The organism is Rosenbergiella collisarenosi (assembly GCF_018494085.1).
Lineage (GTDB): Bacteria > Pseudomonadota > Gammaproteobacteria > Enterobacterales > Enterobacteriaceae > Rosenbergiella > Rosenbergiella collisarenosi.
On sequence record NZ_JABBFP010000010.1, the window covers coordinates 57,672 to 115,128 of the forward strand.

General features: G+C 48.3%; 58 protein-coding genes, 1 tRNA gene and 1 pseudogene (1 of these 60 running past the window's edge). 28 read left to right on the plus strand and 32 right to left on the minus strand.

Features of this window, described 5'->3' with window-relative positions:
- Positions 1–32: 32 nt before the first annotated feature.
- The 3 genes from HGT70_RS13870 to pabB all read right to left on the minus strand — a co-directional run bounded on the left by HGT70_RS13870 (position 33) and on the right by pabB (position 3,465).
- Positions 33–1,397 carry an L-serine ammonia-lyase gene (locus HGT70_RS13870; RefSeq protein ID WP_071429894.1) on the minus strand — a complete coding sequence of 455 codons (1,365 nt, stop codon included), beginning with the start codon at positions 1,395–1,397 and terminating at the stop codon, positions 33–35.
- A gap of 108 nt (positions 1,398–1,505) precedes the next feature.
- Entirely contained in the window at positions 1,506–2,099 is a 594-nt protein-coding gene (locus HGT70_RS13875; protein WP_071429896.1) for a CoA pyrophosphatase, read from the minus strand.
- On the minus strand, positions 2,092–3,465 hold the full coding sequence (pabB, locus tag HGT70_RS13880; RefSeq protein ID WP_214196237.1) for an aminodeoxychorismate synthase component 1: 1,374 nt from the start codon (positions 3,463–3,465) through the stop codon (positions 2,092–2,094). Before pabB ends, HGT70_RS13875 begins: the two co-directional genes overlap by 8 nt.
- 17 nt (positions 3,466–3,482) lie before the next feature.
- Here pabB and HGT70_RS13885 point away from each other — a divergent pair, with 17 nt between their 5' ends.
- Positions 3,483–3,662, plus strand: coding sequence for a YoaH family protein (locus tag HGT70_RS13885; RefSeq protein ID WP_214196238.1), 180 nt, complete (start codon positions 3,483–3,485; stop codon positions 3,660–3,662).
- Positions 3,663–3,671: 9 nt separating this feature from the next.
- Here the strand turns inward: HGT70_RS13885 and HGT70_RS13890 are convergent, their stop codons facing one another.
- Positions 3,672–4,016 (minus strand): RidA family protein, encoded by a 345-nt coding sequence (locus HGT70_RS13890; RefSeq protein ID WP_214196239.1) that lies wholly within the window; start codon positions 4,014–4,016, stop codon positions 3,672–3,674.
- A 98-nt stretch (positions 4,017–4,114) separates the two neighbouring features.
- Here HGT70_RS13890 and yoaA point away from each other — a divergent pair, with 98 nt between their 5' ends.
- The 5 genes from yoaA (at position 4,115) to rnd (ending at position 10,421) form a co-directional block, all read left to right on the plus strand.
- Positions 4,115–6,016, plus strand: a complete 1,902-nt coding sequence (yoaA, locus tag HGT70_RS13895; RefSeq protein WP_214196240.1) for a DNA repair helicase YoaA — start codon at positions 4,115–4,117, stop codon at positions 6,014–6,016.
- A 75-nt stretch (positions 6,017–6,091) separates the two neighbouring features.
- A complete protein-coding gene (gene tsaB / locus HGT70_RS13900; RefSeq protein ID WP_214196241.1) occupies positions 6,092–6,805 on the plus strand; it encodes a tRNA (adenosine(37)-N6)-threonylcarbamoyltransferase complex dimerization subunit type 1 TsaB in 714 nt (237 codons plus the stop codon).
- A gap of 63 nt (positions 6,806–6,868) precedes the next feature.
- Positions 6,869–7,453, plus strand: coding sequence for a Slp family lipoprotein (locus tag HGT70_RS13905; protein ID WP_214196242.1), 585 nt, complete (start codon positions 6,869–6,871; stop codon positions 7,451–7,453).
- Between the two features lie 103 nt (positions 7,454–7,556).
- Complete coding sequence (locus tag HGT70_RS13910; protein WP_214196243.1) at positions 7,557–9,251, plus strand: AMP-binding protein; 1,695 nt, start codon at positions 7,557–7,559, stop codon at positions 9,249–9,251.
- A 45-nt stretch (positions 9,252–9,296) separates the two neighbouring features.
- Positions 9,297–10,421, plus strand: a complete 1,125-nt coding sequence (gene rnd / locus HGT70_RS13915) for a ribonuclease D (RefSeq protein ID WP_214196244.1) — start codon at positions 9,297–9,299, stop codon at positions 10,419–10,421.
- A gap of 35 nt (positions 10,422–10,456) precedes the next feature.
- On the opposite strand, the gene minE is transcribed toward rnd, so the two are convergent.
- The 3 genes from minE to minC are packed head-to-tail and all read right to left on the minus strand — an operon-like array spanning position 10,457 to position 12,286.
- A complete protein-coding gene (gene minE, locus HGT70_RS13920; RefSeq protein ID WP_071429914.1) occupies positions 10,457–10,726 on the minus strand; it encodes a cell division topological specificity factor MinE in 270 nt (89 codons plus the stop codon).
- 3 nt (positions 10,727–10,729) lie between these two features.
- Positions 10,730–11,542, minus strand: coding sequence for a septum site-determining protein MinD (gene minD / locus HGT70_RS13925; protein ID WP_071429916.1), 813 nt, complete (start codon positions 11,540–11,542; stop codon positions 10,730–10,732).
- A gap of 33 nt (positions 11,543–11,575) precedes the next feature.
- Entirely contained in the window at positions 11,576–12,286 is a 711-nt protein-coding gene (gene minC, locus HGT70_RS13930) for a septum site-determining protein MinC (protein ID WP_071429918.1), read from the minus strand.
- Positions 12,287–12,441: 155 nt separating this feature from the next.
- Here minC and HGT70_RS13935 point away from each other — a divergent pair, with 155 nt between their 5' ends.
- A complete protein-coding gene (locus HGT70_RS13935; RefSeq protein ID WP_071429920.1) occupies positions 12,442–12,720 on the plus strand; it encodes a YcgL domain-containing protein in 279 nt (92 codons plus the stop codon).
- Positions 12,721–12,801: 81 nt separating this feature from the next.
- The gene (locus HGT70_RS13940; RefSeq protein ID WP_214196245.1) at positions 12,802–13,239 is read left to right on the plus strand and encodes a YcgN family cysteine cluster protein; all 438 of its coding nucleotides are present in this window, start codon (positions 12,802–12,804) and stop codon (positions 13,237–13,239) included.
- Between the two features lie 33 nt (positions 13,240–13,272).
- Here HGT70_RS13940 and dsbB read toward each other — a convergent pair whose 3' ends face one another.
- Positions 13,273–13,794, minus strand: coding sequence for a disulfide bond formation protein DsbB (gene dsbB, locus HGT70_RS13945; protein WP_071429923.1), 522 nt, complete (start codon positions 13,792–13,794; stop codon positions 13,273–13,275).
- A 439-nt stretch (positions 13,795–14,233) separates the two neighbouring features.
- Between dsbB and HGT70_RS13950 the strand changes: the two genes are divergently transcribed.
- Positions 14,234–15,529: a D-amino acid dehydrogenase gene (locus HGT70_RS13950; RefSeq protein ID WP_214196246.1), complete on the plus strand. Its 1,296-nt coding sequence runs from the start codon at positions 14,234–14,236 to the stop codon at positions 15,527–15,529.
- A 19-nt stretch (positions 15,530–15,548) separates the two neighbouring features.
- Positions 15,549–16,625 (plus strand): alanine racemase, encoded by a 1,077-nt coding sequence (gene alr, locus HGT70_RS13955; RefSeq protein WP_214196247.1) that lies wholly within the window; start codon positions 15,549–15,551, stop codon positions 16,623–16,625.
- On the opposite strand, the gene HGT70_RS13960 is transcribed toward alr, so the two are convergent.
- Together HGT70_RS13960 and HGT70_RS13965 are read right to left on the minus strand one after the other, a co-directional pair.
- On the minus strand, positions 16,609–17,826 hold the full coding sequence (locus HGT70_RS13960; protein WP_214196248.1) for a multidrug effflux MFS transporter: 1,218 nt from the start codon (positions 17,824–17,826) through the stop codon (positions 16,609–16,611). The genes alr and HGT70_RS13960 overlap by 17 nt on opposite strands.
- Entirely contained in the window at positions 17,823–19,553 is a 1,731-nt protein-coding gene (locus tag HGT70_RS13965; RefSeq protein WP_071429931.1) for a potassium/proton antiporter, read from the minus strand. Before HGT70_RS13965 ends, HGT70_RS13960 begins: the two co-directional genes overlap by 4 nt.
- A 248-nt stretch (positions 19,554–19,801) precedes the next feature.
- Between HGT70_RS13965 and HGT70_RS13970 the strand changes: the two genes are divergently transcribed.
- Positions 19,802–20,554, plus strand: coding sequence for a MipA/OmpV family protein (locus HGT70_RS13970; protein ID WP_071429933.1), 753 nt, complete (start codon positions 19,802–19,804; stop codon positions 20,552–20,554).
- A gap of 32 nt (positions 20,555–20,586) precedes the next feature.
- On the opposite strand, the gene HGT70_RS13975 is transcribed toward HGT70_RS13970, so the two are convergent.
- Positions 20,587–21,462 (minus strand): D-hexose-6-phosphate mutarotase, encoded by an 876-nt coding sequence (locus HGT70_RS13975; protein WP_214196249.1) that lies wholly within the window; start codon positions 21,460–21,462, stop codon positions 20,587–20,589.
- A gap of 60 nt (positions 21,463–21,522) precedes the next feature.
- Positions 21,523–22,521, minus strand: coding sequence for a glyceraldehyde-3-phosphate dehydrogenase (gene gapA, locus HGT70_RS13980; protein WP_214196250.1), 999 nt, complete (start codon positions 22,519–22,521; stop codon positions 21,523–21,525).
- Positions 22,522–22,747: 226 nt separating this feature from the next.
- On the opposite strand from gapA, the gene msrB reads away from it, so the two are divergent.
- Both msrB and HGT70_RS13990 read left to right on the plus strand, forming a co-directional pair.
- On the plus strand, positions 22,748–23,149 hold the full coding sequence (msrB, locus tag HGT70_RS13985; RefSeq protein ID WP_071429939.1) for a peptide-methionine (R)-S-oxide reductase MsrB: 402 nt from the start codon (positions 22,748–22,750) through the stop codon (positions 23,147–23,149).
- Between the two features lie 7 nt (positions 23,150–23,156).
- Positions 23,157–23,438, plus strand: coding sequence for a YeaC family protein (locus HGT70_RS13990; RefSeq protein WP_071429941.1), 282 nt, complete (start codon positions 23,157–23,159; stop codon positions 23,436–23,438).
- A 34-nt stretch (positions 23,439–23,472) separates the two neighbouring features.
- Here HGT70_RS13990 and ansA read toward each other — a convergent pair whose 3' ends face one another.
- A complete protein-coding gene (ansA, locus tag HGT70_RS13995) occupies positions 23,473–24,483 on the minus strand; it encodes an asparaginase (protein ID WP_071429943.1) in 1,011 nt (336 codons plus the stop codon).
- 95 nt (positions 24,484–24,578) lie between these two features.
- Complete coding sequence (gene sppA, locus HGT70_RS14000) at positions 24,579–26,447, minus strand: signal peptide peptidase SppA (RefSeq protein WP_214196251.1); 1,869 nt, start codon at positions 26,445–26,447, stop codon at positions 24,579–24,581.
- Positions 26,448–26,614: 167 nt separating this feature from the next.
- Here sppA and HGT70_RS14005 point away from each other — a divergent pair, with 167 nt between their 5' ends.
- The gene (locus HGT70_RS14005; RefSeq protein WP_071429947.1) at positions 26,615–27,166 is read left to right on the plus strand and encodes an NAD(P)H nitroreductase; all 552 of its coding nucleotides are present in this window, start codon (positions 26,615–26,617) and stop codon (positions 27,164–27,166) included.
- Positions 27,167–27,253: 87 nt separating this feature from the next.
- Positions 27,254–29,164, plus strand: a complete 1,911-nt coding sequence (locus HGT70_RS14010) for a DNA topoisomerase III (RefSeq protein WP_214196252.1) — start codon at positions 27,254–27,256, stop codon at positions 29,162–29,164.
- Here HGT70_RS14010 and xthA read toward each other — a convergent pair.
- The 4 genes from xthA to HGT70_RS14030 form a co-directional block, all read right to left on the minus strand.
- The gene (gene xthA, locus HGT70_RS14015; protein WP_071429951.1) at positions 29,161–29,970 is read right to left on the minus strand and encodes an exodeoxyribonuclease III; all 810 of its coding nucleotides are present in this window, start codon (positions 29,968–29,970) and stop codon (positions 29,161–29,163) included. The genes HGT70_RS14010 and xthA overlap by 4 nt on opposite strands.
- Before the next feature lie 89 nt (positions 29,971–30,059).
- A tRNA-Tyr gene (locus HGT70_RS14020) sits at positions 30,060–30,144 on the minus strand.
- A 141-nt stretch (positions 30,145–30,285) separates the two neighbouring features.
- On the minus strand, positions 30,286–31,134 hold the full coding sequence (purU, locus tag HGT70_RS14025; protein ID WP_214196253.1) for a formyltetrahydrofolate deformylase: 849 nt from the start codon (positions 31,132–31,134) through the stop codon (positions 30,286–30,288).
- A gap of 48 nt (positions 31,135–31,182) precedes the next feature.
- Complete coding sequence (locus tag HGT70_RS14030) at positions 31,183–31,644, minus strand: YchJ family protein (RefSeq protein WP_214196254.1); 462 nt, start codon at positions 31,642–31,644, stop codon at positions 31,183–31,185.
- Positions 31,645–31,795: 151 nt separating this feature from the next.
- Here HGT70_RS14030 and HGT70_RS14035 point away from each other — a divergent pair, with 151 nt between their 5' ends.
- Together HGT70_RS14035 and galU are read left to right on the plus strand one after the other, a co-directional pair.
- A complete protein-coding gene (locus HGT70_RS14035; RefSeq protein ID WP_071429958.1) occupies positions 31,796–32,803 on the plus strand; it encodes a response regulator in 1,008 nt (335 codons plus the stop codon).
- Positions 32,804–32,936: 133 nt separating this feature from the next.
- Positions 32,937–33,836, plus strand: coding sequence for a UTP--glucose-1-phosphate uridylyltransferase GalU (gene galU, locus HGT70_RS14040; protein WP_071429960.1), 900 nt, complete (start codon positions 32,937–32,939; stop codon positions 33,834–33,836).
- Positions 33,837–33,868: 32 nt separating this feature from the next.
- On the opposite strand, the gene HGT70_RS14045 is transcribed toward galU, so the two are convergent.
- Positions 33,869–34,276: an H-NS family histone-like protein gene (locus HGT70_RS14045; RefSeq protein ID WP_214196255.1), complete on the minus strand. Its 408-nt coding sequence runs from the start codon at positions 34,274–34,276 to the stop codon at positions 33,869–33,871.
- Between the two features lie 173 nt (positions 34,277–34,449).
- Between HGT70_RS14045 and HGT70_RS14050 the strand changes: the two genes are divergently transcribed.
- From HGT70_RS14050 to oppF, 6 genes are all read left to right on the plus strand, one after another.
- Positions 34,450–35,070 carry a thymidine kinase gene (locus tag HGT70_RS14050; RefSeq protein ID WP_214196256.1) on the plus strand — a complete coding sequence of 207 codons (621 nt, stop codon included), beginning with the start codon at positions 34,450–34,452 and terminating at the stop codon, positions 35,068–35,070.
- Between the two features lie 540 nt (positions 35,071–35,610).
- Positions 35,611–37,239 (plus strand): oligopeptide ABC transporter substrate-binding protein OppA, encoded by a 1,629-nt coding sequence (gene oppA, locus HGT70_RS14055; protein WP_071429966.1) that lies wholly within the window; start codon positions 35,611–35,613, stop codon positions 37,237–37,239.
- A 67-nt stretch (positions 37,240–37,306) separates the two neighbouring features.
- The gene (gene oppB / locus HGT70_RS14060) at positions 37,307–38,227 is read left to right on the plus strand and encodes an oligopeptide ABC transporter permease OppB (protein ID WP_071429968.1); all 921 of its coding nucleotides are present in this window, start codon (positions 37,307–37,309) and stop codon (positions 38,225–38,227) included.
- Positions 38,228–38,240: 13 nt separating this feature from the next.
- The gene (oppC, locus tag HGT70_RS14065; protein ID WP_071429970.1) at positions 38,241–39,149 is read left to right on the plus strand and encodes an oligopeptide ABC transporter permease OppC; all 909 of its coding nucleotides are present in this window, start codon (positions 38,241–38,243) and stop codon (positions 39,147–39,149) included.
- Positions 39,150–39,157: 8 nt separating this feature from the next.
- Entirely contained in the window at positions 39,158–40,144 is a 987-nt protein-coding gene (gene oppD / locus HGT70_RS14070) for an ABC transporter ATP-binding protein (protein WP_214196257.1), read from the plus strand.
- Entirely contained in the window at positions 40,141–41,148 is a 1,008-nt protein-coding gene (oppF, locus tag HGT70_RS14075; RefSeq protein WP_071429974.1) for a murein tripeptide/oligopeptide ABC transporter ATP binding protein OppF, read from the plus strand. The genes oppD and oppF overlap by 4 nt, the downstream gene beginning before the upstream one ends.
- A gap of 42 nt (positions 41,149–41,190) precedes the next feature.
- Here oppF and HGT70_RS14080 read toward each other — a convergent pair whose 3' ends face one another.
- The 3 genes from HGT70_RS14080 to HGT70_RS14090 all read right to left on the minus strand — a co-directional run bounded on the left by HGT70_RS14080 (position 41,191) and on the right by HGT70_RS14090 (position 43,537).
- On the minus strand, positions 41,191–41,520 hold the full coding sequence (locus HGT70_RS14080) for an HI1450 family dsDNA-mimic protein (RefSeq protein WP_071429976.1): 330 nt from the start codon (positions 41,518–41,520) through the stop codon (positions 41,191–41,193).
- Positions 41,521–41,558: 38 nt separating this feature from the next.
- Positions 41,559–43,025 carry a cardiolipin synthase gene (cls, locus tag HGT70_RS14085; RefSeq protein WP_214196258.1) on the minus strand — a complete coding sequence of 489 codons (1,467 nt, stop codon included), beginning with the start codon at positions 43,023–43,025 and terminating at the stop codon, positions 41,559–41,561.
- 215 nt (positions 43,026–43,240) lie between these two features.
- Positions 43,241–43,537 carry a YciI family protein gene (locus tag HGT70_RS14090; RefSeq protein ID WP_214196259.1) on the minus strand — a complete coding sequence of 99 codons (297 nt, stop codon included), beginning with the start codon at positions 43,535–43,537 and terminating at the stop codon, positions 43,241–43,243.
- A gap of 166 nt (positions 43,538–43,703) precedes the next feature.
- Between HGT70_RS14090 and HGT70_RS14095 the strand changes: the two genes are divergently transcribed.
- Positions 43,704–44,480, plus strand: coding sequence for an energy transducer TonB (locus tag HGT70_RS14095; RefSeq protein WP_071429982.1), 777 nt, complete (start codon positions 43,704–43,706; stop codon positions 44,478–44,480).
- 42 nt (positions 44,481–44,522) lie between these two features.
- Here HGT70_RS14095 and yciA read toward each other — a convergent pair whose 3' ends face one another.
- Genes yciA through HGT70_RS14110 form a run of 3 tightly spaced genes read right to left on the minus strand, consistent with a single transcriptional unit; the run spans position 44,523 to position 46,291 of the window.
- A complete protein-coding gene (gene yciA / locus HGT70_RS14100) occupies positions 44,523–44,939 on the minus strand; it encodes an acyl-CoA thioester hydrolase YciA (RefSeq protein ID WP_214196260.1) in 417 nt (138 codons plus the stop codon).
- A gap of 38 nt (positions 44,940–44,977) precedes the next feature.
- Positions 44,978–45,514 carry a septation protein A gene (locus HGT70_RS14105; RefSeq protein WP_071429983.1) on the minus strand — a complete coding sequence of 179 codons (537 nt, stop codon included), beginning with the start codon at positions 45,512–45,514 and terminating at the stop codon, positions 44,978–44,980.
- 42 nt (positions 45,515–45,556) lie between these two features.
- Positions 45,557–46,291 (minus strand): YciC family protein, encoded by a 735-nt coding sequence (locus tag HGT70_RS14110; protein WP_071429985.1) that lies wholly within the window; start codon positions 46,289–46,291, stop codon positions 45,557–45,559.
- 305 nt (positions 46,292–46,596) lie between these two features.
- Between HGT70_RS14110 and ompW the strand changes: the two genes are divergently transcribed.
- Positions 46,597–47,229 (plus strand): outer membrane protein OmpW, encoded by a 633-nt coding sequence (gene ompW, locus HGT70_RS14115; RefSeq protein WP_214196261.1) that lies wholly within the window; start codon positions 46,597–46,599, stop codon positions 47,227–47,229.
- Between the two features lie 44 nt (positions 47,230–47,273).
- On the opposite strand, the gene HGT70_RS14120 is transcribed toward ompW, so the two are convergent.
- From HGT70_RS14120 to HGT70_RS14145, 6 genes and pseudogenes are all read right to left on the minus strand, one after another.
- The gene (locus HGT70_RS14120; RefSeq protein ID WP_071429988.1) at positions 47,274–47,588 is read right to left on the minus strand and encodes a BON domain-containing protein; all 315 of its coding nucleotides are present in this window, start codon (positions 47,586–47,588) and stop codon (positions 47,274–47,276) included.
- Between the two features lie 109 nt (positions 47,589–47,697).
- Entirely contained in the window at positions 47,698–48,513 is an 816-nt protein-coding gene (gene trpA / locus HGT70_RS14125) for a tryptophan synthase subunit alpha (protein ID WP_071429990.1), read from the minus strand.
- Complete coding sequence (trpB, locus tag HGT70_RS14130; protein WP_214196271.1) at positions 48,513–49,706, minus strand: tryptophan synthase subunit beta; 1,194 nt, start codon at positions 49,704–49,706, stop codon at positions 48,513–48,515. Before trpB ends, trpA begins: the two co-directional genes overlap by 1 nt.
- Positions 49,707–49,725: 19 nt before the next feature.
- Positions 49,726–51,099: a bifunctional indole-3-glycerol-phosphate synthase TrpC/phosphoribosylanthranilate isomerase TrpF gene (gene trpCF, locus HGT70_RS14135; RefSeq protein WP_214196262.1), complete on the minus strand. Its 1,374-nt coding sequence runs from the start codon at positions 51,097–51,099 to the stop codon at positions 49,726–49,728.
- A 1-nt stretch (position 51,100) separates the two neighbouring features.
- Positions 51,101–52,690 (minus strand): annotated as a pseudogene (trpD, locus tag HGT70_RS14140) (bifunctional anthranilate synthase glutamate amidotransferase component TrpG/anthranilate phosphoribosyltransferase TrpD).
- Positions 52,690–54,246, minus strand: a complete 1,557-nt coding sequence (locus tag HGT70_RS14145) for an anthranilate synthase component 1 (RefSeq protein ID WP_071429999.1) — start codon at positions 54,244–54,246, stop codon at positions 52,690–52,692. Before HGT70_RS14145 ends, trpD begins: the two are co-directional and overlap by 1 nt.
- Before the next feature lie 280 nt (positions 54,247–54,526).
- On the opposite strand from HGT70_RS14145, the gene rnm reads away from it, so the two are divergent.
- On the plus strand, positions 54,527–55,405 hold the full coding sequence (rnm, locus tag HGT70_RS14150; protein ID WP_214196263.1) for an RNase RNM: 879 nt from the start codon (positions 54,527–54,529) through the stop codon (positions 55,403–55,405).
- Positions 55,406–55,414: 9 nt separating this feature from the next.
- The gene (locus HGT70_RS14155; protein WP_214196264.1) at positions 55,415–56,035 is read left to right on the plus strand and encodes an L-threonylcarbamoyladenylate synthase; all 621 of its coding nucleotides are present in this window, start codon (positions 55,415–55,417) and stop codon (positions 56,033–56,035) included.
- A gap of 33 nt (positions 56,036–56,068) precedes the next feature.
- Here the strand turns inward: HGT70_RS14155 and HGT70_RS14160 are convergent, their stop codons facing one another.
- Positions 56,069–56,536: a hypothetical protein gene (locus HGT70_RS14160; protein WP_214196265.1), complete on the minus strand. Its 468-nt coding sequence runs from the start codon at positions 56,534–56,536 to the stop codon at positions 56,069–56,071.
- A 272-nt stretch (positions 56,537–56,808) separates the two neighbouring features.
- Between HGT70_RS14160 and rluB the strand changes: the two genes are divergently transcribed.
- On the plus strand, positions 56,809–57,457 hold the 5' portion of the coding sequence (gene rluB, locus HGT70_RS14165; RefSeq protein ID WP_214196266.1) for a 23S rRNA pseudouridine(2605) synthase RluB. It continues 392 nt past the right edge of the window; only the first 649 of its 1,041 coding nucleotides appear in the window; it begins with the start codon at positions 56,809–56,811; the stop codon falls past the right edge of the window.

A 57,457-nucleotide genomic window follows, 5' to 3' on the forward strand; every position in this document is an offset into this window, starting at 1 on the left:
ACTTTGAGAGGCCGGCAACTCGGCCTCTTTTTTTAATCGCATTGTACCTTGATGGCTAACCCACCGCGTGACGTTTCACGATATTTAGCATTCATATCTTTACCCGTCTCGTACATAGTTTCAATCACTTTATCAAGAGAGACCCGTGCTTGACTGGTACGACGTAAGGCCATACGGGCAGCATTAATGGCTTTTACAGCGGCAATGGCATTACGTTCGATACAAGGGACCTGCACTTGTCCGGCTACCGGATCACAGGTGAGTCCAAGGTTATGCTCCATACCGATTTCGGCAGCCACGCAGACTTGTTCCGGGCTTGCGCCGAGTAGTTCAGCAAGTCCCGCCGCGGCCATGGAACAGGCGACACCGACCTCTCCCTGGCAACCGACTTCAGCCCCTGAGATTGAGGCATTCATCTTATATAGAATCCCTATAGCGCCTGAGGCTAAGAAATAGTTACGCGCAATATGGGGTGTGACGGGTTCGACGAATTGATCATAATAGGCCAGCACGGCAGGCACAATGCCACAGGCGCCATTGGTTGGAGCCGTCACGACTCGTCCTCCTGCTGCGTTCTCCTCATTAACCGCTAAGGCAAACATATTGACCCAGTCGATGACATTCATCGGGTCACTATTATGCCGATGATTGGCGACGAGCAGCCGGCGGAGAGGAGCGGCACGTCGTGGCACCCGGAGTGGTCCGGGTAAAACCCCTTCGGTATTTAACCCTCGGTCAATACAAGCCTGCATTGCCGCCCAAATTGAGGAAAAGTAGTCATCGATTTGGTGTTGAGTATGCACAGCCAGTTCGTTCTTCAAGACCAACCCCGATAATGAAAGGCCGGTCTGATGACAAGCCGCTAACATCTCTAGAGCAGAGTCAAATGGGTAAGGCACGACAACGGAATCGAGGACGGGTTGGCCGAATTGTCCTTCCTCTACAATGAAACCGCCACCAATCGAATAATAAGTCTGAGACAATACACGCTTGTCGTCCTGCCAAGCCGTGAAAGTCAGCCCATTTTCGTGCAAAGATAAGGCGGAGGAATGAAAAATGAGATCGCGCTGCTCGCTAAAATCGACCTCGTGTTGACCCAAGGCGAGTAGTAAGCGCTGCCGTTCGCGTACATCTGCGATGAAAGTAGGAATAGTATCGATATTAACCGAATCTGGAGCCTCTCCCGCTAAGCCCATAATAATAGCGATATCGGTATGGTGGCCACGACCCGTCAGCGACAGGGAGCCATAAATATCGACGGTTACTCTGGTGACTGGCGCTAACTGCTGCTGCGTGGTTAATGTGTCGACAAAAAGTTTTCCTGCCTTCATGGGTCCAACAGTATGGGAGCTGGAAGGCCCAATTCCGATTTTAAACATCTCAAAAACACTAATCACGTGGCGTTACCTTGTGTCGACAAAAGCTAAATACCCTACCGTTAGGGCTGAACGTCGATAATTATACCACTGCTATCAGGAAAAGAGAGTGAATCCACCCACACTCTATTAAATATCCCTAATTGATCCTCTCACACTATTGCTGATCTGCTGTGCGAGGCCATAAAGGATTGTCGCGGTCATCCCCCAGACGAGTTGCGGGGTGTGGTGAAGAAAATGAACCGTCTTAGGATTGCGGGGATCACCGACTTTCAGTTGAGCGTAATGCTGGGTGTTGATCAAAAATCGTAACGGAATTTCGAAGACTTGTGCGACCTCATCCGGATTGGGATTGAGAGTAAAAGTAGGCTGCACTAGGGCGAGAAAAGGCTTCACGCTGTGGCCGGTACGACTATGCACAGTGGGTAGCTCACCAAGTAGTTGAATAGATGCTGCGGTGATGCCGACCTCTTCATAGGTCTCACGAAGGGCAGTGTCGTAAAGAGTCTGATCGGTGATATCACGTTTACCACCAGGGAAGGCGACTTGACCGGGATGCTGACGTAGCTGATCACTGCGCTGTGTCAAAAGTAAAGTAGGGGCGTGTGGATGCCGGATAATCGGCACTAATACTGCAGCAGAGTGCGGCTTTATCTCCGGTGAATCCTCAAGTGGCGGGCTAAGCAGATAACGATTGAGGAACTGTGTTAGCTGATCACTCATGGGTAGCGCCCAAGGTACTTAACAGGGGTAAAATCTTACTGATTTTATGGAAAGTCTCTTGATATTCCTCGTGCCAGTAACTATCCGCCACGATCCCTCCACCCGCTGAACAATAGAGTTTCTGGTTTTCGGCGAGGAGGGTACGGATGGTAATACTCGTGTCCATTTTTCCACAACGGCTGATATAACCAATACTGCCACACCAGGCATTACGGCGATGGGGTTCTAACTCATCAATGATTTCCATGGCACGAATTTTCGGTGCGCCGGTAATCGATCCACCTGGGAAGCACGCGCGTAATAGTTGTGAGGGGGGGGTATCGTTAGGCAGAATGCCTGTGATGGTACTTACTAAATGATGCACAGCGGGGAACGATTCGATAGCAAAGAGTGCTGGAACCTTGACCGTTCCTGGGGCAGCAATACGCCCAATATCATTACGCATAAGATCGACGATCATTAAATTTTCGGCCCGATTTTTCGGGGAGTTAGCTAGCCATTCTCGCTGGCGCAGATCATCCTGAGGATCAGAATGACGCGGCACCGTACCTTTAATTGGCTTAGTTTCAATCATACCCTGATCGACCTTGATGAAGCGTTCAGGGGAAAGACTTAAGATTGTACTGTGTGCGAAGCGCAAGAAGGCACTAAATGGTGCACGGTTGTTTTGGCTAAGAGCCAAATAGGCTAGCCACTCTGATCCCTGGTAGTCGGCACAAAACCGCTGCGCAAGATTTACTTGATAGCAGTCCCCCGCCAAAATATAGGCCTGAACCTCAGCAAATTTCTGACGGTACGCATCTTCACTAAGGTTACTTTGCCATTCACTGGTCAGGGAAAACGCAGTGAGCGGTATAGGATGCTGGTCGTTGAGCCAAGCGAGGCGCCGCTCCACGCTTGAAAGGCTGACCAAGGTGAGTGTTTGTAAGTGATGGTCGGCAATCAGTGCCCAATCATAAATCCCGACCGCCATGTCGGGAGAGTCGATATCAGCATTAGCTAATGAGGGAAGCGTTTCGAAACGTCGCCCCAGATCATAGCCCCATAACCCGACAGCCCCACCACAAAACGGATGGGGTTGGGCCGACACAGCAGGTAAGCGCGAGAGTGCCTGCTCTACCAATGCTAGCGGGTCTTCTGATGAGCGTTCACGTTGCCCACCTTCTTCAATAATGGTCTTATCACCGGTTGTCGTGAGGGTTAACAGGGGATCTGCCGTTAGAATATCGTAGCGTGCGTCAGGATGTGATGCCCCAGATGAACTCAACAGCATCGCCCATGGTAAGTGTTCAAGACGTGAAAACCATGTGTTAACGGCGGCTTGATGATAAGATAGGGCAATACTTTCAGGTGATTTACGCGTCATGACTCAAGGGGTTCTTAATGTTCAATGGATTACCGGCATTATCTCATCAGCAACAGCAGCAAGCGGTTGAGCGTATTCAGCAGTTAATGTCAGAAGGTTTGTCTAGTGGCCAGGCTATCTCTCTGGTCGCGCAAGAAATACGCGAGAACTATCAAGGCGAACCGCAATTGGCTCGCTTTGAAGACGATGAAGAATAACGAGTACAACTACATGGCCGCGATAATTTTTATTTCGACCTTGTAGTTAGGATCGACCAGTGCGGCGATCACCGTACAGCGGACAGGGGCATTGCCGGGAGACACCCAAGCATCCCAGGCCTCGTTCATCGCGGCAAAGTAAGCGTGGTCTGTAAGAAAGATCGTCGCATCGAGAACCTTCGATTTATCGCTGCCGACGCGCGCGAGGACCCTATCGATCACTGCTAAGGCGTTCTCAGTCTGCGCGAAGGCATCGGCCTCAAGGTTTTCAGGGACACTGGTATAATAAATAGTTTGGTTGTAGATCACCGCTTCAGACATACGATGTTCAGGATCAAGGCGTTGAATGGTCATAAGTGACTCCCTATTTTTTTAGCCAGCCTGACATAAGCGATAAAAAATGTCATCACTAATCCTAACCCTATAGGGCTAATTGCGTCGAAGGAGTAAGTTTGACCGACGATTTTTCACCAGAAGGCACATTAGTTCAGGCTATTCCTGGTTTTCGTGCTCGGGAAGCACAGCAAACTATGGCAAAAGCCATTACTCAGACCGTTGAGGGCTCAACCACGCTTCTCGTTGAAGCCGGTACCGGTACGGGAAAAACCTACGCCTACTTAGTTCCCGCGCTACGATCCGGTAAAAAAGCGATTATTTCCACGGGGTCTCGTGCCCTGCAGGACCAGTTGTATAATCGTGATCTACCAACAGTTGTGAAAGCGTTGGAATTTGCAGGTCGTACCGCGATCCTTAAAGGGCGCAGCAACTACCTATGTTTAGAGCGGTTGGCAGCGCAAAATAGTGCAGGGGGTGATTTACCCGTACAGCAGCTCTCCGAGCTGGTCAACGTTAGGGCGTGGGCGAGTATCACCCAAGAAGGCGACACCAGCCAATGCGCTGCAGTTCCTGAGGATAGCCCGCTATGGCCTTTAGTCACTAGCACTAACGATAACTGCCTAGGGAGTGACTGTCCGCAATACGAACATTGCTATGTTGTGAAAGCTCGTAAACGTGCATTGGATGCGGATATCGTCGTGGTGAACCATCATCTGTTCTTAGCTGACTTGGTGGTAAAAGAAGGCGGGTTTGGTGAGCTCATTCCTGAAGCCGACGTGATGATTTTTGATGAGGCGCATCAGCTTCCTGATATCGCGAGCCAGTATTTCGGGCAGCAGCTGACCAGTAGGCAGCTACAGGATTTAGCGCGGGATATTACGATCGCTTATCGTACCGAGGTTCGCGATGTGACACAGCTCCAAAAAGCGGCGGATCGTCTCGCGCAAGCCACGCAAGATTTCAGGCTTGTCCTCGGCGAACCCGGTTTTCGTGGGAATTTACGGACATTGCTGGCCGATCCAAATTTACAGCGGATGCAACGATTACTCGATGATGCGCTAGAGCTCTGCTACGACGTGATTAAGCTCAACCTTGGGCGCAGTGCGTTGCTTGATGCCGCTTTTGACCGCGCGGGACAGTATCGCAACAGATTGAAAAGACTCAATAATACGCAAGAGCCCGGTTACAGTTATTGGTACGAATGTAGCCGTTATCATTTTACCCTCGCCCTGACGCCGCTCAGTGTTGCACAGAGGTTTCAAGAGGTGATGAAGGCGAGGAAAACCAGCTGGATATTTACCTCGGCCACGCTGGCCGTTAATGGAGAGATGGATTATTTTGCAGAGCGTTTGGGGGTCCAGCAGGCGAACCAATTGATGCTGGAAAGCCCCTTCGATTATGCGCAGCAAACCTTACTCTGTGTGCCCCGTTATTTAGCAGAGACGCGTCAATCGCGGAGTGCTCAACAGCTCGTTACCCGGCTGAGCCCACTGATTGAAGCCAATGATGGGCGCTGTTTTTTCCTCTGTACCTCTTATCAGATGATGCGCGAACTCGCCGCACTCTTTCGTGAGCAGCTGCAGCGACCAGTCCTACTGCAGGGTGAGACCAGTAAAGGACAGTTACTGACCCAATTTTTAGCGGCGGGTAATGCGCTGCTAATCGCGACCAGTAGTTTTTGGGAAGGCGTTGATGTGCGGGGTGAGGCATTATCGATGGTCATTATCGATAAACTTCCGTTTGCCTCCCCCGAGGATCCGCTATTAAAAGCTCGCATGGAAGATGCCCAACTGAAAGGAAAAGACCCTTTTTATCAAGTACAGTTGCCTGATGCGGTGATTGCATTAAAACAGGGAGTGGGGCGATTAATTCGCGATGAACAGGATAGAGGTGTTTTGATCATCTGTGATAGCCGACTCGTCACGCGTCCATACGGCGAGATTTTTGTGAAAAGTCTTCCGGATTGTCCGCGTACTCGTGATCTAGACGTCGTGCTTGATTTCATCAAAGACCTTTAGGCTGGCTTCCACTCCGTGATATCTGTGTGTAAACTTGGCGCCAAGCTACGCTGCATAAAATGAAGAATATATTCCATGACTAATTACAACTCAACGACCCGTCTTCTGGCCCTCGATACGTCTACCGAAGCCTGTTCTGTCGCCATATTAAATAATGCAGCGCTTACCGCTGATTTTGCTCTAACGCCACGCGAGCATACACAACGTATTCTCCCTATGGTTGAACAGGCGCTTCATGCTCAAAACCTGACCTTGCAACAACTGGATGCATTGGTCTGTTGTCTCGGCCCTGGAAGTTTCACGGGAGTACGTATCGGTATTGGGATAGCCCAAGGATTAGCCTATGGTGCAAAGATACCGTTGATTGGCGTCTCTAGCCTTGAAGCGCTTGCGCAAGGCGCTTGGCGTCTACATCAATCACAAAAGGTCTTGGTCGCCGTGGATGCACGAATGGGTGAGGTCTACTGGGCTGTTTACCAGCGCGGGCCGCAAGGAGAGTGGTCAGGAAAAGAAACTGAGCAGGTCATCTCACCAGAACGGGCCATTGAGAAGATGTCGACCCTCACTGGAGAGTGGATGACCGCGGGTACCGGTTGGCAGGCTTACCCACAGCTGTTGACTGGGCATAGTCTCCAGCTGCGTTCGGGAGAGAGTCAGCTTCCGCAGGCCGAGGATATGCTACCCTTAGCTTATCCACAATGGATGGCCGGACAGATTACGGATCCCGCGTTAATTGAGCCCGTTTATCTACGCAATGAGGTGACTTGGAAAAAATTACCGGGGCGATGAAGCGTGGTGGAAACTATTTAGCGGTCAATCTGTCTATAGTCTCAATCTGATTGGGAGTGGGTTATGAAATTTTATCAGCGTGCAATAATGGCTTGTGTTTTACCCGTCGTACTTCTGACGGGCTGTGTCTCGATTCCCAAGTCTATCCAAGGGAACGCACCGCTACCACAGCAAGATTTAACGCGAGTGATGAGTGCGCCGCAATTATACGTAGGGCAAGAGTCCCGCTTCGGTGGCAAAGTGGTACGGGTGACTAATCGCGATAATACGACACGTATTGAGCTGATGGTGCAGCCACTTGATGAGGGCGCACGGCCTATCCTCGGTGCAGCCTCATTAGGGCGACTCTATGCTGACGTACCGAGCTTTATCGACCCCGCTGAACTGACTAACCAGTACCTGACCGTACTCGGTAATATCCAACGTGTCGAGCCGGGTAAGATTGGCCAGCAAAACTATAACTTCCTAGTGATTGCCGTCACCGGCTATCAACGGTGGCATCTCACTCAACAAGTCATGTCGCCGCCTATGCCGATGGATCCTTGGTTATGGTATGGCCCGCGTTATGATCGTCGAGGTTTTATCGACCCATGGTGGGGCTACTCAATGCAAGGCCCAATGCCTGTGCAGACATTTCTAACTGAGTAAGCGATGAGAATATGACCGGTCACTTGCCCGTGACCGGTTTTTTTATGGATAAAGAGTAAGGCAAGCATAGCCACTTAAATCGTCGTCAAGGAGCATAATTGACATGAAACATCAGCAGTCGGCAGTATTAAGTCGAGGGACACCTTCTCAACAAGACGTTTCTCGAGTTAATGCTGATAATACTATCAATCAGCGCTATTCCTCATTATTAGAGATGTTCGAACAGGCTACCACTCGGTTTTCTCAGCAGCCAGCGTTCGAAAATCTGGGTGCTTCGCTCACTTATCACCAGCTCGATAAGCGCAGCGAAGCGCTAGCGGCTTACCTACAACAAAAGCTTGGAATTTCAGCTGGACAGCGGGTAGGGCTGATGCTGCCCAATTGCTTGCAATACCCGGTTGCCTTTTTTGCCATCATCCGCTGTGGTGCTATCGTCGTTAATATCAACCCGCTCTACACGGCACGAGAATTACATCATCAAGTCAGCGATAGTGGTGTAGAGGCATTGATTGTATTAAGTAATTTTGCCCATACCGTACAGGCTGTAATGGCGCAAAGCCCTATAAAGCATATTATTGTCAGCGAGCTAGGCGATGAGCATCCGGTAATACAGCGTAAGCTTATCCACTTTAGCCTACATTATGTGAAAAAAAAGGTTCCCAAGTGGCAACTGATCCATCACAAATATCGAGATTGTCTCAAACAGGGTCGCCTTTTGCGTTATCAGCGTGCGCAGCTTACTCGCGACGATATCGCGCTATTACAATATACTGGCGGCACAACCGGGATGGCGAAAGGTGCGATGCTGACGCATGGCAATCTGCTGGCTAATATCGAACAGATTAAAGCGGTGTACGGCGAACTTCTGATCCCAGGTGAGGAACGAGTCGTTAGCGCCTTACCGCTCTACCATATTTTTGCCCTGATGATTAATTGCTTACTATTTATTGAATTAGGTGGCCACAACCGCTTAATTACTAATCCGCTAGACATGGATAAGTGGCTTAAAGGGCTGAAAAACTTTAATTTCTCGGTGATTTCCGGCGTAAATACGCTTTATGCCAAATTAGTTAACCACCCTTCGTTTCAACAACTCAATTTCTCTGCGCTGAAAATTAGTGTTGCGGGCGGTATGGCAGTTCAAAGTGATGTCGCAGCGCAATGGCAACGGTTGACGGGTACTCCTATCGTTGAAGGTTATGGGTTGACGGAATGTTCCCCCCTTGTTTCCGTAAATCCGTTGTCGATTACGCGCCACACTGGAACGATCGGCATACCGATAGCTTCTACTGAGATTCAATTACTTTCCGACGATGCTCAGCCGGTATTACGTGGAGAACCAGGGGAACTTTGCGTGCGCGGGCCGCAGGTAATGAAGGGGTATTGGCGGCAAACCGAGGAAACGACCGCTGCTCTGGATGAGGACGGATGGCTGCATACTGGTGATATCGCCCAGTTGACGGAACAAGGCCTACTAAAACTTGTCGATCGTAAGAAAGATATCATCATCGTATCGGGATTTAATGTTTATCCAAGCGAAATCGAAGCGGTACTGGCAGAGCATCCGCTTATTGTCGAAGCGGTGGCGGTAGGGATCAGCCACGAAATTTGCGGTGAAACGGTAAAAGTGGTCATCGTGCCTAAAGATAAAAGTTTGACCCAAGAGCAGGTCATTAGTCATTGCCGCGAACGGTTAACCGGCTACAAAATTCCTAAAGTTATTGAATTTCGTGATATTTTACCCAAGAACCCATTGGGTAAAATCTTACGTAGTACACTTACTGCAGCCCCGCACTAAATCGATAATGATTGAGGCTGTAGCAACCCGATACAGAGAGAGACTATGTTAAGTTACCGTTTTGTAGAAACCGATCAACAGTTAGCGCTGTGCTGTAACGAGGCTTGTGAAGCGACAGCGATCGCTTTAGATACTGAATTTGTCCGTACTCGTACCTATTTTCCTCTACTCGGACTGATCCAATTGAATGACGGTAAGCAAGTTAGCCTTATCGATCCCTTAAAGATCACTAATTGGCAGCCGTTTATTGAGTTATTGACGAACGAAAAAGTGATCAAATATCTGCATGCTGGTGGTGAGGATCTTGAAGTCTTCCTGAATCGCTTTAGTGTCGTCCCTACTCCGTTGATCGACACCCAAATTATGGCAGCCTTCCTAGGAAAACCCTCATCATGGGGATTTGCAGCGATGGTTGCAGAGTTCACGGGGATACAACTGGATAAGAGCGAATCGCGCACGGATTGGTTGGCGCGCCCCCTTACCGAAAAACAGTGTCAATATGCAGCGGCGGATGTGGAGTATTTGCTCCCTATCGCGATTCAACTACACCAACAGGCGCTACAAGAAGGGCAGATCACATTTATTGAAAGTGAATGTGCCTTACAAATTCGTCGCCGTCAGTGGGTTGCTGATCCAGAACTTGCGTACAGAGACATCTCACAAGCCTGGCAACTAACCCGTCGTCAGCTCGCAGTGTTACAGCGCTTGACTAAATGGCGATTGACCTATGCGCGTCAGAATAATATGGCGGTAAATTTCGTCGTTAAAGAAGAGACGTTGTGGAAAACTGCACGCTATTGTCCTACATCTCTTGCAGAATTAAGAGAATTGGGCGCGATTGGTCCAGAGATTCGTTTCCACGGTGAAACACTGCTGGCACTTGTGAGAGAAGGGAATATGGCTACGGAGGACACACTTCCTCAACCAGTAAAAAATCTGATTGAGCTTCCAGGCTACCGACAACTCTTTTCACAACTGAAAGAGGCGGTTAAAAAAGTCAGCGAAGCCAGTGGCTATAGCCAAGAGATGCTAGCGTCACGACGTCAAATTAACCAATTGATTAGTGCACATTGGCAATTAAAAACTCAGGAAATGCCTCCGGAGTTGCTATATGGGTGGCGAGGCGAGCTGCTTGCCGCACCACTTAACATAATATTAGCCGACTATTAGTGGAAGAGAGCGGTGATAGACCGCTCTCTTTCTTATCACTTTGCCGCTTCTTCTGCTTCAGGTAAGGTCACATTTAGCTCAAGGATAGAGATATCCTCACCTTTGTGATCGAGCTGAACCGTTACCATATCCGGATCGATTTTAACGTATCTACAGATTACCTCTAAGATATCGCGCTTCAATTGTGGCAGATAGTGAGGTTCACTGTCTCCGCGACGACGTTCAGCAACGATGATTTGTAGACGTTCTTTTGCGATATTCGCAGTATTTTTTTTTCGGGATAAAAAGAAATCTAACAGCGCCATGGTTTATCCCCCAAACAGGCGTTTTAGGAAACCCTTCTTCTCTTCTTCTATAAAGCGGAAGGGACGTTCTTCGCCGAGCAAGCGTTCGACCGTGTCACTGTATGCACGACCGGCATCAGACTCTTCGTCGAGAATCACTGGCTCGCCTTGGTTAGAGGCGCGCAACACTGATTGATCTTCAGGGATGACACCGATTAAAGGAATGTGCAAAATTTCTAACACATCTTCCATGCTTAACATGTCACCACGGTTAACGCGCCCGGCGTTATAGCGGGTTAATAAGAGATGTTCTTTGACCGGGGCTTCGCCTTTTTCAGCGCGGCGAGACTTCGAAGCGATGATCCCTAAAATTCGATCCGAGTCGCGCACGGAAGAGACTTCAGGGTTGGTGGTAATGATCGCTTCGTCGGCGAAATACAAGGCCATTAATGCGCCTGTTTCGATGCCAGCAGGCGAGTCGCAGACAATAAAGTCGAAGTTCATCTTCTTCAACTCATTGAGGACTTTTTCAACGCCGTCATAGTTTAGCGCATCTTTATCGCGCGTTTGCGAAGCAGGAAGAATGTAGAGAGTCTCTGTACGTTTATCTTTAATGAGCGCTTGGTTAAGAGTCGCATCGCCTTGAATAACGTTAACGAAGTCATAGACCACCCGACGTTCGCAACCCATGATTAAATCAAGGTTACGCAGACCGATATCAAAATCGATTACGACTGTCTTTTTCCCTTTACGCGCGAGTCCCGTGGCGATGGCTGCGCTCGACGTGGTTTTACCAACGCCCCCTTTACCCGATGTAACTACAATTATGCGTGCCATATTTCTTGATTTCCTTAACTTAAGAAAAGGGGTCTAATTCAATGGTTCAATAGCGAGTGAGCCTTCACGTAAGGCTAATCGAGCTGGTTTAGAAAAATAGTCACCAGGGATCTGATCCATAATCCAATATTCACCCGCGATCGAGACCAGCTCGGCCGCTAAGTGCGAACAGAAAATTTGAGCATTTTGGTCACCGCTGGCCCCGGCTAACGCCCGGCCACGCATGTTACCGTAAATATGGATGTTACCATCCGCCACTAATTCAGCACCCGCGCTGACACTACTGGTGACGATGAGGTCGGTATTACGGGCATAAATTTGTTGGCCTGAACGGACGGGCGTATCGATAATTCGTGTACGCAAGACCTTTTCTGGGTCTTTGGTACTTGTAGGCTCGTCAACAATTTGCGGAGTGGGTGTCGATTTCTGAACTGGCGCTTTACCTTCATTAAGTAAAGGCGTACCCAGCGAAAGGATCTGCACTTTAAGTTGTTCATCTTTGCATCCACTGACCCCGACAATTTTTAAGCCGGAGCTGGACACAGCGTGATACATACTTTTCCAATCTACAGTATTGTTTAACGATGAGACGTTAACGACCACAGGCGCATTCGACAAAAATGCTGGAGCTTGGGCTATTTTTTCCTGAAGCGCAGCCAACACAACATCAGGCTGTGAATGATTTATATGGACAACAGAAAGTGTGAAGTTGCTGCCTTTAAGTTCAATGGGCGTCTGTGACATCTATACTTATTCAGTCCTGTGATTTTTTATACACCTTACCTGACTTTAAGAAAGAGTAAAGTACTCGATAAGGCTAATATTTTGTTAGGCGTAAGCATGGTATAATCCTCGTATTCATCAGGCAAGCAACCGAGATAATTTATTCGGAGAAATTTATGATTTGTGCAATTTATCGTAGTCCCGTTCGCGACCAAACTTATTTATACTTAGGTAAGAAAGACGATTTTAGCTGTGTTCCCGAAGCGCTATTAAAAGGGTTTGGCAAGCCGCAGTTATCGATGGTGATTTCGCTCGATGGCAGAGAACGTCTCGCCTCAGCAGATATCTCCAAAGTAAAACAGCAACTGGCAGAGCAAGGCTATTATTTGCAGATCCCGCCACCCGTTGAGAATCTACTCGCCGTACACCGAGCGCAAGAAACGCAAGCGAATTAAGATTCATCCGTAATTTTCTTTCCCATCATTCTTGGATGGAAAATGAACGAGTAATGTGAACAAGTAATTTTGGATTTATTTATGACTATGCTTCCTTTTTGGCAAACAAAAAGTTTAGAGCAAATGAGTGATAGTGAGTGGGAGTCAGTCTGTGACGGTTGCGGGCAATGTTGCTTGAATAAGTTACAAGATGCAGATACAGACGAAATCTACTTTACGAACGTCGCCTGTAATCTTTTAAACATTAAAACTTGTCAGTGTCGCCATTATGATAATCGTTTTGCTTACGAGCCCGATTGCATAAAACTGACCCGCGATAACTTACCCACTTTCTCGTGGCTACCCAGAACCTGTAGCTATCGTCTGCTCGCAGAGGGTCAAGATCTTCCTGCATGGCATCCGTTAAAGGTGGGTTCGGCAAAAGCGATGCATACGCAACGTATTTCAGTCAGACATATCGCGGTAAGAGAGAGCGAGGTGCGAAATTGGGAAGATCACATCATCCCAAATCCGGAATAACACAAAAGCCACTTAAGTAGTGGCTTTCACACATCAATGATGTTTTTTCTTGGGGCAGGGAAGTTGTACGGCGAGTACGACGAGTCCGATGATGAAAAGCATACCGCTAATTCCGAGCAGCCATTGAGGCATCGTCAAGGATAGCCACTCCCAGCTTCTATCTGTGCAGTTACCCGTAGGGGTAAAGAACACCGGAAACCAATGATTTAAGGGTAACCAGTGCGGAAATTTCGGGAAAAAATCGCAGGTGGCAAACAGTGGCGGATGTAGCTGTAATTGCGTTTGTTCCCACGCCAAACTAAAGGTCTTCGCGGTCGCAAGCAACCAACCTACTATCGCAATGATACGCAGTGGCGTCTTCGGAGCAATTACGCCGACTAAGGCTGATAGCACTAAGCCTGCCAACGCTGCCCGTTGATAGACGCAAAGCACGCAGGGCTTTTGACCTAGAAATAATTGAAAGCAGAGTGCTGCTAATTCTAAACCTAATCCGCCAGCAGCCAGTAGCAGCCATGAGCCTCTGTGATGGGAGTAGTGTTTTAATTTCCGTAACATAACAATCCTGTAGTCGATAAGGGAAATAGTCGCGCTGATAGTAGCAAATTACCGGTGCGGATCCTAACAGTGTTCCTGTACTGGGTAGGTGAATGGGAAACTACCTTATGCGGTGTGCATCACACTAGAAAGGGAGAGGTAACCTAGTTTAAAAAACTAATTTAATTAAGAAAAATAGTACTATCCTCTGTTCTGCGTTTTGCGATTTTCACCAGATTAAATATACATAAGTGATTAAATCATCACCACCTTGAAAGTTTAATTTAATTTCCTCCGTTATATACAGAATAAAAACCTATGTTTTGAGTTATGCGTATTAATTATTGTTTTTTTAGCTAAAAATATCGTCAAATGATTCTTATAATTTTAACGGCGATACAGAGATACTTACTCTACATAAAGCGGTTTTTGAGAGAGTAAAGTTCTGCAAGGGGGATGTGTGCGGGTACTCATTATAGGTGGTGGGGTCGTAGGCGTTACTAGCGCTTGGTATCTGGCGGCGGCCGGGCACGAAGTGACAGTGTTAGAGAAGTGTGCAGGGGTTGCGATGGAGACGAGCTCCGGGAACGCGGGGCAAATATCACCTGGCTACGCCGCACCTTGGGCCGCACCGGGTATCCCGTTGAAGGCCATCAAATGGATGTTCCAAAAACATGCCCCTCTCGCAGTTCGCCCAGATGGAACTCGTTTTCAGCTGGCTTGGATGTGGTCGATGTTGCAGCAATGCACATTGGAGCACTACCAAGAGAATAAGGCTCGAATGGTAAGAATCGCTGAATATAGCCGAGACAGCCTCAAGGCGTTACGCCAAGAAACCGGCATTCTCTACGAGGGGCGGCAAGGCGGGACACTCCAACTTTTTCGTACCGAACAACAATTCGAGAATGCTGCAAAAGATATCTCCGTCCTGCAAGAGGCAGGCGTCCCCTTTAATTTATTGGAAAGGCAGCAGCTAACCTCTGTTGAGCCGGGGCTTGTGAACAGCCTTGATAAACTCACGGGCGGATTACAGCTCCCTAACGATGAAACCGGAGACTGTAAACTATTTACGCAACGTCTCGCCGAGTTAGCTGAAGTGGCGGGAGTAAAATTCCTCTTTAACCAGCAGGTTGAACGCCTCAATGTCGAGCATAATCGAATTGCCTCAGTGACGGTTAACGGCAGTGAGTTACAGGCTGATAGTATTTTATTGACTGCGGGCAGTTGGTCGACATCTCTATTAAAAGACTTGATCGCCATTCCCGTTTACCCTCTTAAAGGTTACTCTATCACCTTACCGATTATTGATGAAAACCGTGCGCCACTCTCGACGGTACTTGATGAAACCTACAAGGTCGCGGTGACCCGTTTCGATCAACGTATTCGCGTAGGCGGGATGGCTGAGATCGTGGGTTTTGACCGTAGACTACCGCCTACCCGGCGTGAAACGTTAGAGAAAGTTGTCAACGATCTTTTCCCTCATTCAGCCGCAATGGCCGAGGCAAATTATTGGACGGGTCTGCGGCCAATGACGCCCGATGGGACGCCTATTGTGGGTAAAACACCGATAAGTAATCTGTTCCTTAATACGGGCCACGGCACGCTAGGGTGGACAATGGCTTGCGGTTCTGGACGATTAGTCGCCGATATCATCTCTGGACGCAACACCGATATTGCTGCCGACGATTTATCAGTTTATCGTTATCTCCCTGGGTTTGAATCACCAAAAATACATTTACAGCCGATTAACGGCTGAAGCGAGGAGTAGCTTAACGATGTCAAGGCCGATAAAGGCAACGGTGAATACCACGGCATTAACCCATAATTTACAGCAAGTTCGAACGCTAGCACCGACATCGAAAGTATGGAGCGTAGTAAAAGCTAATGCCTATGGACATGGGCTCGCGCGCTGTTATGCGGCGCTAGCGGCGACAGATGGCTATGCACTGTTGAATTATGAAGAAGCCATTTTGCTTCGCGAGAAGGGAGTGACTCAGCCGATTTTGTTATTAGAGGGCTTTTTTAAGCCGCAAGATCTTGAGCTGATAGATGCCTATCAATTGACCACGGCAGTGCATAGTGATTGGCAACTACAAGCGCTGGCAGATTTTCCCGCTAAGCACGCAATTTCTGTCTATCTAAAAATAAATAATGGTATGAATCGTCTAGGTTTTCCTCCCGAGGCGATTCCCAGAGTGTGGCAACAATTGAACGCATTGCCGAGTGTTGGCACGGTAACGTTAATGTCGCACTTTGCCCGGGCAGATGAGGGCGTTGACTATATTCAAGAGCCTCTAAGGCGTCTCGAACAGTCTACGGCTACACTTTCCGGCCCACGTTGTTATGCCAATTCTGCTGCGACCCTGTGGCATCCACAAACGCATCATCAGTGGGTAAGGCCAGGAGTCGTGTTATACGGCGCATCGCCGACAGGCCGTACGGCCGATATTGCCGCATTCGATCTACAACCGGTAATGAGTTTAACCAGCGAGATTATCGCGATTCAAAATGTTGCGGCACAGGAGGGGGTGGGTTATGGGCATCGTTATAGGACAACGACTCCACAGCGTATAGGTATTGTGGCATGCGGGTATGCAGATGGCTATCCTCGACATGCTCCCACCGGCACACCTGTTAGTGTGGGCGGGAAGCTCTGTCGCACTGTTGGAACGGTCTCAATGGACATGTTGATGGTTGATCTTACAGACTGCCCCGATACGCAAATAGGCACTACGGTTGAATTATGGGGAACACAACTCCCCGTCGATACGGTTGCCGAGGCGGCGGGTACTGTAGGCTATGAGCTGCTTACTGCAGTCACCCAACGCGTGCCTTTTACTCTGATCGTGTAGAGCGCAGCGACGTTAATACACCTTTGATTTTCAAACTGGTCAGCCAAGCAAGGCCGGCCAGCATCCCACCTAATAACATCATGCCACCTAGCGCCGTGAAGGGAGCGAGGGGAAGAAGTAAAATAATGAGACTGGCTCCTGCGCCCCCAGCCATCTGAATAAAACCTAATAACGCCGAGGCAACCCCGGCATTCTGTTGGAATGGTGCTAGAGCATAACTCGTGGCCGGGCCCATGATAAACGCTAATCCCGCTACGGCTACTGCAACAGGGAACATATAGCTTAACCAGTGAGCGAGGATCGCAGGAGCGAGTAGATAAGGTTCGATTAAGATAATACCCCCCGCGCCCAGCATCGATAATGCCCCGAGCATCAGACAAAATGGCCGACCACACTTCTGAATAATCCGGTTTGCGACGGCGCTAGCGACCATAATCCACAGGCCATTAACGCCGAAGATGATAGAGAAAATGAATGGGGTAAGCCGCGCCTGCTCCATCAGGACGATCGGTGCAAGGGACACATAAGTCAGCACCATCCCTAACGCGCTGGCAATCGCCAACGTAAACGCGAGAAAAGCGGGCTGTTTGATTATCGTCACGTAGGTCCTAACCGGGAAAATAGCGCTACGCTGTGTCGTGGCAGGCCGTGTCTCGGGAAGCCATCTATAGATAACAATCATCAATACCAGTGCATAGATGAATAGGAACCAGAAGGGCGCGCGCCATCCCCAAGAGTGCGCGAGCATACCACCCAATAGTGGCGCCAAAGCCGGTACGATATTTAATGAGCCATTAAGAAAGCTATAGGCGCGCGCGGCGTCGTCACCTTCTAGGCGGTCCCGAACGCCACTGAATGCAACCACCGCCGTGCAGCAGACCGCCATGCCCTGTATTATTCTCGCCATGAGGAAGAGTGGCCAATTGATGGCCAATGCGGCACTCGCGCTACCTAGCAGATAAAGTACCAGACCTAACAGCGCAATAGGTTTACGACCATAGTTATCGACAAGCGGTCCTGAAATCAATTGCCCTATACCCATGACTAATAGAAACAGAGGGATAGTAAGTTGAATATTATTTACCGGTGTTTGCAAGCCCTCAGCAATCTGCGGGAGCGTTGGGAGAAAAAGATCGATCCCTAAGGGTGAGAGGAGCACTAGGCTCAGGAGTAGGGTTGTAAAATAGCGTGTAGGGATCATGATTCATCTTCTTCTAAAATACGTAGACCAACACGAGAGATGATATCATCCTCTTTCTCTGCGACCGTCAGCAATAGTTCAGACCATTGCAGTCCATCACCCACTACGGGGTTACGTCCTAATTTTTCTACCATTAATTGGGCTAAGCTCATACTCTGAACGTCATCATCCTGTAAAGTCAGTCCGTACACCGAGGCGATTTGTTCTAAAGAAGCCTGTCCATCCAAGATAAAATCACCAAAGAATCGTTGGTCTAAATCAATGGTAGGCGTCTGGCTAAACATATTCCCTAGCGCAGAGAGATCGCGCTCACGACCAATAACGCAGAGAATATCTTTTTCACGCAGGCGAGTAGAACCGCGAGGATGCATCAACACATTATCGCGAAACAGCGCCGTAATCCGCGTATGCTCGGGCATTTTTAATTCGCGTAACGGGGCGTTAATACACCAGTTCTCGGAGCCGAGTTGATAAACATATTGCTCCCACGGGCTATCCGGATGAATATCGAGGCTATTACGTTGGAAGGGATATACAGTACGTGGCACGATGACTTTAGCCAGTTTTGCCGCGTAAGAAAGGGAACTTCCTTGCAGTAGCAAGGAGACCATCACAACAAAAAAAGCGATATTAAAGTATAACGATGCATTTTCTAAGCCTGCCATCATGGGAAAGACAGCAAGAATAATCGGCACGGCGCCGCGTAGCCCTACCCAGCTGACAAAAAAACGTTCACGGAGTGTGTAGTTTTTAAAGGGTAGCAAGCCCGCGAAGACTGAAAGCGGTCGTGCGACACAGATTAGCCATAGCGAGAGTAATAGTGCTGGTAAGGCGATCTTCCATAAGTCGCTAGGGACAACCAGCAGACCTAATACAATAAACATACCTATTTGGCTGAGCCAAGCTAAGCCGTCAAAAATCTGTGTGATACCGGTACGGTTACGGATCCCGCTGTTACCCAGCCAGCATCCGGTTAAGTAGACCGCAAGGATCCCGCTGCCACCCATTAGCGTCGTGAGAGCGAAAACTAATATTCCCCCGCTCACCGCGAGAAGGGGGTAGAGTCCAGCCGGAAGTACAATATGGTTGATGAGCCGCTGCAGTGTAAATCCGCCAAGAAGGCCTACGATGATGCCTAGCCCAAACTCACGTAACAGATGCACCACAAAGCTGATATCGACAGAATGCTGGTGTTGCTGGATCATTTCAATCAATGTGACAGTGAGAAATACCGCCATGGGGTCGTTACTGCCAGACTCGATTTCAAGCGTGGAAGAAACACGCTTATTGAGCCCCTTATCGCCGATCAATGAAAATACTGCCGCCGCATCTGTTGAACCGATGATGGCACCGATCAGGAAGCCCTGCATTAGATCGAGGTGAAAGAGCTTGACGGCGACTAAGCCAGTCAGGCCCGCAGTAATTAGAACACCGACTGTCGCCAGTGAGAGTGAGGGCCAAATAGCAATACGGATAGAACTGACGCTGGTACGCATCCCCCCATCGAGCAAGATCACCGCTAAAGCAAGATTCGATACCAAATAAGCCACAGGGTAATTATCGAAGACTATTCCGCCGATCCCTTGCTCGCCCGCAAGCATACCGAGCACCAAAAAAATCACCAGGATAGGGATGCCGAGCTTTGAGGAAAATGAGCTGAGTAAAATACTGGCGGTGACTAAAACCGAACCAATGATAAATAAACTATTAATCGTGCTTGAATCCATGTTAGCTCATTCCTGCCAGCTGCTGTAGTAGTGAATTATTACATATTTTGGGTAAAGGGTGTGGCGGTAATTGGGTGATAAAAGAATAAGATTAACCCTATTTGATAGGGGCTTAAGGCGATTACAGAACAAAAAACTAGTTATAACGGTAATAAGCATTTTATTATCAATAACTCGATAAAATAATTAGTTACCATTACCAAGATTTACGTCTATTTTTAGGATGTCAGTTAACTCAGGATGTGATTATGTTAAAAAAACAATATGTATTAATGGCCAGTTTAGCCAGCGCGAGCCTTTTTTTCTCGCAAAATCTATTAGCTCAACCCCTTTCGCTGGGCGTTGCTGCGCTCTGGTCTGAATCGCCGTACCATAACACGAAAGATCGTACTGTCCCGTTTCCTCTGATCAATTATCAAGACGAGAATGTGTTCTTTCATGGTCTCGAAGCCGGATACTATCTTTACCATGGCGAGGCGGATCAATTCTCAATTATTGCTAATACTACAGGGCAATACTTTAACCCACATCGCGCTCATCATAGTGCAATGCGCGGCTTAGATAAACGCCATCTAACCATGATGATGGGCGGCGAATGGACGCATGTCGCCACATGGGGTGTCGTTAAAACCGCCTTAACGGGTGATGTGCTTGATGAGAGTAATGGACTGGTTTGGGACACTAATTACCATTATCCGTTACAATTTGGCGCGCTCTCCGTCATTCCTGGGGCTGGTGTGACTTGGCAGAGTGCTAACCAAACCGATTACTATTACGGTGTATCGGGTAAAGAATCGCGTCGTACGGGGATTAGTCGTTACGATGCCGACGATAGTTGGTCACCGTATGTCGACGTTAGCGCCACTTACCAGTTAACTCGCGATTGGACCGTAGTGGCGGGTGCTCGTTATACTCATTTCGACAATGAAATTAAACACAGTTCTATGGTTGATAAGTCGGGGCAGACAACGGTCTGGACCGGCGTTAATTACCAATTCTAAGAATAAACCCTCCCTATTTGGGAGGGTCTCTGCTAGCGTGTCAGCGGTGTTATCCTAACGCTAATCTCCGCCGGCTCAGCCTTAGTCGTGATAAAGGGCTGATGTATACGAGCTGTCTCCACACAGACCATCGTTTTGTACCCGTCGTTGCACATATCAACCATGGATGTCGAAAGATCAGCGCCAGGGTTCCAAGTGACAACGTCACTATTTCCCTTATGTGCTATTAGTAGCTTACGCCCTAAAATAGGATCATCGATCACCGATTCTACAGCGGGGTCAGTAAATATGCGGTCGACTTCGCCATGATAAGTTTGTTGTTCGGATTGCGAGCACAATGCATTATCTTTGACCTTATCGATAAAGGTCTCCCCTAGACCACTCACGCTTACTTTCTCACTCTGTGCAACATGGAAATAGCTATGCAAGGCGGCCGTAGAACTAAAATCACCGATAATCTTAAGCTGGAGTTCGCAGGAATCGGCACTCAATGTAGCAAGCATTGTGAGTGTAAAATCATGAGGCCATAGGGCTAATGTCTCTGCAGACTGCTGCAGAACCATGGATAGGGTAACCTGTTGCGCAGACTCTTCGTAGGTGGCTAAAGCCCACTCAGCTGTTCTTGCAAATCCATGTGATGGTTTACCTGCAGGGCCAAACCAAGGCCAACAAATGGGTACGCCGCCGCGGATAGCCTTACCCTGAGTAAATGCACTGTTGTCACTTAACCAAATGACCGGTGCTTGTTCGAGCGGTTGCCAAGCGATGAGTTGGCCACCTTGTAGGGAAAATGCCGCTCGAAAAGTAGGATGGTCGATGACGACCAGTTTTAGTTCATCTTGCTGGCGCAAGGAAATTGATGAAGATAGCGTCTCAACAGTGGGTAGTTCGAAAAGAGAGGATGACATAGTTTCTCCAAAGAATAAAAAAGGGCGACCGAAGTCGCCCTTGTTCACATTATAAATCGCTTACTTAGAGGCAACCAGTGCAACTAAGTCGAGGACTTTATGTGAGTAACCCGTTTCATTGTCATACCACGAAACCAGTTTAACGAAGTTATCGTTCAGGGCGATACCCGCTTTCGCATCAAAGACTGATGTCAGCGTTTCACCATTGAAATCGGTCGATACGACGTCGTCTTCAGTGAATCCTAAAACGCCTTTCATCGCGCCTTCTGAAGCTGCTTTGATTGCGTTACAGATTTCAGCGTAAGAGGCTTTTTTCTCTAAACGAACGGTTAAATCAACAACTGAAACGTTAGGGGTAGGAACACGGAAAGCCATACCCGTCAGTTTGCCGTTTAATTCTGGCAATACCTTACCGACCGCTTTTGCTGCACCCGTTGAAGAAGGGATGATGTTTTGGCTTGCACCACGACCACCACGCCAGTCTTTGTGTGAAGGGCCATCAACGGTTTTTTGGGTCGCCGTTGTTGCGTGAACCGTAGTCATTAAGCCTTCGATGATACCGAAGTTATCGTTGATCACTTTCGCTAATGGCGCTAAGCAGTTAGTCGTACAAGATGCGTTAGAAACGATGTCTTGACCTGCATATTTATCGAAGTTCGCACCACGAACAAACATAGGAGTGTCATCTTTCGATGGACCGGTCAGAACGACTTTTTTCGCCCCAGCAGCAATGTGCTTACGTGCGGTCTCGTCGGTAAGGAAGATACCTGTTGCTTCTGCAACAACGTCAACACCTACTTCGTTCCACTTCAGATTAGCTGGATCTTTTTCGCTGGTAACACGGATTTTTTTATCGTTTACAATCAGTGCGCCGTCTTGTACTTCAACCGTACCGTCAAAACGACCGTGGGTTGAGTCATACTTCAGCATGTAAGCCATGTATTCTGCGTCTAACAGATCGTTGATCGCGACGATTTCGATGTCTGAACGTTGTTGTGCAGCACGAAATACGATACGACCGATGCGGCCAAAACCGTTGATACCTACTTTGATAGTCATATATTCCACCAGCTATTTGATAGTGAATAAAAGGTTGGCAGTAAAATTACAAAAACGGCTTCATACGTCAAGCTTAATCGTGTCAATTACTGTATGAAATCAATTATTGATGCTTTACACAGCACAACTCGACATGTCAACGACGACGGGATGAGACAAAATAAAACACCAATTTTTGTTATGCATTTGTTATAATATGGGCTTGAACTGTTAAGTGGGAACTATTATGAGCAATGAGCCAACGTCTTTGTCTTCTCTGAATGAAATTCAGCGGTATGTTACGCAAGAGAGAGGCACTGAACCGCCGTTTAGTGGCGCTTTACTGCACAACCAGCAAGAGGGTCACTACCATTGTATCGTCTGCCATGCGCCACTATTTTATTCTGAAGCTAAATATGACTCTGGATGCGGGTGGCCGAGCTTCTACCAGCCGGTCTCGGATGATGCAATTCGTTACCTGGAAGATAACTCCCACCACATGCAACGTATCGAAATCCGCTGTGGTAAGTGTGATGCGCATCTTGGCCATGTGTTTCCTGATGGGCCGCAACCAAGCGGTGAACGGTACTGTGTCAATTCAGCCTCTTTGAACTTCACCGATCCCTCAGGTAGCCAGACGAAAGGATAATATTACGATGAATCAAGATTTGCAGCGTGTATTGGCACAGATGACCCCAGACGTTTATCAACGTCTGGTTCAAGCAACGGAAACGGGTAAATGGCCAGACGGCGTAGCGCTAACGCCTACTCAAAAAGAGCATACGTTACAATTAGTGCTACTCTGGCAGGCGCGTCACAACGATAAGCCTCAGCATATGTCGATTGCTAAAGGTGGTGAGATGGTGATGAAGAGTAAACGACAGCTCAAAGAAGATTTCGGCATTAGTGATGACGTCACGCGCATTCAGCTTGATTAAAAATTGGGGGCATTGACCACAGCCCCCTTGTCAGTTAATCACTGAGTTCGCCACGTAAGTTACGCTGCATTAATAAACGGATATCCGCGACAGAAAGTTGTTGTGAGAGAAGATAATGCAATTTGGTCAGTGCAGCCTCTACCGTTAAGTCGGCGCCACTAATTACCCCCGCTTGTTCCAACGCATTCCCCGTCGCATAGCCGCCCATATTGACCTTTCCAGACATACATTGTGTCAGATTGATAACAACGATCCCTCTCTCGTAGGCTTGTGCCAATACGCTAATAAACGCGGCGGACTGTGGGGCGTTACCCACTCCGTAAGAGCGTAAAATTAGGGCTTTAACAGGCTGTCGTAGAAAGTTACTGACGACATCTGGAGAGATGCCGGGATAGATCGTTACCACGCCAATCGGTTGGGGTGTGATGGGGTGTACGATCAGTTCCCCTGATTGCTGAGGGGCGGGGACAGTGTTGAGTTTTTTGATATGAATACCGGCCTCAAGGAGAGGAGGCAGATTTGGCGAGGCAAAGGCGTTGAAGCCGTCCGCATGCGCTTTAGTCGTACGGTTACCCCGAAAGAGCGTGTTATTGAAAAAAAGACCCACTTCGTTTATCGGATAATTAGCCGCGACGTAGAGGGCATTAAGCAGGTTTTGTTGGCCATCAGAACGCAGTTCCGCAAGGGGTATTTGTGACCCTGTCACAATAACCGGTTTGCCCAAGTTTTCCAACATAAAAGAGAGCGCTGACGCAGTAAACGCCATCGTGTCAGTACCGTGTAAGATCACGAAGCCATCATAATCATCATAATGATCGCGGATATCGTTCGCAATAACTTGCCAGTCTTCGGGGGTCATATCCGAAGAGTCCATGAGGGGCGCATATTCGTGAATATTGAAGGCTGGCATCTCGTGACGATGGAATTCAGGCATTAATTCCAGCTGTTGCTGTAAATGCCCAGAGACCGGAACATAACCGTGCGCGGAACGCTGCATACCAATGGTTCCACCGGTATAGGCAACATAAATATTTTTTTTCTGCATAGAGGGAGTACCGAATTGCCCAGATAAATAATTTAGTGGCGAGTATAGAAACTTCGCCGCAATAAATATAGCCCGGCAGATGCCGGGCTAAAGCGTTAATTCATCACACCACAGTTAACACACCACGCATAGCGGTTTTGTGGCGTATTCTGTTGATTAAAAAGGCCAGGCTGTTGTTGCGCTTTTCCCATCACTTCTATCAGAGGCGCTGGCAGCAATGCCTTAACTTGATCAGAGAGATGCACGGTTACACTAGCCTGCATCTGAGCCAGTAAGGTATCAACCCAAGACGGATCTTGTTGTATCCATTTTAATGAGGCGCTTTTTAGATGAGCTAACGCTTGCGCTTTATTCACCGCATCATCGAAATCGCCGAGTGCGTCAACTAATCCATTTTGTTGCGCATCTGTGCCGGTCCACACATGTCCCTGACCAATTTCATTGATTTGTTCAGGCGTTTTATGACGCGATTCGGCGACTAAGTTAACAAAGTTATGGTAGCCATTTTCAATAGTTAATTGCATCATCTGTGTGACTGGGTCAGGCAGCGCTTTAGTCATTGAAATATCTGCGAGCGGCGAAGTGGAGACGCCATCGGTATGTACGCCAACCGAACTGAGTGAGTTCTCGACGGTATTAATGACACCGAAGATACCAATCGAACCCGTCAACGTTGTTGGGCTGGCAATAATATAATCGGCAGGTGTCGAGATCCAATAGCCGCCAGATGCTGCAAGACCGCCCATAGAGACTACGATAGGCTTACCGGCCTGTTTGGCTGCCATTAGCTCTTCACGGATTTGCTCAGAAGCGGTCACACTCCCACCAGGACTATTTACCCGTAGGATAATCGCCTTGATAGCAGGGTCTAGACGCGCTTCTCTAATCTGCTGAGCCGTCGTTTCACTCCCCACATTTCCATCGCTCGCCGGGCCATCCATTATCGCACCATTCGCAACGATGACGGCGATATTAGCTTTCGGCTCTGTAGGTTTAGCGGGTGCAGAATAATCATAAATACTGACTTGCTTAAAGCTTTTCTGCTGGGCATCCCAGCCAAACTTCTTAGTGAGTATCTGTTCGACTTGTGCTTGGGTTTTTAAGCCATCAACTAAGTGCGAATCGACTGCGTATTGCGCGGTATTACCACCGTTAGCTTTTAAGGCGGTGATAATTGCCTCTGCACCAGGAAATAGTTGTTGCGGTGAGATTGAGCGATTGGCGGCAACGGTTGTCAGGTAACCTTGCCATAGTTGGGTGATCCAACGAGTATCGGCATCGCGAGCTGCGGGAGACATATCGTCGCGCAGGAAGGGTTCAACCGCAGATTTATAAGTGCCTACCCGAAATACGTGCGAAGAGACCTTAAGCTTGTCTAACAAACTCTTAAAATAGAGATTATTGGTTGCCATGCCATGGAGGTCGACCGCGCCAAGAGGAGAAAGGTAGACATGGTTAGCGTAGCTGGCGAGATAATATTGGGCTTGCGTGTAGTTATCCCCATAAGCATAAATGGGTTTGCCTGCAGAGGAGAACTCTTTTAAAGCTTTACCCACATAATTTAAAGAGGGCTGATCGCCGCCGGCGAAGTTGTGGAGATCTAATACTATTCCTGTGATAGATTTATCGTTTTTAGCGTCTCGAATAGCATCTACCAGCTCGAACAATGCATTTTCTTGGCGAAGTTTACTATTAGCTCCCAAAATCTCTTGCCCTAAGAGCTTACCGATTTTTTTATCTTGTGACGGTTGTTCCACGATAACCCCGTCAAGATTGAGCACGAGCGCTTGCGCGGTGTTAACTTTATGAGGCGTAGCCGATTCATGGGAGATAAGCCCCCAAATACCCAGGCCAAGTAAAATAAGTACGAGTAAGAAAAGGTTAAGAACACACTCTCTAATAAAATTAATTACACGCCAGAGATTACTGATAACTCTGACTATTATTCGCCACGCAGTGCGCATAAATTCTCCATTTATTAATGAAATCTAATACTTAGACGGTATAGAGGGAAAGTTGTTACCTATCCTAATTAGACGCGGGTGAAAAGTCAGCAGTTAATCATCAAATACTGTTACAAAGCCTGATGTTATGTCAGACTCCAGCCATTGATCACCCCAAGGGGAATAGTATGGATTCATTAGAATTACTCTTACAACGCCGTTCGGTATCTCGGCTTACCGCACCTGCGCCTGAAGGCGAAGTGTTGGATAATATACTGCAAGCGGGCGCCCGCGCGCCTGACCATGGTGGGCTCAAGCCGTGGCACTTTTCACTCGTCCAGGGGGCAGGATTAGATAGGCTTAGCGAGTTGTTGCGTAAACTTTCGATTGATGACCAGCTTGACGATAAAGCTATCGAGAAGGCGACACAGGCACCGTATCGCGCGCCCCTAATTATCACCGTCATCGCGCGCTGCCAACCGCATCATAAGGTGCCAGAGTGGGAACAAGTCGTCAGTGCGGGATGTTGTGTTATGGCGATGCAGATGGCCGCCCAAGCTCAAGGCTTTAATGGTATCTGGCGTTCTGGTGCGTGGACCGATCACCCGCGTGTGCGTGAAGCCTTCAACTGCCAAGAGCATGATAAAATCGTTGGGTTTCTTTACTTAGGAACGCCACAATTCAAGGCCGTATCCCCCGTACAGCCCGTCGATCTTAGCGCCTATGTCAGTCAATTCTGACAGAAATTAGCGGAAAAATCGGTGATAATAGCGCCCCGGCGTTACGGGATACCATTATTTGTTTAAGGTTAGGGACACGTATTCTTTATGCGAGTGTTTATTGCGGAAAAACCCAGTCTTGCCCGTGCCATCGCCGATGTCCTACCAAAGCCCCATCGTCGTGGTGATGGCTATATACAATGTGGGCCGCAGGATATTGTGACCTGGTGTGTGGGGCACCTTTTGGAACAAGCTCAGCCTGACCACTATGATCCTCGCTATGCGCGTTGGACCCTAGCTGACTTACCCATTATTCCTGAAAAATGGCTACTAATGCCGCGCAGCGATGTTAAAAAACAGCTAATGGTCATCGGAAAACTACTCTCTGATGCCACATCTGTCGTGCATGCTGGCGACCCAGATAGAGAAGGCCAACTCCTCGTCGATGAGGTAATAGATTATCTCGGGCTTGCGCCAGAAAAGCGCCAGCACGTGCAGCGCTGCCTAATCAATGATCTCAATCCGCAAGCGGTTGAACGTGCAATTACCCATCTACGAAGTAATAGCGAGTTCGCTCCCCTCTGTATCTCTGCTCTAGCGCGGGCACGCGCTGATTGGCTCTATGGCATTAATATGACTCGCGCTTATACGCTATTTGGCCGTCAAGCTGGCTTTGATGGCGTTTTATCGGTCGGCCGGGTTCAAACACCTGTATTGGGCTTAGTGGTACGGCGTGATGAAGAAATTGCCAATTTTGTTGCCAAGGATTTTTTTGAAGTTAAAGCAACGGTGCTTACGGATAAACAACGTTTTACTGCAACGTGGGTGCCGAGTAGTGCCTGCGAAGACTGGCAGGATGAGGAAGGGCGGTTATTAAATCAGAGTCTCGCTGAACATGTCGTGGCACGTATTGCCCAGCAGCCAGCCGTCGTCACCCACTATCAAAATAAGACTGAAAGCGAAATTGCGCCTTTACCTTTTTCACTCTCAAGCCTGCAGATTGAGGCTGCAAGACGCTTTAATCTTGGCGCTCAGCAAGTGTTAGATATCTGTCAAAAGTTATATGAGACGCATAAATTAATCACTTACCCTCGTTCTGATTGTCGCTATTTACCCGAAGAGCACTTTGCCGGTCGACATTCGGTGATCACCGCCCTACAAACGCATCTTTCTGAGTACCAAGCCTTGCCGGATGAGCTCGATACACAGCGGCGTAACCGTTGCTGGGACGATAAAAAAGTCGATGCCCACCACGCAATCATTCCTACCGCTAAACGGACGGCAGTCAAGCTCTCCGAGCAGGAGCGGAATGTGTATGCCCTGATCGCGCGGCAATATTTAATGCAGTTTGGTGAGGACGCCCAGTATCGAAAATGTGTGATCGAGCTAGAGATTGCGGGCGGTAAATTCGTCGCCAAGGCCCGTTTCTTATCAAGTGCGGGATGGCGGGTATTATTAGGGGCGAAAGAGCGTGATGAGGAAAATGACGGGGCAGTATTACCCGTCGTAGCGAAGGGAGATACTTTGCTGTGTGAAGGAGGCGAGGTGATAGCGAAAAAAACACAACCGCCGCGTCACTTCACCGATGCGACGCTATTATCTGCAATGACCGGTATTGCGAGATTTGTGCAAGACAAGGCGTTGAAGAAAGTATTAAGAGAAACGGATGGGCTAGGCACTGAGGCGACACGAGCGGGCATAATTGAGCTTCTATTTAAGCGGCGTTTTTTAGAAAAGAAGGGGCGCTATATTCATTCAACGTTAGTCGGTAGGGGCCTGATCCATGCTCTACCACAACCGTCGGCAGCGCCGGATATGACCGCTCAGTGGGAATCGATCCTGACGCGGATCAGCGAAAAACAATATCGCTATCAAGACTTCATGCAGCCTTTGGTCGATACCTTACAACAACTGATCGGTGAGGCAAGGCAACTTCCACCGACTCGAGTATTACGCGATTTGGCCAAACATTCGCCGCCGAAGCCCGCCTATAAAAAGCGGGCGGCGAAAAAAGCTTAAAGGTCGAACTCTGACCACACGGGAGCATGGTCAGAGGGTTTCTCCATTGAACGCAATGGGTAGTCGATGCCACTGGCCACTAAGCGAGCATCAAGAGGGGCACTAGCTAATAGCAGGTCGATGCGTAACCCTCGATTATCGTCAAAGCCTTTCGAGCGATAGTCAAACCAAGAGAATTGGTCGTTAACCCCCGGATTGACTCTGCGCCACGTATCTGTTAATCCCCAGCCCATAAGTGTTTGCATCCATTCACGCTCTTCGGGTAAAAACGAACATTTGCCGGTTTTAAGCCAACGCTTACGGTTAACCTCGCCAATTCCAATGTCATCATCAGTCACACTGATATTAACATCACCCATCACCAAGACGAGTTGGTCTGGGGTGAGCTGAGTGAGGAGGTGTTGCTGTAGATCGGCGTAGAATTTCTGTTTGGCTGGGAATTTAGTGGGGTGGTCACGGCTTTCCCCTTGTGGAAAGTAGCCATTGATAACGGTCACAGTCTCGCCAGACGGCGTTGGGATCTCAGCCATAATAATACGGCGCTGCGCGTCATCGCTATCGGTGATAAAACCGCGTTGGACCTTAGTGGGTTCTACTTTGGTCATCAGGGCTACGCCGTAATGGCCTTTCTGCCCATGATAAAAGACGTGGTAACCTAAAGCTTCGACAACTTCTTTTGGAAACATATCATCGTGGACTTTGGTTTCTTGCAGTCCAATTACATCAGGTTGATGCTGTTCAACTAATGCAGCGAGCTGATGAGGGCGAGCACGAAGGCCATTGATATTAAAAGAGACAAATTTCACGACGATATCCTAGTTGATTCAGTTTTCATTATGGTAACGAGTTCTGAAAGGAATGTCATCGGACGATGAAGAGAAGAATAACGAAAGGATGGTGGTGGGAGAAGGATTCGAACCTTCGAAGTCTGTGACGGCAGATTTACAGTCTGCTCCCTTTGGCCGCTCGGGAACCCCACCTAACAATTAAGCCACGCCCTGTGTCTGGCGTGGCGGCATAATAGCAAACTTAGGATATCCGTAAAGCTTTAATCACGTTAATCAGTTCGTTCGCTGTGTTTTTACACTAAAGCTGTTGCATAAATCAACAGCGCGCTAATGTTAGAGAATAATCGTGCGGTTGCCATAGACAAACACACGTTGTGCTAACACTTTATCGACGGCGCGACTCAGTACATTTTTTTCCACGTCACGTCCTGCGCGAATCATCTCTTCGGCAGTGTAACTATGGTCGATATTAATCACATCCTGCATAATAATTGGGCCTTCGTCCAAATTATCGTTTACATAGTGTGCCGTTGCCCCGATGAGCTTAACGCCACGCTCGTAGGCCTGGTGGTAAGGGCGAGCACCGATAAAGGCAGGCAGGAAAGAGTGATGGATATTAATAATCTGATTCGGAAAACGTTTAACGAATTCGGGAGTAAGCACTCTCATGTATTTCGCTAACACAACGTAATCGGGTTGATAGTGATCAATATGGTCTGCCATCTGTAGATCGTGAGCCTCGCGAGTGAGGCCGTCATGGCTGCAATAGACGAAGGGAATATCGAAGCGCTCGACCAACGATCTTAAGGTTTCATGATTACCGATGACCGCGGCAATTTCGACATCTAAACCGCCAAACGCGCTCTTCATCAGCAGGTCACCCAGACAATGTGCTTCACGTGTGACCATGATTACGATACGTCTACGGCCAGCGGCATGTAACTCACGCAACGAACCACTGGGTAATGCACTATCGAGGTCGGCTAACAATGTGGCATCGTTGAAGATCCCCTCCAACTCAGTACGCATAAAAAAGCGGCCTGTGCGATGATCGACGAACTCATTATTTTGTACGATATTTAACTCGTGCTTGTAACAAATATTCGTGATTTTAGCGATGAGTCCCTTGGCATCGGGGCAGATCGTACGAAGAATTTTACGTTCAATTATTGTCGCTGACATTAAAGCAGATCCTGTGTTGCATCATAGCGTAGCGCTCGACACTGTCGATCAGTGGGCGCAACATTTTTTGAATTTTTTTTGTGAGCCGCAAGGACATGTCTCATTGCGACCGGGTATTCTATGAATCCCATCAATATAATACCAGCGATTATTTTCCCGTACAAAACGAGAGGTTTCATAAATCCAGCTCGGGGATTGCTCATCTCTATAACGAGCGAAGAATGTTACATAAGCTTCCTCCGTCGACTTACCTGCCTGACTATCTAGAATATTTAGGCCTAGCCATTGCGTCTTTACGTTCTCTTGGTTCAATGCGTCAACGAGGTTTGGCGGGCAAGTCGATGCGTGCCACGTCCGTAAAACATAGGCAAAGTCGCCGAGGGAATAAGCAGTATAACGCGAGCGCATTAGACGTTCTGCAGACGATGCCTCGCACTCTCCCCTCAACAGGGGTTGGCAACAGTCACTAAAAGGAAGACGACTTCCACAGGTACAGAGGGTAGGGTGCACAATATTTCCTCAAAATAGTCAGTATATATGACTAATATTCTTAAATTATTAACATTCTATAACGCGTCAAAGAACTTCAGCTATACTCAATACAATATTTAAAGCTGGTTAAACCGGTCAGCAGTATAAATGCAAGTATAGGTATATAAGTGTGGAAAATTTTCTAGCCAATAAGATCGTAGTGATTATTGATGACGATCCCCTCTGCGATGCGGTGCTATCAGAATTCTTAAGCTACGCGGGTGCTAAGGTTTTACAAACCGCAAGCGGTGAGGAAGGTCTAGAATTGATTGAACAACATGAGGCCACACTTATTATCTGTGGGCTTAATTTGTTGGATGTCCCCGCTGTGCCGCTTATAAAGCAACTCCACGCTTCAACGCTTCACACCCCTATTATCGCACTTACTGATACCCAAGATGTTACGTTAATCGCGGCCGTCATGAGGGCAGGGGTCTACGATATTATCCTCAAACCTTTGACGGATGTTAAAGCGTTGCAGTCACTGATTCTAGAAGCTGTTTATCCCGATATGTTTAGTTCGACTATCGATGAAAGCGATAAACTACAAGAAGAGTGGAACCATTTGGTCACCTATCCCGAAGAGTCGCTGGCATTGTTAAGGGATCTACAGCCCCCAGCTCATCTCTCTGTTGCGGGCTGCCAAGTTGGGTATCGTCAGCTTAATACGAGTAATAACCATGGTTTAATTATTGATATCGCCGAATTATCTGACCATGAGTTTGGGTTTTATATTTTTGATGCGGAATGGGTAGGTGAGTACGGTGCTGTTGCCGCGTTATTACTTAGGGCATTCTTTAATGACCTCCTAAAACAACAGATTATCGCCCATCCAGATAAACTACCGGCGTTAACGACGGTGCTTCATGATATTCAAGGGTTGCTGAATAAATCGGGATTACGAGGTGAGTACCCCATAGTCATCGGCTACTACAACCGCGCTCGTGAGCACCTTCTCGTCGTTAATAGTGGGCTTTCATGTATTATTCATCATGAAAATATGCATACCTCATTAATTAAAGATACTGCGCTTGGCCGATATTTCCACGACTCTGTTCAGGAGCAACGTTTGACTTTGAAGAGTGGTGAGTGCGAAATATGGAATGGTCCACGAAAATTATGGTTACGTTTTCATTAATCCCTGATGAGCGGCCTAAGTTGATAGTTTAAATATTTTAATTTTTCTGGATAATTCTTAAGTTAAGTTATGCTAGAATTTAATCTCTTCAAAGGATATCTTGGCATTTCGCCAAATTAATGAGGTTTGTTCGATGTCTGCTCCAGTTTCTAAAATTAGAAAAGCTGTAATTCCTGTTGCCGGTTTAGGTACAAGAATGCTTCCTGCAACGAAAGCTATCCCGAAAGAGATGCTTCCTTTAGTTGATAAGCCACTCATTCAATATGTGGTCAATGAATGTATTGCAGCGGGCATTAACGAAATTGTGCTTGTTACGCACTCCTCAAAAAATTCGATTGAAAACCACTTCGATACAAGCTTTGAACTCGAAGCAATGCTTGAAAAGCGCGTTAAACGCCAGTTGTTGGATGAAATTCAAGGTATCTGCCCTCCACACGTAACCATCATGCAAGTTCGTCAAGGCGAGGCCAAAGGTCTAGGCCATGCGGTTATGTGCGCGCACCCGGTTGTGGGTAACGAGCCTTTCGCGGTTATTCTTCCCGATGTGATCATCGATGAGTACGAGTCTAACCCTAAGAAAGATAACCTAGCAGAAATGCTATCTCGTTATGAATCGACCGGCCGTAGCCAAATTATGGTCGAGCCAGTGGAAGACGTTACCGCTTATGGTGTTGTAGATTGCCAAGGTGCAACCTTACAACCTGGCGACAGCGCGCCAATGGTGGGTGTTGTTGAAAAACCTAAAGCTTCTGAGTCACCGTCTAACCTTGCAGTCGTGGGACGCTATGTGCTTTCAGCAGACATTTGGCCGCTTTTAGCTAAAACCCCAGCGGGCGCAGGCGGCGAGATCCAGCTAACTGATTCCATCGCAATGATGATGGAAAAAGAAACTGTTGAAGCTTACCACCTTAAAGGTGTGAGCCATGACTGTGGAAACAAACTCGGGTACATGCAAGCGTTTGTCGAGTATGGCGTGCGTCACCCAGTGCACGGTGAAGATTTTAAAGCTTGGCTGTCAGAAAACGTTAAGTAATTTGAGAAACCGCCATCTACTGGCGGTTTTTTTTACTCTTTAATTAAAAACATTTCTAACGTATCACCCTGATTAAGTGCTTTTTGGATGACTGATGGAGTACGTCCTTGACCCGTCCAGGTATGAACTCGGCCTGCCGTATCGGTATAGTGATATTTAGCCGGGCGCTTTTGACGTGAAGGACTTTCCGGTTGCTCGACAGGATGAGTTCCGACTAGTTCACTGATATCAATACCCTCAGACAGCATCATCTCACGGATCTTATCAAGTTTTTTCGCATGCTCGGCTGCCTGAACACCACTATTCGCCTGTTCCTCTCGGTGCTCTTCGACGATGGCTGATAATTTATCTAGGATATCAGTTAAGGTTTCTAGGGAATACTCACGAGCTTGCGTACGTAAGAGGCGTAAATTTTTTAGGGCGAGTAGCTCATTACTCATAAGAGATTCTCAATTAATTTTTAGTATTAGTAACGTTGATAATATGATTTACAGTTAAGCTTTTGCAACGTATTCCACTGCCGACCGCATTTATTATCCGAGAGAATTTAGCTGAGATGGCTCAAGGTGAGCTATGGTATGATCGCCGTTTCATCTTCCAATGAGTACTTCCAGTGGCACAGCTCTATTTTTATTACTCTGCAATGAACGCAGGAAAATCGACCTCTTTGTTGCAGTCCTCCTACAATTATCAAGAGCGTGGGATGCAGACGTTAATTTTTACGGCGGAAATTGACGATCGTTATGGCAAAGGAAAGGTGGCATCGCGGATCGGGTTATCGAGTAGTGCAGCCTTATTTAATAAAATGACAGACCTGTATAGCGAAATTCAGCACGCTAACACATTAAGCCCCCTTCATTGTATTCTCCTCGACGAATCGCAATTCCTGACGCGAGAACAAGTTAAGCAACTCACTTATGTGACCGATAATTTAAATATCCCTGTACTCTGTTATGGCTTACGCACGGATTTCAGGGGAGAGCTGTTTGAAGGGAGTCGCTACTTACTGGCATGGGCAGATAAACTCGTGGAATTAAAGACGGTTTGTCATTGTGGGCGTAAAGCCAATATGGTCTTGCGCCTTGATGCCGAAGGGCAGCCTTTTCACGATGGCGCCCAAGTCGTTATAGGCGGCAATGACCAATACATCTCTGTATGTCGTAAGCATTATTGGCAGGCAATCGAACAGGGCTGTAAAGTTGCTATCTTTGGGTCGTCAAAGAAACCGTCTTAATAGCTGAAAACCGCCCTATAAAGAATTCACTGCACACAGGTTAGGGCTAGGATGAATCGCCTTAAATCGGTGCAGTGAGATAATTAGGCACCAAATCAGTGCGTTGCGCCATTCTGACGCACCAAAATTGTGCTTGAAAAGTAATACTTATATCACTTCCTCTCATATTCAAGAATCTGATACATTTCTGCGTACTCTGCGCTTCTTTCACATAAAAAATATCCTCAAACTTACTGACCTTGCGAGGCTTTCAGGCAATGCTAGTTTAATTGGCATAATTATTGCTTGTAGATATTTGTAGGGAAAAGTGCAGTAGTTTTAGACGATGATTTTATAGACAAAAGTATTAATAGTGAACAATTAGGCGATTTACAGTGAGTTATCTCACAATGGATATAGCTTAGACTTTAAAGTTTATTGATTAAAGAGTAAAAAAATTGTTAGCTGTTAGTAAATATAAGCACAGAAGTTATTAAGACAGGCAGGACGTTTACCGGGGATGCCCCTATAACAATAATGAATAGCAAGTGGAGTCGTAACATGAATTTTACTAAGAAAGTACTCGTCGCTTCCGTATTGCTGGCACTAGGATCGGGCGAAATGGCTTTTGCTGCGCAGGTCCCTGCAGGTGTTCAATTGGCAGACACTCAGAACTTAGTTAAAGGTAATGGTGGGGAGGTTCAATCCTTAGATCCCCATAAAATTGAGGGTGTACCCGAGAGTAATGTTAGCCACGACCTGTTCGAAGGCTTAGCGATTACCGATCCTACAGGTAAAGTGATCCCTGGCGTTGCCGAAAGTTGGGAACAAAAGGATAATAAAGTCTGGACCTTCCACCTGCGTAAGGACGCGAAGTGGTCGAACGGCCAGCCTGTTACTGCGCAAGACTTCGTATATAGCTGGCAGCGCCTAGCCGACCCGAAAACGGCCTCGCCTTATGCCAGTTACTTACAATATGGGCATATTGAAAATATCGATGCAATCATAGCGGGTAAACTTCCTGCGACTAAATTGGGCGTTAAGGCGCTCGATGCTAATACATTTCAAGTCACGCTTTCTGACCCCATTCCGTATTTTTATAAGTTGACTATACACGCGGCAATGTCCCCGGTTTATGCCCCGGCCATCAAGGCATATGGCGATCAGTGGACATCTCCTGCTCACTGGGTCAGTAATGGCGCTTATACGCTTGCGAGCCATACTGTCAACGAGAGTATTGTGGTGGTGCGCAATAAAAACTATTGGGATAACGCACATACGATTATCAACAAGGTAACCTTCCTACCGATCGCTTCGGAAGTTACTGACGTAAACCGTTATTTTTCTGACAACGGTAGCGATATAACCTATAACAACCTTCCGATTGAGTTATTTAAGAAGCTACAGAAAAATAACCCGAAAGAATTACACGTTGATCCTTACCTCTGCACCTATTTTTACGAGATTAATAATAAGAAGGCGCCATTCACCGACGTCAGAGTCAGAACCGCGCTTAAACTCGGTTTGGATAGAGATATTATTGTTAATAAAGTTCTCGCCCAAGGCCAGACTCCCGCCTATAGCTTCACCAACCCGGCAACGGATGGTGTGGATATCGCTAAACCAGAGTGGTTCTCTTGGAGCCAAGATAAGCGTAATGCTGAGGCAAAAAAACTGCTTCAAGAAGCCGGATATGGCCCAGATCACCCTTTACAATTCTCGCTGCTTTATAACACTTCTGATCTGCATAAAAAACTGGCTATCGCCGCGGCCGCTATCTGGAAGAAAAACATCGGCGTTAACGTAACATTAGTCAATCAAGAGTGGAAAACCTATATTGATTCACGACATCAAGGCAGCTTTGACGTTGCCCGTGCAGGCTGGTGTGCTGACTATAATGAACCGAGTTCGTTCTTGAACTACATGCTATCCAATAGCTCGAACAATACCTCCTTCTTCAAGAACGCGGACTTTGATAAAGCTATTGCGGATAGCGTAAAAGCGGCAGATGAAAACAGTCGTATCGCCGATTACCGTCAAGCAGAGAAGATTCTAGATGAGCAATCTGCGGATATCCCGGTTTTCTATTATGCGAATACCCGTCTTGTGAAACCTTATGTGGGTGGATATACCGGTAGGGATCCACTGGATAACGTTTACGATAAAAACCTTTATATTATTAAGCACTAATTTTACAGGCGATACCGGCGTGTAAGCGCCGGTATAAATCGTTCTTTTAAGCCTGATAGGTGAAGCAATGTTTAAATTTATTCTACGTCGGTGTCTCGAAGCCATTCCGACCCTGTTTATCTTAATTACTATCTCGTTCTTTATGATGCGTCTTGCGCCGGGAAGCCCGTTTACCAGCGAGCGTAGTTTATCGCCAGAAGTGATGGCGAATATCGAGGCTAAATACCATCTGAATGAACCGATAGGGCAACAGTATTTCAATTATCTCGTGCAATTAGCGCACGGCGATTTCGGTCCCTCGTTCAAATATAAAGACTACTCCGTCAACTATCTGGTAGGGCAGGCCTTTCCTGTCTCGGCTAAACTCGGTCTTATTGCCTTTTTCTTTGCCCTTATCGTCGGTGTCACTGCAGGGATAATTGCAGCGCTTAAACAGAATAGTTGGATAGATTATACCGTGATGGGAATAGCGATGACTGGTGTGGTCATTCCCAGTTTTGTCGTGGCTCCTCTATTGGTCATGCTGTTTGCTATTTCGTTGAAGTGGCTACCGGGTGGTGGTTGGAATGGTGGGCAATGGCAATACGTATTACTGCCAATGTTGGCGCTGTCGCTCGCCTATATCGCGAGTATTGCGCGGATTATGCGTGGGTCGATGATTGAAGTGATGCATTCTAACTATATTCGTACCGCACGTGCGAAAGGGCTTCCCGTTTTTCGTATCGTACTGCGCCACGCATTGCGTCCAGCATTGTTACCGGTTATCTCCTATATGGGGCCAGCCTTCGTTGGCATTATCACCGGCTCGATGGTTATTGAATCGATATTTGGTCTCCCAGGCATTGGGCAGCTGTTTGTCAATGGTGCGCTTAACCGCGATTATTCGCTGGTGATGAGTTTGACCATTTTGGTCGGTGTCTTGACCATTGTCTTTAATGCCATTGTCGATGTGCTATATGCCGTTATCGACCCCAAAATCCGTTACTAAGCTGGAGACCTGCATGTTAGCAAGTAAAAAAAATAGCCAAGCGGTCGAAGCGTTCACCGAGCAACTCGATATCGAAGGGCGTAGCCTGTGGCAGGATGCCCGCCGTCGTTTTATTCATAACCGTGCGGCACTGTTCAGCCTGATTGTTTTGATGCTGATTGTACTGTTTGTGATTGTCGCGCCGATGCTCTCGTCGTTTGCCTATGACGATACCGACTGGTCGATGATGTCAGCCGCACCTGACCTAGCCTCTAAACATTATTTCGGCACCGACTCGTCGGGTCGCGACCTGCTCGTTCGCGTCGCGATCGGGGGACGGATATCGTTAATGGTCGGTATCGCCTCGGCAATTATCGCCGTCATTGTGGGAACGTTCTACGGCTCCTTGGCGGGCTATTTAGGTGGAAAAACAGACGCCGTCATGATGCGGATATTGGAAATTCTTAACTCTTTTCCCTTCATGTTTTTCGTGATCCTTTTAGTGACCTTCTTCGGACGAAATATCCTGCTTATTTTCGTCGCGATTGGCATGGTGTCTTGGCTAGATATGGCGCGAATTGTACGTGGACAAACCCTAGGGCTTAAGCGTAAGGAGTTTATCGAGGCGGCACAAGTCGGGGGGGTGTCGACGGTGAAGATCGTGCTACGTCATATCGTCCCCAACGTCCTTGGCGTCGTGGTGGTCTATGCGTCACTCTTGGTCCCTAGTATGATTTTATTCGAATCGTTTTTAAGCTTTTTAGGCCTTGGTACTCAAGAGCCACTAAGTAGCTGGGGCGCATTGTTAAGTGACGGCGCAAACTCGATGGAAGTCTCGCCGTGGTTACTGCTATTTCCTGCAGGGTTTTTGGTAGTCACCTTATTTTGTTTTAATTTTATCGGCGACGGCTTACGCGATGCGCTCGATCCAAAAGATCGCTAGGAGGGACAATGACTTTATCAACTCAGCATCCGCTATTGCTTGATGTAAAAGACTTACGCGTTACCTTTACGACACACGATGGCGATGTCACAGCGGTGAATGATCTTAATTTCTCGTTGAAACCGGGGGAAACCTTAGGGATCGTCGGCGAATCTGGTTCCGGTAAATCGCAAACTGCCTTCGCCTTGATGGGGTTGTTAGCCAAAAATGGCCGTATCGGTGGATCCGCGCTGTTTAATGGGCAAGAGATCCTCAACCTCCCGGAAGCAAAACTTAATCGGCTGCGTGCCGAAGAAGTTGCCATGATTTTCCAAGACCCGATGACCTCGCTTAATCCTTATATGAAAGTTGGCGATCAGCTTACCGAAGTGTTACGGCTACATAAGGGATTAAGTAAAAAAGAGGCTTATCAGCACTCGTTACGCATGTTAGATGCAGTAAAAATGCCTGAAGCGACAAAAAGAATGGCGATGTACCCGCATGAGTTCTCAGGGGGAATGCGCCAACGGGTGATGATAGCGATGGCCTTACTCTGTCAGCCCAAACTACTGATTGCGGATGAACCGACCACCGCACTCGACGTTACCGTCCAAGCGCAGATTATGACGTTGCTTAACGAGCTCAAGCATGAATTTAATACCGCTATTATCATGATTACTCATGATCTTGGGGTAGTGGCGGGGATCTGTGACAAAGTATTGGTGATGTACGCGGGAAGGACGATGGAGTACGGCAGCGCTCGTGATATTTTCTATCGGCCGGTCCATCCTTATTCTCAAGGATTGTTGAGTGCGGTGCCACGGCTCGACAGTGACGACGATATGCTGATTACCATTCCCGGTAACCCGCCGAACCTATTACGCCTTCCAAGTGGCTGTCCTTTTCAGCCACGATGTGCCTACGCAACCGAGATATGCCAGCAACCGCCGAAATTGGAAGCGTTTGCAGCGGAGCGTTTACGCGCCTGCCATCACCCACTGGAGGTCACGCCATGAACGATAGTGCACTGCAAGAAAGAAAAGTACTGCTAGAAATTTCTGACCTCCGTGTTCATTTCGATATCAAGGATGGTAAACAGTGGTTCTGGCAGCCGAAGAAAAGCTTGAAAGCGGTAGATGGCGTTAGCCTGCGTTTATACGAAGGCGAAACGCTGGGTGTGGTCGGGGAGTCTGGATGCGGAAAGTCGACGCTCGCACGGGCCATCATTGGCCTAGTTAAAGCCAAAGGCGGTCGAGTCACTTGGTTGGGCCGTGATCTCTTGGGGCAAGATGAAAAGGCTTGGCGCGAGGCCCGCACGGATATTCAAATGATTTTCCAAGATCCTCTCGCATCATTAAACCCGCGAATGACAGTGGGTGATATCATCGCTGAACCCCTACGTACGTATTATCCGAACATGGCTAAGCGTGAGATCAACGAGAAAGTACGTGCGATGATGATGAAGGTAGGGTTGCTTCCCAACTTAGTCAACCGCTATCCTCACGAGTTTTCCGGCGGTCAATGCCAACGTATTGGTATAGCGCGCGCACTTATCTTAGAGCCAAAACTCGTTATCTGCGATGAGCCTGTTTCGGCCTTGGATGTTTCCATTCAAGCGCAGGTGGTTAATTTACTGCAGAAATTACAGCGAGAAATGGGGCTTTCGTTAATCTTTATCGCGCATGATCTCGCGGTCGTTAAGCATATCTCGGATCGTGTGTTAGTGATGTACCTAGGCCATGCGGTGGAGCTAGGCACCTATGATCAGGTTTATCATCGGCCACTACACCCCTACACCCAAGCATTGATGTCAGCGGTGCCGATCCCCGATCCGGATAAGGAACTCACAAAACAGGTGCAATTATTGGAGGGCGAGCTACCTTCGCCTATCAATCCGCCTTCGGGATGTGTATTTAGAACCCGTTGCCCGCAGGCGGTTGCTGAATGTGCCACAACGCGTCCAGTTTTAGAAGGAAGCTTTCGGCATGCGGTCTCCTGTCTGAAGGTTGATCCGCTTTAAAAAAAACGCCCTAGCCTAGGCTAGGGCGCTTATCGCAAGCGTTTATTCACGCCAGAGAATGTGACAGAGTTTATGGTCTTTTTCCCTACAGAGTAGAACACGCGCAAAGATGTCGGTAACCGGGGCATCTTCATCCTCGCCTAAGCCGATTACGACTTCTGCAAAGAAGTCCGGATTTAAATCAAAATCAACGTGTTCTTCCCAATCGGCAGACGGGTCGTGAAGCTCAGCTCCTCCACGGGATTCGAATTGTAGATTAAACAGAATTGTATCTGCCGGGTCCAGATTATCAGCCGCTAACTCTAAAAAAATATCGTAGGCTTGTTCGAGTGTTTCATCTTCAGTAAGGCGATTGTTTAAATCCATAAGTATTCGAATTATTCTCAGTGAAAAGTGACATTAAGGCTGTTTTACAATAACGGACTTAAGAAGTAAAACAATCGTTCAACAATTCGCTTCCAATACGCACGGTGTAACCAGGTTTCCCGTGAGAGGAGAGTAGAGCGCGCAATATAATCACGTTGAACACAGTCGAGGTCGTGGCCGAAATCGGCATCGTCGATGACCAAAGTGATTTCGAAGTTTAACCACAGGCTACGCATATCCAAGTTTACGGTACCGACTAGGCTCAGCTGCCCATCGATTAGGACACTCTTTGTATGTAGAAGGTCGTCTTGGAACAGATAGATATTAACGCCAGCGTCGAGTAGCTCAGTGAAAAACGCGCGGCTCGCCCAGCCGACCAGTAAAGAATCATTATTCTTCGGTACGATCAAGCTTACCTCAACGCCGCGTAACGCTGCCGTACAGATGGCATGAAGCAGGTCATCACTCGGCACGAAATAGGGCGTGGTCATGATAAGACTTTCGCGAGCAGCATAGATAGCGGTAAGCAGTGCCTGATGAATAAGGTCTTCCGGGAAACCTGGGCCTGAGGCAATGACGTGAATGGTATGTCCAGAAGATTGTTCAAAGGGCATACTTACACGTTCAGGCAGTGGAGGAAGTACGCGCTCGCCAGTTTCAATCTCCCAGTCACAAGAATAGACAATGCCCAACGTTGTCGCGACCGGGCCTTCCATCCGCGCCATCAGGTCGACCCATTGTCCCACGCCTGCGTCTTGTTTAAAGAAGCGAGGATCGACCATGTTCATGCTGCCGGTATAGGCGATAGCATTATCGATAAGGACGATTTTTCGATGTTGACGGAGATCTAAACGCCGTAGAAAGAAGCGGAAGACATTAACTGGGAGGGCTTGTACGACCTCAATTCCAGCATGGCGCATCCGCTCCGGCCAAACGCTCTTAAAGAACTGGCGGCTCCCTGCACAATCTAACAGGACTCGACAAGTCACCCCACGACGAGCCGCTGAGATCAAAGCATTCGCGACGTGGTCGCTCTTTCCGCCCGGCTGCCAGATATAGAAAACCATTTCGATGGTATGGTGAGCAAGATGTATGTCGCGAATTAGCGCAGTCATTACGTCCGACGCGCTGGTCAGGAGCTGTAACTGGTTACCTTTGACGCCAGGAATTCCCTGACGGTTCTCGCAGAGCCTAAATAGACTGCTGGCAACGTCACTGGTCTGGTTAGCAAAAATATGTTGGCAACTTTTTAAATCTTGTAGCCACTGAGCTGTCGCCGGCCACATACTGCGTGCACGTTCAGCCCGACGTCGACCCAGATAGAGTTCGCCGAAGGCGATGTAGGCGATAACCCCGAGTAAGGGGAGAAAAAAGATAATGAGTAACCAAACCATAGATGACGAGACGGTTCGGCGTTTAATGAGAACCCTTACCGTGATACTCGCGATCAATAGCCAGTAGCTAAAGAGAATGACACCATTTAGTACGCCATAGAAAGTCGCAGAGGTCATAGGTGAGAAAAATTCCTCAATTTAAGTTGAGAGTAGTGTACGTGGTGTATAAGGAATGTAAACAGCTTCGAGGTATTGATTAAGTAAGAGAGGTAATCAATCAATGAGCGGGATAGCAGAGAGAGGGCGCGAACATTAGATCAAACAATGTTCCTAAAAGCCGGGCGTTTTAAGCCGAGCGGAGAGGTGGACGAGTCTATTCTCCGCTGACTGACTTAGAAAACGCGTTTAAATGGTCGAACGGTAACCGTTTGGTAGATACCTGCCGCGACATAAGGATCGTCATTTGCCCATGTCTGTGCGTCATCCAGTGATGGAAATTCAGCGATAATGACAGAACCGGAAAACCCTGCGTGTCCCGCCTCTTCACTATCGGCAATCGGCATAGGCCCCGCAACGACGAGACGGTTCTCATCTTTCAATATCTGTAAACGAGCGAGATGGGCGGCTCGTACGGTTAGACGCTTTTCTAATGAGTCTTTATTATCTTCGGCGTAAATGGCATAAAGCACAGGCGTACCTTCGTAGGTAAGAATAAAAGGTGAAAGTTACTGCAATATGACCTAGCGTGCAATTAAAAGCTAATGATATTAAAATTAGGCTCTGTAATGAAAACGGGATTGAAACTGATTGCTATTTGCATTTAGAATAAAGCTAATCTGTCGAGCGAAGAATATTATGAGCAGTCTAACCGAAGAGTTACCTAAACGTGGGTCGATTGCGACGATCGTTTCTATCGCATTACATGGCGCAGTGGTTGCTGGATTACTCTACGCATCTATGAGTCACGATATCCAGTTGCCGCCTCCTCAGCAGGCTATTAATGTCTCGTTAGTCGCGCCTGAGGTTCAGCCTGAGCTTGCGGCGAAGAGCGCGCCAGCGCCATCCCAACCGGTATCGACGCCAATTGATACACCAGAGCCGCAGGTAGAGCAGCCGCCCGTCGAGCAGAAGGTCGCCATCCCGGTCGAAAAACCTAAGCCGAAACCGGTGAAAAAAGTGGTTCATAAACCGGTGCATCACGAAAAACCGAAACCTGTCGTACATAAGCCGGTAGAAAAGCCCGTGGAGCGTAAGACCCCCACAACGGAAGACAATCCTTTTAACCAGCAAAATACGCAGCCGCAGACGCGTGCCCAAACTGCGCCGCAGAAGTCGACTGATCAGCAAAAGAGTGTCTCTGAAGGGAAACCACAGCGTCTTGCGACCGTCAATCCGGCTTATCCAGCACGAGCCTTAGCCTTACATGTTGAAGGCCGAGTGCGTGTTAAGTTTGATGTCGATGGGAGCGGCGCGGTAGGGAATATTGAGATTGTCTCTGCCGACCCACGCGGGATGTTTGACCGTGAGGTAAGACAAGCCATTAAACGCTGGCGCTATGCACCAGGCCATCCTGCTCAAGGACAGACGTTCAATATTATCTTCAGAATAGATGGAAGTTCAACGATAGAGTAGAAAATAAACGTGAAGGAAACTTCACGCTTATTACGGCAAGTCTTAATTGGCTAACCCTTGCGTCTGCTCGGGTAGCGAACGCGGCTTGCCAGACTCGTCTACCGCAACGTAAATAAAGACCGCCTCAGTGGTACAGTAACGTTGACCGATAGGTTCGGAGGAAACTTTTTTTATCCAAACTTCCACATTGATAGTGATCGAACTATTTCCTGTCTTGATGCAACTCGCGTAGCAACTCACTACATCGCCGACGGCAACAGGCTTCAAGAAAGTCATCCCATCGACGCGAACGGTCACCACTCGCCCTTCAGCGATCTCTTTCGCGAGTATTGCACCGCCCATGTCCATTTGTGACATCACCCAGCCACCGAAGATATCACCGTTTGCATTGGTATCGGCAGGCATTGCGAGTGTACGCAGGACCATTTCGCCCTGCGGGCTTCTGGTAATCTCTGTCATGACATTGCTCCACAATATTTAATTTTTATTTTAGATATTTATTTAGGGGTCTGCGGCATATAGCGCCAGATAAACAGGCCATTCACCAAGGTGAAGACAACAGTCATAATGGTCAGGCCGAACATCTTAAAGTTAACCCAAACGGACTCAGGTAGCCAGAAGGCTACATAGATATTTAGCAGGCCACAGAACAGGAAAAAGACTACCCATGCGTAGGTGAGTTTACGCCATAGGGAGTCGGGGAGTTGAAGCTCTTTACCTAACATCGACTGAATGATTGGCTTATTCATAAAAAACTGGCTGTAAAGGAGCGCTAGCGCGAAAATGCCATAGATGGCAGAGACCTTCCATTTTATGAATTCGTTATTATGAAAAATCAGCGTTAACGAACCGAATAGCGTCACCAGAATGAAGGTTATCCAGGTCATCTTTTCAATTTTACGATAGATAAACCAAGTCGCAATCAACGCCAGTGCGGAGGCAACAATTAAGGCTCCCGATGCGACGAAGATATCGTAAAGTTTATAGCAAATATAAAAGGCGACTAAGGGTAAAAAATCGAGCAATTGTTTCATCTTTCTATCCTAGGGCAGCCTAGCGAGTAGGCTGCACGGTAATTAACGGATCTGTGCCGCGGCGCGATAAAGGTAAACCAGTAATAGTGCTGAGGTAAGGTGCGCGAGTACGTTGCTGACTAAGAGAATAATACTACTTGGCATAAGCCCGAAGGTACCAAATATAAACGTCAACGCTATTCTGACGACAAACCAAGCAATAACGGCAGGAGCGATGAGGCGAATATTCTTCCAGACTAGAGGAACACTCTGCTTCATGGTTTTGAGCAATCCGCGGTCTTTTTCAAGAAGTAAGACAGGCGAAAGTGAAAACAGCACCATCAAAATAATTCCTGGTACAACTAAAACATAGAACCCTAATTGTACGATGGTGGTAAGCAGGAAGGTTTGAATGAGTAACCGCGGCCATACCGGAGCGCTTGCGCCAATTGCCCGGACAGCGCTGGTAGGGAGGTTTTGCGAGGTTGCTGACAGGTACTTTAGAACGCCTCCTACCAATAAGGTGTTACCAATCAGGGCGGAGAACGTCATCACGGCCGAGATATGCATCAACACGTCACGCTGGTCATCACTCATGTCCCTCAGCATCGCAAACAGCGAATTGGTGCTTTCGCCGTTTTGCAGAAACTCGCTTAAAGGATCGGTGGAAGGGAGGAATGTCTTAAGTAGCAACACCGTAACAAAAGCAGATAGCAGTGCGATTAATAGTAACGGCTTAATATGCTGCTTAAATTGCTGAGCAGCGTCACGGTATAAAGGATTGGCCGTGAGGGACATGAAAACTCCTTGATGTATAGGGAAAACTTGCGCTGATTGTACATGTTTACAGACGGAACTGGCATAGGACTTACATAACTTTCTACTAGACTGCATTATTCAGTCATTTCGGTAATAGCTAGAAAGCTTCTTTCCAAATAAATTTAACCAATATAGCAAAAATTGATCTCGATCAAGACTTTGTTTTATATAGATTAAATGACTCATTATTCGCATGAATTCTGTCGATAAACGCGCAAGAATAGGCACAATAATTATAGGTGTTTACTTTTCGTCATTTTTTATTGATAAGTTCAGGAGTTTTTATGATAGTGCGTAAGAGTTTATTAGCGATGGCACTGCTTTTGCCAGCAGTGGTATCTGCCCACCAAGCCGGAGACTTCTTCATTCGTGGCGGTGCGGCTCTCGTTCGTCCAACCGGTAACTCTGATAACGTATTGGGCCTAGGATCGTTTCATGTGAGTAATAATACCCAATTGGGACTCACCTTTACTTACATGGCGACTGATCATATTGGTGTCGAACTGCTCGCAGCTACCCCTTTTCGTCATAAAGTAGGTTTGCGCTCAACGGGTAATATCGCTACGGTGCATCAATTACCCCCGACGTTGATGGCGCAATATTATTTCCTCGATAACTCTTCGAAATTTCAACCCTATGTCGGGGCAGGGATTAACTACACGACCTTCTTTGATAGTAAATTTAACGATACCGGCCGCCAAGCGGGCCTTTCAGATTTACACGCCAAAGATTCATGGGGTTATGCGGCACAAGCGGGGATGGATTATCAGTTAACCGATAACTGGATGCTGAATGCCTCAGTCTGGTACATGGATATCAAATCTAAAGTTCGCTTCAAGGCGGCGGGGGAATCACAATCCATTGATACTAAAATTAATCCGGTGGTGTTTTTCTTAGGTGCTGGCTATCGTTTCTAACGTTGTATAAAAAAGGCCGTCTTAACGGCCTTTTTTAGTTTGGCTTATTTAATCTGCATACCATTCACAACGGAACGTACACCAGGTACGGTGCGTGTAACGTTGACGGCTTGTTGAGCCGCTTGTGCTGAGCTGACAAATCCACTCAACTGAACGCGTCCTTTGAAGGTTTCGACATTAATTTCTGCAGAGCGTAAGTTTTTCTCACCGAGTAGCTTCGCTTTCACTTTGGTCGTCACGACGGTGTCATCAATATAACCGCCGGTTCCTTCATGTTTCGGCGTTGGCGCACAGCCCGCCAGCGTTAAACCAAGAACTGCCGTTAATAAGCCTGTTGTCACTATTTTTGCAAACTTCATTCGATGCCTCCCTGTTGAATCTAGATTGGATAGTGATCAGTCGATCAGCTCAAATTTAGCCTAATAACTGGAAAACTACTAATTTTACTCTGCGAAATCTTATCCTTCGTCACTCAACCCGCGTTTTCGTGGCTTCTTTGAGGTTAGCGACAAAGGTCTTTAACGCTTCCATCAGTTGTTGGGGCTGATTAGCATATTGCTCGATTATTTTGACGGTAGCGGAACCGGCAATGGCACCCGCAGCGCCAGAGGCAATGGCGGCCTGAACCTGCTCGGGTTGAGAGATACCGAACCCTTGGATCGCCGGCGGTGCACCGTGTGCTTGTAATTTAGTCACAAGGTGAGCGAGCGATGTCGTGGCTCGATTCTCTGCCCCCGTCACGCCAGCGCGTGATAACAAGTAAGTATAGCCTTGTCCCCATTGGCCAATCGCCTCAATCAACGCATCGTCGGCATTCGGTGGACAGATAAATATCGGTGCAATACCGTGTCGAGATGCGGCTTGACGGAAGGGTAACGACTCCTCGATCGGAACGTCTGCAATGAGGACTGAATCGACCCCAGCTTGTGCACAACGCTGATAGAACTCATCCACTCCCTGACTAAAGACAAGGTTGGCGTACATCAGAAGTCCGATGGGTAATTCGGGATACTTCTGACGAACCTGAGCGAGGATCTCGAAGCATTTCTGTGTCGTGATCCCTCCAGCAAAGGCGCGTAGCGTTGCCGCCTGTATAGTAGGGCCATCCGCCAGAGGATCGGAGAACGGGATCCCAAGCTCCAATGCATCGGCACCACCTGCGACTAAGGCATCGATAATGGCGAGAGAGAGTTCTGGCGTCGGATCGCCGAGCGTGACGAAGGGAACGAAGGCTCCTTGTTGCTGCTCAGCTAAACGGGTGAAAAGGTGTGCATAGCGATCCATTAAATTTCTCCCCGCTGTTGAAGGATGTCGTGGACGGTAAAAATATCTTTATCCCCCCGGCCCGATAGATTTACGACTAATAGCTGTTCTTTGTCTGGTGCGGACTTGGCAAGTTTAATTGCGTGGGCGAGGGCGTGAGAGGATTCCAAAGCGGGAATAATCCCTTCGGCCTTACACAGGGCTTTGAAGGCATCCAGTGCCTCGTCGTCGGTAATCGACACGTAATCGGCGCGTCCGATGCTATTAAGATAGGCATGCTGCGGGCCGACGGAGGGAAAGTCGAGTCCCGCAGAGATAGAATACGACTCTTCAATTTGCCCTTCGTCTGTCTGCATCATCGGGGCTTTCATACCGAAATAGATGCCGGTGCGACCATGTTTGAGTGGCGCGCCATGCTCGCCACTCTCAATACCGTGGCCCGCAGGCTCAACGCCGATTAACTGAACATCGGGGGTATCGATGAAATCGGCAAACATACCGATGGCATTTGAGCCTCCGCCGACACAGGCGATAAGTGCGTCCGGTAGGCGGCCTTCTTTTTCGAGGATCTGCTCACGGGTTTCTTCACCGATCATGCGCTGAAACTCGCGAACAATGGTTGGAAATGGATGAGGACCCGCCGCTGTGCCGAGCATATAGTGAGCCGTCTCGTAGCTACCAGACCAGTCGCGTAGCGCTTCATTACAGGCATCTTTCAAGGTTGCCGAACCGCTGTGTACGGGAATAACTTCTGCACCCATTAAGCGCATACGAAAGACGTTGGGAGATTGTCGCTCAACATCTTTCGCGCCCATATAAATACGGCATTTCATTCCCAGTAACGCACAGGCGAGGGCAGAGGCGACGCCGTGTTGCCCGGCGCCCGTTTCCGCGATGATCTCATTTTTACCCATGCGCTTTGCCAAGAGAGCCTGACCCAGAACCTGATTGGTTTTATGCGCGCCACCGTGTAGCAGATCTTCACGCTTAAGATAAAGGCGAGTTTTTGTACCAGCGGTCAAGTTCTGGCAGAGCGTCAATGCCGTTGGACGACCAGCATAATCTTTAAGCAATTGTGTGAATTGTTGTTGGAATTCAGGGTCGCGCTGCGCACTGACGAAAGCCTCTTCTAACTGAGCTAGGGCAGGCATCAAAATTTGTGGAACGTATTGTCCACCGTACTCACCGAAATAAGGATTTAATAGGGTCATTATCAGTATCCATGTCTAATTATTAAGCGTGGGTTGCATAGCGATTAATCGTGGTAAAAACACGCTGGAGCTTTTCGGCATCTTTAACACCCGGGGAGGTCTCAACGCCTGAATTAATATCAACCCCGGCACAGCCCAGCGTGATTGCCTGCGCGATATTCTCAGCAGACAGGCCACCTGCTAGGATCACATCATCAAGTGGTTGATCTGCGAGGATCGACCAGTCGAACGTCTGACCGCTTCCACCGTGACCATTATCGAAAACATAACGGTCGACACCGATCCAGCCTCGGTCAGGGAGGTGACCCTCGATCTTAAATGCTTTCCATATTTGGCAGCTTTCGGGTAACAGGTCGCGTAGGCGACGTACATATGAAGGGTCTTCGCTTCCATGTAGCTGTACCGCAGATAATCCCAAGGCCTCTACTTTTAGCATGATCTCGCCCACTTCGATATCGCGGAACACGCCTACATAGTGCAATGGTGCGCTCTCAATAATCGCTCGAGCCTGTTGGTCTGAAACATAGCGAGGAGACTCTTCAACGAAGATCAATCCGCCATATATCGCGCCAGCTTTGTAGGCCTGTTGCGCGTCTTCTGAGCGAGTTAACCCACAGACTTTATTCTCACCAGACAGTAACCGCTTTACCGCAAAACGTAGATCGTCCTCGGACATTAGCGATGAGCCGACCAAAAATCCGTGTGCATATTGGCTCAAGTTATTAATTTGCTCATAACGCTGAATACCTGACTCGCTAATGACCAGGGTTCCTTCAGGAACTTGGCTGGCAAGCTGACGCGTTTTATCGGTATCGACGGATAGATCGCGCAGGTCACGGTTATTGATGCCTATCACTGAGGCGTGCAGAGCAATCGCGCGCGTGAGTTCTTCTTGATTACTCACTTCAGTCAAAATCCCCATGTTGAGATCTTCGGCAACTGCGGCGAGATGGCGATACTGTTCATCATCAAGGACAGAGAGCATCAGCAGAATAGCGTCCGCTTGGTAGTAACGCGCGAGCCAAATCTGGTAGGCGTCGATCATAAAGTCTTTACAGAGCACCGGCTGGTGGACCGCTTGGCGAACAATAGGCAAAAAGGCGAAATCGCCTTGAAAATATTTTTCATCGGTTAGCACCGAGATCGCGGAGGCGTAGTCACGATACACCGCCGCAATCGCCGATGGATCGAAAACGTCACGGATCAACCCTTTCGAGGGAGAAGCCTTTTTACACTCTAAGATAAAAGCGGGGTTATGTTGGCGTAGCGCTTCATAAAAAGAGCGGTCGCTAGGCGCAACGTCCGCTTGGAATGTCGCTAGAGGTTGGCTTTGTTTGCGAGCATCAACCCAGACTTTTTTATCATCAACGATTTTCTGAAGTACAGTACCCTGCATATTATCCTCTTGCGGCTAAAGCGGTAACACATTGATAGGCAGCACCACTGCGAAGAACGTCAAGCGCCTTCAGCGCATTCTCGCGTAGGTTTTCTTGTCCAAAGAGTTTCATTAGCATTGCAACGTTCATCGCGATTGCCTGCTCGTGCGCTTCTTCGCCATTACCCTGAAGTAATTGCGTTAAAATGTCACGATTTTCTTCCGGGGTACCTCCACGTAGGCTTTCGATAGGATGTGGGGTAAAACCGAAATCTTCAGGGCTTATTTGATAGCGAGTGATTTCGTTATCCCTCAGCTCAGCTACCTCGGTAGTGGTATGGATGGCGATTTCGTCCATCCCTCCACCGTGAACGACGGCTGCGCGTTGATAGCCGAGCACGCGTAACGTTTCGGCTATCGGCTGCACTAATTCGGGGCTATAAACCCCGATCAATGCCAGGGGCGGTCGAGCGGGATTAATTAAAGGGCCCAATACGTTGAACAGAGTTCGAGTCCCTAGTTGCTTACGTACCGGCATCGCGTGGCGAAAACCGTTGTGATAATGCGGCGCGAAGAGAAAGCAGAGGTTAAGGTCATCCAGCGCTTGGCGAGCAGCGGCGGGCGGCATATCCAGATTGATGCCGAAGGCCGCGAGCAGGTCGGATGACCCAGATTTGCTCGATACGCTACGATTACCGTGCTTGGCAACCTTATAGCCACAAGCGGCTGCGACAAAGGCACTAGCGGTCGAGATATTAATGCTGTTCGAGCCATCGCCGCCCGTTCCGACGATATCTGCAAAAGGCGTCTCGGGCCGAGGGAAGGGTAAGGCATGATTGAGGAAGGCTGTAGCCGCTCCCGCTATTTCGGGTGGCGATTCGCCCCGGACCTTCATCGCAATGAGTAGTCCAGCCAGACTGACCGCGTCGACCTCACCTTTCACCACTGCCGAGAAGAGCTGTTCACTCTCAGTCTGGCTAATGCTTTGCCCCTGGTAGAGGCGTTCAAGTAATGCTTTCATGAGAGTCCCTTAGTGTTGTAACGCCCAAGCGAGCGTTTCTTCCAGTAATTTTGCACCATGAGTGGTCAGAATCGATTCGGGATGGAACTGAAACCCACAGACGCGATCGGCATCATGTCTGACGGCCATTACCATGCCATTGAAATGGGCATTCACTGTTAGCGTCGACGGAATATTACTGCCGACGAGGGAGTGATAGCGCGCGACAGACAAGGGATTTGGTAAGTGCGCGAACATCCCTTGTTGATCATGAACGATGTCCGACGCCTTACCGTGTAATATCTCTCCGGCTTGGCCGACAGTCCCACCGTAACTCTCGACGATGGCTTGGTGGCCAAGACAGATCCCGATAATGGGAACCTTACCGCGTAGCTGTCTCAGCAATTCAGGCATACAGCCCGCCTCACTAGGGGCGCCTGGGCCGGGCGATAACATGACAATCGGCTGTTGCAGAGTATTGACCTGCGAGACGAGCTGTTCGACAGGAACGTTATTTCTGAAGATAACGACGTTATGTCCGAATGTGCGTAGCTGATCGACTAAGTTATAGGTAAAGGAATCGAAATTATCGACTAACAGGATATCAGCCATTAGAAAGCCTCCTGGCAATGGTGAGCCGTTGCAATCGCTCTCAAAACCGCACGTGCCTTGTTACGGCTCTCATCGGCTTCAGATTGTGGGTCAGAATCGAGTACGACGCCCGCACCGGCCTGAACCGTTGCGATACCTTTTTCAACATACGCAGAGCGAATAACGATACAGGTATCGAAATCACCTGTTCCCGTAAAGTAACCCACCGCTCCGCCGTAGCTTCCTCGGCGCGTCTTCTCATGTTCGGCAATAAGTTGCATCGCACGGACTTTCGGTGCGCCGCTTAGGGTGCCCATATTCATGCAGGCACGATAAGCATGTAACACGTCTAAATCGTCACGTAAGCGTCCCACCACCCGTGAAACGAGGTGCATTACGAAGGTGTAGCGGTCGACTTTCGTTAAGTCTGCGACATAGCGGCTGCCTGGCGTACAAATACGCGCCAAGTCGTTACGCGCTAAGTCGACTAACATGAGATGTTCAGACATCTCTTTTTCATCACTACGCATATCCAATTCGATACGGCTGTCGAGATCGAGGTTTAACGATCCGTCTGCGTGTCTGCCCCGTGGGCGCGTACCGGCGATTGGATAGATCTCGATTTGGCGATTATGGGCATCGTATTTCAGCGAGCTTTCTGGTGAGGCACCAAACAGGCTGAACTCTTGGTCCTGTAAGAAGAACATATAGGGGCTGGGGTTACTCTTCTTCAAGACTTCGTAGGCGGCGAGCGGCGACGGGCACGGTAACGAGAAGCGACGTGAGGGGACGACTTGGAAAATATCCCCTTGGCGAATGGCGACTTGTAACGCCTTAACCACATTACAGTAGGTCTCATCATCTTGGCTACAGGTTAGCTGCATCGTCGGCAGCGCCGGGGCGGATACCTTAGTTGGCGCGGTAAGCATCTGCTGATGCAGCTGATGTAGACGTGCCTGTAGCCGCTGAAATTCTTCACTATCATCGGTGAATAGGCTTGCTTGCAGTCGAGCTTGCTGCGTTTGATGGTCGAGCACTAACAGGGTTTCAGCCAGATAGAAACAATAATCTGGGCAGGCTTGATCCTGCTGTAGCGGGGGAAGGGATTCAAATCCTGCCACTAAGTCGTAGGCAAATAACCCACCTAAGAACAGTGCATGACGTTGCTGGTCGCTCTGTGCGAGAAGCGTCGGGATAAGACGTAGAACATCGAACACGGAGGCCGACTTCAACCGACTATCTTCATCTTGCAGCGACGAAGCGCTGCTAAAGGTAATGATTAGCTGATCAGGAGCGATAGTCGTCTGCGCCGCAGAAGGTAGCTTGTCACACAGCAATGGAAGGACACTTTTGCCGTTGGCGCTCATGGCCTGAACGGTAACAACATTTCCTAGCGCACTAATACGCAGGGCGCTGTCGACAATCATTAGGCTCTGTAGATCGTCTTTACTGCTGACATCTGCAGATTCGAGTAATAGTGTAGAAGGGCGAGCGCCACATAATTGGTTGAATAGGGCAGTCGGGTCAGCCGAGTAGGGCGTTTCAACGGTGATGAGTTTCAGTTTGCTGAGTGTCATTGAATTATCTCTATTATTCTTCCAATAAAAAACCCGCCGAGTGGGCGGGCTTAGAAATCTGCATAGCGGTTATTTTAGCTAGATGCATGACAACGTCGCCCGATTATGGGAGAGTGACGCGCCACCACTGTGAATGCTTTAGAGTATTAACCAACATGAGATTTGTCCTGTCTGAGAGCTTGTGTACTAGTTAACTAGTTCATGGCGAGATTGTCAACACTCTAGGTTAACTAAAAGTTATTTATCTAGGGTGAAATGTTGAATAAACACAAGAGAGTGAATGTTGACCGAACCACTACGCCCGATAATCTACGATTTACACAGCCATAGCCAAGCCTCAGATGGCGTGCTCAGTGCGCAAGACTTGGTGCTCCGTGCCTGCGAGCGCGGGGTAACGGTATTAGCGATCACCGATCATGATACGACTGCCGCACTTGCGACCGCACAAGCCGCTATCGATACGCATAATCTCGACCTCACCCTGGTGAGCGGGGTTGAGATTTCAACGCTGTGGGAAAACCATGAAATCCATATCGTCGGATTAGGCTTTGACCCGCATCATCCTGCGATGAAGGAACTGTTACACCAACAATTTCAGCGACGTGAAGACCGAGCAGTGATGATCGCCGAACGCCTCGCTAAAGCGGGTATCGCCGATACGCTCGCGGGGGCACGCGAGGAAGCCGGAGATGGACAGATCACCCGGGCTCATTTTGCCCGTTATCTTATTCGTCTAGGTAAAGCCGATACGATGGCACAGGTATTTAAAAATTATCTTGCGCGCGGTAAAACGGGTTATGTTCCGGCGCAGTGGTGTAGCATTCCTGCGGCTATCGAGGCGATCCATCTCGCGGGGGGGGCTGCGGTGGTGGCCCACCCGGCACGCTATCAGCTCTCAACCAAATGGTTGAAACGCCTGTTAGCCTATTTCGCGGAAGTCGGCGGCGATGCCATGGAGGTAGCTCAGTGTCAACAGGCGCCTAATGAGCGACAACAGCTCGCCCGCTACGCCCTCGACTACGGATTATCGGCATCGCAAGGCTCTGATTTTCATCAGCCCTGTGCATGGATCGAGTTAGGGCGTAAACTGTGGTTACCCAAAGATGTAGTTCCCGTATGGGAAAAATTTCCAGCCTTAGCTGCCCCAGATAGGGGGTAGGAGATAACGATGAGCCAATTATTCTATATCCACCCAGAAAATCCGCAGCCACGCTTAGTCAAACAAGCCGTCGATCTTATCAATAAAGGTTCTGTGATCGTTTTCCCAACCGACTCAGGATATGCGATTGGTTGTAAACTGGAAGATAAAGCGGCGGTGGAACGAATCATCCGTTTAAGACAATTAGATGGTCGCCATCATTTTACCCTAATGTGTCGCGACTTATCTGAGCTATCCACTTATGCACAGGTCGATAATATCGCTTTTCGCTTGCTTAAAAATAATACGCCAGGCAGTTACACGTTTTTATTGAAAGCAACGAAAGAAGTGCCGCGTCGCTTGATGAATGAGAAACGTAAAACCATAGGTCTGCGCGTGACTTCTCATCCGGTTGCTCAAGCATTATTGGAAGCCCTAGGCGAACCGTTGATGTCCACGACGCTGATCCTTCCAGGTAACGACTTTGCGGAATCCGATCCTGAAGAGATCCAAGATCGTCTCGATCATCATGTCGATTTAATCTTAAATGGCGGCACTATCGGCCAGCACCCGACTACGGTTGTTGACCTGTCTGAGGGAACGCCAGTTATCGTCCGTCATGGCGCTGGTGATACCCGTCCGTTTGAGTAAAAAAGTCGGGCAATGGCTATTGCCCACTTTTCACTAACGCGAGTTACCGTTGATGCGGATGATTTTAATGGTGTATCTCGTACATGATGTCTGGTGACAAATCCCACTGAACCAGATCTCACCGTGCTCGCCAATCATTACGCCATCACTGTTAGCGAAAAGATCGCTATAACGCTGCTTGCGTACCACTTCTCGTAGGCTCGGCGTGAATATTTTGTCATAGACGGCGAGAAACTGTTGCGAATTGAGTAGGATCTTATCTCTACCTGCCACCTGAGCCGTCAATGGGTAGTCCAACATTGTGGCGACTTGTTGTGCATCACGATTAGTGACGGCGCGTTGAAAACGGCCGAAGAATTGGTGGTAACGAGTGTGGCTATTTGCCCCCATTAAGAAGTCGATCCGCTGATCCACGGACTGTGGGGAACTCGCATAACTGATATCCGTGAGCAATAGGGAGCTAATCAAGATTAGCGGCAGGGAGCGAAGCGTCATGCGCATGATATGAGATCCTTTATAAAGTTTTAGTATAGAGTCGCGTCGGCCACACTGGCGAAAGTGCGACAGATTTGACGCAAAAATAGTAATAAAATTTGTAGATGGGAGCAGTATAGCGAAGCAACGAGCACCATACAAAAAACCACAGGGTGACACGATAAAAGGGGTTACATCCGATTTGGCATCCTGTATAATGGCAGTAACAAATAACTTAAGTTATTGATTTTAAACGATTTTATAAACTGATGCCTGGGAAGGCGACAGCGAGGCAGTGTATGAGTGAGAAGCTACAAAAAGTTTTAGCGCGGGCAGGTCATGGGTCGCGTCGTGAAATCGAGACGATGATTGCGGCAGGGCGTGTCAGTGTCGATGGGAAAATTGCTACCCTCGGGGATAGAGTTGAACCCTCAAATGCATTAAAAATCCGTATCGATGGCCGCCAGGTGGCAGTGCTGGCGACGGAAAGCGAAGTGTGCCGAGTATTAGCCTATTATAAGCCAGAGGGCGAGCTCTGTACGCGTAACGACCCCGAAGGACGTCCTACCGTCTTCGACCGATTACCTAAATTGCACGGTGCGCGCTGGATAGCCGTGGGCCGCCTCGATGTGAATACCTGTGGTTTATTGTTGTTTACCACTGATGGTGAACTCGCGAACCGACTGATGCATCCAAGTCGCGAAGTGGAACGTGAATATGCCGTACGCGTATTCGGACAAGTCGATGATGATAAAATTCGTCAGCTAAGCCTTGGCGTCCAACTTGAGGATGGTCCCGCTGCGTTCAAGACCCTGAAGTTTGGCGGCGGCGAAGGGATCAACCAGTGGTATAACGTGACTTTAACTGAAGGCCGTAACCGTGAAGTTCGTCGGTTATGGGAAGCCGTTGGGGTACAAGTTAGCCGCTTAATGCGCGTTCGCTACGGCG

Excerpts from the sequence above, each read along its gene's own strand:
- minC (WP_071429918.1), bottom strand. The coding sequence starts at position 12,286 with ATGTCACAGACGCCCATTGAACTTAAAGGCAGCAACTTCACACTTTCT.
- cls (WP_214196258.1), bottom strand. The coding sequence starts at position 43,025 with ATGACCTCTGCGACTTTCTATGGCGTACTAAATGGTGTCATTCTCTTT.
- HGT70_RS14120 (WP_071429988.1), bottom strand. The coding sequence starts at position 47,588 with ATGAAGTTTGCAAAAATAGTGACAACAGGCTTATTAACGGCAGTTCTT.
- HGT70_RS14045 (WP_214196255.1), bottom strand. The coding sequence starts at position 34,276 with ATGAGTAATGAGCTACTCGCCCTAAAAAATTTACGCCTCTTACGTACG.
- HGT70_RS13970 (WP_071429933.1), top strand. The coding sequence starts at position 19,802 with ATGTTAAAAAAACAATATGTATTAATGGCCAGTTTAGCCAGCGCGAGC.
- gapA (WP_214196250.1), bottom strand. The coding sequence starts at position 22,521 with ATGACTATCAAAGTAGGTATCAACGGTTTTGGCCGCATCGGTCGTATC.
- ompW (WP_214196261.1), top strand. The coding sequence starts at position 46,597 with ATGATAGTGCGTAAGAGTTTATTAGCGATGGCACTGCTTTTGCCAGCA.
- HGT70_RS14005 (WP_071429947.1), top strand. The coding sequence starts at position 26,615 with ATGGATTCATTAGAATTACTCTTACAACGCCGTTCGGTATCTCGGCTT.
- HGT70_RS14010 (WP_214196252.1), top strand. The coding sequence starts at position 27,254 with ATGCGAGTGTTTATTGCGGAAAAACCCAGTCTTGCCCGTGCCATCGCC.
- oppB (WP_071429968.1), top strand. The coding sequence starts at position 37,307 with ATGTTTAAATTTATTCTACGTCGGTGTCTCGAAGCCATTCCGACCCTG.
- HGT70_RS13905 (WP_214196242.1), top strand. The coding sequence starts at position 6,869 with ATGAAATTTTATCAGCGTGCAATAATGGCTTGTGTTTTACCCGTCGTA.
- yciA (WP_214196260.1), bottom strand. The coding sequence starts at position 44,939 with ATGACAGAGATTACCAGAAGCCCGCAGGGCGAAATGGTCCTGCGTACA.
- HGT70_RS13975 (WP_214196249.1), bottom strand. The coding sequence starts at position 21,462 with ATGTCATCCTCTCTTTTCGAACTACCCACTGTTGAGACGCTATCTTCA.
- oppA (WP_071429966.1), top strand. The coding sequence starts at position 35,611 with ATGAATTTTACTAAGAAAGTACTCGTCGCTTCCGTATTGCTGGCACTA.
- ansA (WP_071429943.1), bottom strand. The coding sequence starts at position 24,483 with ATGCAGAAAAAAAATATTTATGTTGCCTATACCGGTGGAACCATTGGT.
- HGT70_RS13965 (WP_071429931.1), bottom strand. The coding sequence starts at position 19,553 with ATGGATTCAAGCACGATTAATAGTTTATTTATCATTGGTTCGGTTTTA.
- dsbB (WP_071429923.1), bottom strand. The coding sequence starts at position 13,794 with ATGTTACGGAAATTAAAACACTACTCCCATCACAGAGGCTCATGGCTG.
- trpA (WP_071429990.1), bottom strand. The coding sequence starts at position 48,513 with ATGGATCGCTATGCACACCTTTTCACCCGTTTAGCTGAGCAGCAACAA.
- minE (WP_071429914.1), bottom strand. The coding sequence starts at position 10,726 with ATGGCGCTGTTAGATTTCTTTTTATCCCGAAAAAAAAATACTGCGAAT.
- HGT70_RS14145 (WP_071429999.1), bottom strand. The coding sequence starts at position 54,246 with ATGACACTCAGCAAACTGAAACTCATCACCGTTGAAACGCCCTACTCG.
- rnm (WP_214196263.1), top strand. The coding sequence starts at position 54,527 with ATGTTGACCGAACCACTACGCCCGATAATCTACGATTTACACAGCCAT.
- HGT70_RS13890 (WP_214196239.1), bottom strand. The coding sequence starts at position 4,016 with ATGACCATTCAACGCCTTGATCCTGAACATCGTATGTCTGAAGCGGTG.
- HGT70_RS14155 (WP_214196264.1), top strand. The coding sequence starts at position 55,415 with ATGAGCCAATTATTCTATATCCACCCAGAAAATCCGCAGCCACGCTTA.
- HGT70_RS13935 (WP_071429920.1), top strand. The coding sequence starts at position 12,442 with ATGATTTGTGCAATTTATCGTAGTCCCGTTCGCGACCAAACTTATTTA.
- HGT70_RS13940 (WP_214196245.1), top strand. The coding sequence starts at position 12,802 with ATGACTATGCTTCCTTTTTGGCAAACAAAAAGTTTAGAGCAAATGAGT.
- alr (WP_214196247.1), top strand. The coding sequence starts at position 15,549 with ATGTCAAGGCCGATAAAGGCAACGGTGAATACCACGGCATTAACCCAT.
- HGT70_RS13990 (WP_071429941.1), top strand. The coding sequence starts at position 23,157 with ATGAATCAAGATTTGCAGCGTGTATTGGCACAGATGACCCCAGACGTT.
- rnd (WP_214196244.1), top strand. The coding sequence starts at position 9,297 with ATGTTAAGTTACCGTTTTGTAGAAACCGATCAACAGTTAGCGCTGTGC.
- HGT70_RS13875 (WP_071429896.1), bottom strand. The coding sequence starts at position 2,099 with ATGAGTGATCAGCTAACACAGTTCCTCAATCGTTATCTGCTTAGCCCG.
- HGT70_RS13910 (WP_214196243.1), top strand. The coding sequence starts at position 7,557 with ATGAAACATCAGCAGTCGGCAGTATTAAGTCGAGGGACACCTTCTCAA.
- HGT70_RS14105 (WP_071429983.1), bottom strand. The coding sequence starts at position 45,514 with ATGAAACAATTGCTCGATTTTTTACCCTTAGTCGCCTTTTATATTTGC.
- trpCF (WP_214196262.1), bottom strand. The coding sequence starts at position 51,099 with ATGCAGGGTACTGTACTTCAGAAAATCGTTGATGATAAAAAAGTCTGG.
- HGT70_RS14110 (WP_071429985.1), bottom strand. The coding sequence starts at position 46,291 with ATGTCCCTCACGGCCAATCCTTTATACCGTGACGCTGCTCAGCAATTT.
- HGT70_RS14160 (WP_214196265.1), bottom strand. The coding sequence starts at position 56,536 with ATGCGCATGACGCTTCGCTCCCTGCCGCTAATCTTGATTAGCTCCCTA.
- pabB (WP_214196237.1), bottom strand. The coding sequence starts at position 3,465 with ATGACGCGTAAATCACCTGAAAGTATTGCCCTATCTTATCATCAAGCC.
- msrB (WP_071429939.1), top strand. The coding sequence starts at position 22,748 with ATGAGCAATGAGCCAACGTCTTTGTCTTCTCTGAATGAAATTCAGCGG.
- minD (WP_071429916.1), bottom strand. The coding sequence starts at position 11,542 with ATGGCACGCATAATTGTAGTTACATCGGGTAAAGGGGGCGTTGGTAAA.
- oppF (WP_071429974.1), top strand. The coding sequence starts at position 40,141 with ATGAACGATAGTGCACTGCAAGAAAGAAAAGTACTGCTAGAAATTTCT.
- HGT70_RS13960 (WP_214196248.1), bottom strand. The coding sequence starts at position 17,826 with ATGATCCCTACACGCTATTTTACAACCCTACTCCTGAGCCTAGTGCTC.
- tsaB (WP_214196241.1), top strand. The coding sequence starts at position 6,092 with ATGACTAATTACAACTCAACGACCCGTCTTCTGGCCCTCGATACGTCT.
- galU (WP_071429960.1), top strand. The coding sequence starts at position 32,937 with ATGTCTGCTCCAGTTTCTAAAATTAGAAAAGCTGTAATTCCTGTTGCC.
- HGT70_RS14095 (WP_071429982.1), top strand. The coding sequence starts at position 43,704 with ATGAGCAGTCTAACCGAAGAGTTACCTAAACGTGGGTCGATTGCGACG.
- oppC (WP_071429970.1), top strand. The coding sequence starts at position 38,241 with ATGTTAGCAAGTAAAAAAAATAGCCAAGCGGTCGAAGCGTTCACCGAG.
- HGT70_RS13885 (WP_214196238.1), top strand. The coding sequence starts at position 3,483 with ATGTTCAATGGATTACCGGCATTATCTCATCAGCAACAGCAGCAAGCG.
- purU (WP_214196253.1), bottom strand. The coding sequence starts at position 31,134 with ATGTCAGCGACAATAATTGAACGTAAAATTCTTCGTACGATCTGCCCC.
- oppD (WP_214196257.1), top strand. The coding sequence starts at position 39,158 with ATGACTTTATCAACTCAGCATCCGCTATTGCTTGATGTAAAAGACTTA.
- sppA (WP_214196251.1), bottom strand. The coding sequence starts at position 26,447 with ATGCGCACTGCGTGGCGAATAATAGTCAGAGTTATCAGTAATCTCTGG.